Here is a 43,543-nt window from a genome sequence, read left to right as displayed (position 1 = left end):
TTCACTGATTCAAAAGGCGTACAGAGGACTCATGCGCAAGATAAGCCAGAATGCTTAGCTAGAGGGCTAGTTCACCTCTGTCCGCTTTGAATCTATAGAGTATTTTTATCTCTTTTAAACTAAAGGCTAGGTTGGGATGGATCTACTTTATTAGTCGAAATCCGATGAGCAATCACTATACTCATAAGGCAAAGAAAGTTGAACTTTACTAAACTTCCCATCTATTGTAGGAATAGTATTTTGATGCTCAATATTTTTAAATTTTGGATAATTTTTATTTATCATATTAATAAAAGTTTCTAGTTTTTTATTATTACTTATATATAAACTATACTCAAATCTAATTGTATATTTTTTATTGTTTGTCATTAGAAATAAAATCTCTATAAAGCTATTGTAAAAATCTTTTCCTAATGGCCTTTTTCTTATTTCTATTTTTTTTATTTCTGAAATTAAGATATAGCTACACTTATTTCTTTTTTTTAAAACTAATCTATCCTTCATTGCAAATAGCTTACTTCCCATGTAAAAAATAAGCATAGGATTTATAACCGAATAAAATGACAAAAAAACTAAAATTAATAGAGCATCATATTGGAAATACATTTTAGTAAAAACAAAAATTGTCCAAGCTAGAAGTAATGGAACTAAATTGATAAATGAATATAGTTCTACTTCTCTTTTATTTTCAAAGTGATTAAGGCTTATATAATCCATATAGAGTTTAATTTTCAGTTATACAATAACAAGTCCCTTCTTCTACAGTTACTGACCCATGAGGAATTTTCTCTGAAGAGAACCACCTCAACCAAGTATTTTGGTTTGTAATGTTAAAGATATTACCAAGCAAATCTCCAGTGCTATTACCGATAGAGGTAGTGAACCCTGGTAACTTTTCTGATCTGGCCAATTTATACCATGTTGGATATTTATATGATCTTAACCAACCATTATCATAAGTAGGAGTATTTCTGATGTTATATACCTTATTTGACAACCAACTTGTTGCCGGCTGAGCTATTGCATATGATAGTCCACCAGATAATCCAGAGACTGCAGTTTCTAAATAGTTAAATTCATTCTCAGTACCAATGTTTCTTATTGATTGATCGGCAATATTCCCAAGAGCGCTAATACCTCCCGCGCTAGTACCTCCAACAAAAACTCCAGCTGTAGCTGGAATTGCAGCAATTGTTGCCCCTGTAGCAGTACTAACCATAATTCTTCCTACATCTTTCATGTCCCAATTTTTGGGGTTTAAACCTTTATCTTTAGCTACGTTGTATACTCCTACGGCCGCCCCAATCAAACCTCCCGCTACTATGTGCACCCATTCTCCATCACTATCTTTAAAAGCAATTAAATTATTTGCTCCTACTAGATAGGGGCTGTGAAATTGACCTAAAGGATCAATATTCCACCATCTACCAGTTAAGTGGTCGTAAAGTCTAGCTCCATAGTCGTACCAGCTCAAACCGAACTCGTCTTCTATCTCCTTACCATTATAGGTAAACTTATTTTCCTCTGTTCCACTTGCCAGGTAACTCAAGCCAGGGATTCTTAATCCAAATGGATAATAACTATCTCTCTGTAATAAATTGGCACTATTTAGGATATAGGGGTAGAAGGTAGCGCGTACATTTCCTAAATGGTCGGTTAAATTATACTCATACCTAAAATTACCACTCACTTCGCGTATCGTACCCTCACTAAATGAAAAGTAGCTTAAAGCGTCATCTTCATATATAAAACCAGAAGAATACTCCGTATTGACCCCAGTTCCTCCTCCAGTAGGATAAGTAGTTTGAGCAAGCTTAGTTCCCGTCGCGTCGTACAAATAAATAATCTTATTACCGTCCTCAAACTCAATGATCTCAGGCAGGTTCATCAAGTTATAGGTAATAAAATTTATCCCTTTATTGGCATCAGAAACCATATTCCCATTTAGATCATAGATATACTCAGTAGTTACTGAAAGATAATCATCTCGAAATCCTTCAGTGCCAGATATAGCATCATCAATACTTGTAATTCTGTTGCCAATCCCATTGTATGTATAATTCAAGCTATCAATAAAACTACCTTGATTCCTTCTTGACAAGAACTCCAAATTCCCATTCAGATCATACTGATAATTGGTACCATGAGCGTTTGGAGTAAGGGAAGAAAACTCATCCTGACTATCACAATTCTCTACATAATTTGCATTAGAAAGTTGATTAAGCCCATCATAGAAATAATCGAAACAATGCCTGCCCCCACTATCCCGCCATTCCATATTGGTGATGTTTCCACTATATAATCCCGCGTTTGATCCACTTGCAGCGGTGGAATTATAACTTAAACGATAGGCGAATAAATCGTTATTACCGTAGGTAGGATCAACCAGGTTGTCAGGATTATTTATGCTCTTAAGCCATCCCCGTTCATTGTACAAGTAATCCAGGGTTTGAGAATAGGGAACCGTACCCTGTACTTGTGATGGATCATTATGAAGATATTTCTTCCAAATCTGGCCAAGCTCATTATAACTCAGCGCCGTGATTTTTTCTTCCGTACCATTATCAATCTGATGGTACTGCGAAGAAAGTGTACCATTAGTATTATACTCAAAACGCTCTCTAATAGTGATGTTTTCACTTGCAGATTGATGCTTAGCAATTGTTTTTGAGATAAGCCCATCAAAAGTATATAAGATCCAACTCTCATCGGTACCTCCTACATGATTCGTACTCTTTGTATAAATGGAATTTCCGTATTTATCATAGAAGGTTACTCCTTGAAGATATTCCCCATCCATTATTTCTGTTGGTACGGCTATATCTGAACTACCAATATGGACTTTCTGTCCCGGATTCGTGTTGAACCCAGGTAAAAGTCTTATTTGGTAGTTATTATTCGTTGATCCAATGTAGTACACTTCATCAGCAGTGCTTACATCGCTGGAATCGTATTCTCCAAAGTCATTTATATATACCTGACGATCATTTAACACTTTCGTTAGAGTACCCGTTACCATCCCATCCGTTCTGTTGAGATCAACTTCATATTCAGCGAGGTTATTTCCTGAAGGAGGGTCAAAGTCAGCATGCTTCACAAAATTTTCATCCGGAGTGCCATCATAATTAAAGTCGTAGTCATCATACCAGGTAACCGTCCATATCTCAACCCCATTATATCCCTGCGGAAATGCCTGGTCATTGGTATACCCATGCTGCGCACTAAAACTTAGGGCAGATCTGTTTTCCCAATAGTTGGTCTCACTTTCAAGATGATCCTGCATCCCCTGCCGGGTTTGTCTTGAGGTATTCGATTCTCTGTAAAGACCTGTAATAATGGATCTGCCACGGATATCATACTTGATAAAAAACCAGTCATTATTGACACGCATATTACCATCCTGGGTAAGCGCTACTCTTCCCAAATTATCATATATGGTGTACACCCAATCCGATTCGGGAATCTTTTTCTCAATAACCCTGCCATATACATCATATCTAATCTCGGTAAGCCAGTTTTCCCTAATAGAAGTAGGCCCATCTTCTGATAATGTAATTGTACTACTGGCCCTATTTCACTTACTGCATTTGGTGGTATAATAAATCGCAGGTTACTATTCTCATCGTATACATAATAGGTTTTAACCGGATTGGTTTGTCCGGGTCCAAGATATAGAGGTGTTCGCTTGACGATTTCTTACTTGGTCTAGATATGAAATTCTCCAAACGAATATTTTTGTGACTCAATTAAACTAAAATTACTAAGCCTATTATTTTCAATCATTTTTTTGAAAAATTCCGATACAAAGAAAACTCCTTGCCCAATCGAAGTAGTAAAGAAAATATCACTGGATATTTGTTCTTTATGCAAAAAACTCACTCCATTAATCTTATCAATTATACTCCCCCCTTTTTGGCAAAAAGAACACTTGTCTATCTTTGAAAATATGAAACTAGAATAATCAACATAGGCATTTATAATTTTGATCTTTGGGTAGTAATATTTTTCTTTTAAAAGATTCCCCCTATAAAAAATATCCACGCTTCGAAAATTACTTAGCCCAGTCAATCCAGAATTCTCATATAAGTTCAATACTCTCTCGGAGAGTATAAAACCTACATAAGTACCAAATATAAAATCTCCAAGTGCCTTAGATGAGACCCTAATACTCAATGGAGATAACCATTCCAACATACTAATAGGATGTCCACAAACTTTACAGAACTCTGCTTCTCCAGTATTGAAGTCACCATCTTTTTGTTCACCGTAAGCAAATTCGTTGTCAGAAAAAAGCTTATTTGTATTTGCAAAAAAGTACATCTAATTATTTGATTAAATTCACATTAGGTATCCTAGTCCTAAGCCATTGTTGTTGATGTAGATTATGTAAATATTTCAAAAAATCTTGCCTCGAAGCAGATGGATTATTTTGGACCCACTTAACAACTGTTTCATCGTATAATCGATGCCACTTTTGATATCCTTTATGAGCATCCGCATTTAGAGCCTTATATACATAATCATCTCGTTGGAAAACATTTTTTAGTTTTGGATGAGAGTTAAGAGCCCTTAAAATCTTTCTTGATAATAAGTGATGCTCTTGTCCTGTTGCAACTACTTTTCTAAAATTTAATGCATTTAATACTCTTCTTGACCTATTTAACTTATTAATTGAAGAACTTATACCAGCTCCACCTCCTATAAATATCGAAGCTGGATTATCACAAACACATAAAGAAATTGTTTCCATTTCATATTCACTTATTTCGCCAGGCCAATAATCAAGAAAAATTATTGGCTTGGACCATGTATTATACCAAGGAGTACGAGAGTTAAAATCGGCTTGTACATCAGATAAGAAGCGACCAACATAGGAATAACCATCCGGAGTATCACTTTCTGACATTACATTGGCATGCCATTCATATGCTCCTGTTTCAAGATTCCTTACCCAATCTAAAGGTGCAGCTCCATCAGGATCGATAAATCTCATTGGGTTATTAAAAGAATAATTATAAGGACTAAACTCCACATCCAAAGGATCAACCGCCCACCACCTGGCTACAGCAGGATCATAGAATCGCACCCCATAATGGTACCAATCCAATCCAAACTCGTTCTCTAGCTCTTTGCCGTTGTAGGTGAATTTGTTCTCCTCACTTCCGGAGGCTATATAAGAAAGACTTGGCATCTTTAACCCAAATGGATAATAACTATCCTCCTGAAGTACGAGCGGCGTACCGCCATGGTACACCGTAAAGGTTGATCTTACATTCCCTAAATGATCTTTAAGATCATATTCGTACGTGGTATTTCTTACCCTTCCCTCAGAAAAGGTATAGAAACTCAGATCATTATCTTCATAAACAAATCCGCCAGAATAATCCGTAGTAACCCCAATTCCACTTACCGGTTGTGTAACTTTAGTGAGTTTTGTACCAGCAGCATCGTACAAAAAGGATAATTTATTCCCATCGTGAAAGGTAATCTGCTCAGGCAGATTCATATAGTTATACCTGATAGATAATATTCCTTTATTTGCATCAAAGGTCATATTCCCATTTTCATCGTACCAGTATTCATCTGGATTTACATTAACTGTGTTGTTAATAAATCCATTAGAGGGGTTTGTAGCGAGATCATCTATCCTATAAATCTGATTCCCTTTAGTGAAGAGACCTCCATAGAAATAGGACAAATCGTCAATCAACGTTCCACTACTTCTTCTTTTAAGCGTACTGATATTGCCATTTAGGTCGTAAGTATATTCTGTTCCATAACCATTATCAGAACTTGAACTACCTCCAATAAATGAAATATAATCTGCCTTCGTAAGCTGGTTCAAACCATTATAAGTATATGTATACCTTTGTCGATACGTTTGTTGACTATTCCACTCTTGTTCGGATATATCTCCATTGGGGTTGTAAGTGAGTTCATATGCAAATACGTCATCATTTAAATGATATCTGTCATTAACACTTTCCAACCAGCCTCTTTCGTGATAGGTATAATCCAGTGTTTGTACAAAAGAAGAACCATTAAAGTCATCCAGTTCTTTCTTTATTACCTGGCCTAATTCATTATAAGTCAACTTTGAAATCAATCTTCCATTATGATACTCTTCAATTAACCTACCTTGTGTATCATGCACAAAGTTCTGAGAAATATTCACTGTGTCAGTAGAAGAAACATGCTTTGTTCTTGTCTCAGCAACTAACCCGTCAAAAGTATATAAGGTCCAGTTTTCGTCCGTGCCTCCCACATGATTTGTACTCTTAGTGTAGATAGAATTTCCATACTGGTCGTAAAAAGTGACTCCTTCCAACCAGTTTCCCCTATCAAAATCATCAAATACCTCGATTGGAACAACGTCGGGACCTCCAATTACTACCTTTTGTCCGGGGTTTGTTGAGAAACCTGGTTTTAACGTAATGGAATAATTCTCATCTACCCCGATATAATACACTTCATCGTTGGAAAAATTGTGAGCATCATACTCTACAATATTCTCTTCTATAACTTTCCATTGATTTAATACCCGGGTTTTACTTCCAGTAACTAAGCCATCTACCCTGGATAAATCCACTTCATAATCTACTAGATTACTTCCTGTAGGAGGGTCAAAATCTATATGCTTTACAAAACTTTCATCCTGGGTACCATTACTATCAAAATCGTAATCATCGAAATAAGTAATACTCCATAATTGGACTCCTGCTTCAGTTCCCCCTTTGGGGAAGGCTAGGTTATTAGTATATCCATGATTTATATCAGGATCAGTACCATCTCTCCTCTCCCAAAAGGTAGTTTCTGAAAACACCTTTGCTTGCATTTCTTCTCGAGTATCAAGTAATGCATCATTTTCAGTATACACTCCCGTAACAATTGCTCGCCCTCTTATATCATACTTGGTAAAAAACCAGTCACCGTTTAGACGCATATTTCCATCCTGGGTCAAAACAACTCTTCCTAGTTTATCATATACTGTATATACCCAATCCGCTTCTGGGATTTTCTTTTCAACCAACCGACCATATCCATCATAGCGCATTTCTGTTAACCAATTTGAGCGTATCACATTATTCTCGGTCCAATTCAGAGGGAATGTAGGTGTTCCTATTGCTTCGACTCCTTCCGGAGGAATTATAAATCGTAGATTTCCGAAAGTATCGTATACATAGTAGGTTTTAACAGGAGTATTTATATCCTGATATCCTACTTTTAAAATTTCTCTTCCCTGACGGTCAACATACACCTCGGTTTTATTATCCACTTCGTCACTAGTAACAATAACTGTTAATTCATTTGCTGGATAATAGCCTTCGCCAATAAGATCACCAACCATGGTTTCTAATTCATTAGAATCCTTAAGTCCATTATTATTTATATCTGTATCTATTTTCCATTTTATTACAGCATCTGCTATTGTATTCAAGCGACTTTCATTCTCTATAGAATATTGCCCAGGTTGCCAATCAGCTCCAGGAGCCCCTTGCTCTTCAACTGTAAGCAATGGAGATTTTCTATTTACAGTCACCGAGTATGGATGAGTATTTACAGCTACATTAGAGGATGGGTTATTAAAAAAACGTTGCTGAGCCTCAATGGCTGACTCCTTAAATTCAACGGTACCTTCACTAGTTGGATATGCTAAATAGGAAGTGGTCGAGAGTCCTGTTTTATCGTAGGTTATGGGATTTACCATATGATCTCCTGCAGTAGTAGAATGAAGTGTGATAGATTGCCGTACTTTCCCCAATCCATCTGCGTAATTTACCTGATCAACGATGTTTCCAGAAGTCGAGGTTAAAAGGTCAAATGCCGCCTCAGTCTGCGCTGGAACCCTTGCCGTTTTAGTACGAATATAATTCAGATTAAAGACTCCTCCCTCAGGGTTAGATACCGATACTACATCTGATTCCGAAATTAACCCTCCCCCGGTTTCTTCAACAACAATTCTATAATCTCCAGTATTTGACCATGACTCTATTACCCATTGATTACTTGCATTTAGAGACAAAGGAGTAAGACTACCTGAATCCATATCTTCTAAATGAAGAGTATAGCTGGTGAGATTTGTACTAATCTGAACATTTACTTCTGAGCCGGTCACATAATTTCCTGCTACAGGCTGTACTACATTTAAATATGGGGCTTCATTTATCTGGAAGTACGGCGTTTCCGACCAATACGCGTAGTACAATCCACCACTTTGGCTTTGTCCAATACGAATTTTATAGCTTCCAGCCGTTAAAGAGCTAGGCACTGTCCAATCATAAGAACCCGTTTGATGTGGAGAGGTCATATCAATTATGGTAACCCATGAACCGCCCTGTATTTGATATTCTATTCTTATATCTAATACACCTGCATAAATATACCAATCAATGGTACAAACTTGTCCTTGAGTACATACAGTACTAGCATTAGGACTGTTGATTACTTGACCTTGAGCGAAAAGTGAATCTGTATTCACTGATAGCAAAAATAAAAAAACAAAACTAAATGAAGTGACGGTTATTTCTTTGAAAATTTTCATTATAGTTCCCCCACAAAAATAGTTGTTGTTCTCTCTGATGTTGAATTAGTTGTATCAGTAACTTTTAGTCTTACAGTCACACTTCCTATTGGCTCTTCACTTAGTTCAAGTAAACTAGAATTAGCACCACTTATAACATTCCATTCATCATTCGTTTCATCATATCTACTCCACTCATAAGTAATCGCTCCAAGCGTATTTGAAGTAAAAGCCTCAAGTGAAACGTCACATACAACATTAGGAGCAGGCGGATCTGCAAGTTTTGGAACTGGTAATACAATATCATCCGGAGTTTTGCAGTCCATGATGCTAGGTTCATCAAATGTAATATTTATAGGGACCCCGATAGAAACCTCATGAATTAACTTCCTACTAATATCATCTGAGTTTTTTAAAGCTAAACTAACCGTAAAGTTTTGCGCATCATTATAAGTATGGGTAACTGAATTGCTACCTGTACTTTGAGCACCATCACCATCTCCAAAACTCCAGATATATTCTGACAATGAAGCATCTGAATCGTCAATGGTATTTTTAACTGTAAATGTTACCGGACTAGAAACCGTAGGATTATCCGGAGAAACAGCTATGTAAAATTCTCCTGAGTATCCATACTCATTTTTAGACAAGATATTGTTCTCGAAATCTCTTGTAAGTTTTAATCTACCGACATCATCATATTCATAAAAAGTAGTTCTATGATTGGGGCTTGTCATTGTTTTTACTTTCCAGGTAACAGGATCGTAGGAGAAATAGCTTATGGAAGCATACTCAGGAATAATAGTAATATCATCTATATACCCATTTCCGTTTACATTAATTGCCCCCCCGGGATTAAGACTTTCCTTGATTAACCTCCATCGAGCTGGACTTTCGGCGGGTATGGTCTTGCCATTAATTGTTGTAACAGCGGTGGTATACAACCAAAGATAAGCTTTATAATTACCACCAAATGAAGGAGTTGGTGGAGCTTGGGCTATATTAAGACTTCCATTAAAGAATTTAGCTGATTCGCCAGTCCTACCAGCAGAGTTACTCTCGTCTTCAAAATCTAAATAAATAACCTCAGAAAACTTGGCGTTTGTTGCTACGGCTTTTACAAGACTATTATTACCATCATCGTATATAACCGAGTTGAAAGTTCCGTCTTTATTAGAAGACTCTATTACATTGCCAAAGTTATCATACTGATTAATATTGGATGTCATCTCCCAGGGTTTAGAAGAAGTAGCAAAGACGTAATCAGATTGGCTATATCCAAGATCCGTAGCAGGAAAAGGGAGATAAGCAAACCCAGTAACATATTGATAGCTGTCATTCTTTCTCCAGACATTCTCATCACCCCATTGAGACCAGGTATTTACAGAACTTGCAATAACATCTTCATTTGGAAAAGGATATTGCTTCAATATCTCAACATCATTTATATCAGCAATAGAATAACTAAGTGATGCTTCATCTGTTCTGAACGTTTTGCTTTCAAAACTTTGAGAAAGCATATTCTCGGTTTTCATCCCCGAATACTTCCACCAAGCCGGAGTAGTTTGATCTATTAGAAGCTCTCCCGCTTCCTCACTTTGAGTTACATTTACTAATGCCTGACCCGTATGTTTATCAAATCCTATAATTCTGGTCTTTTTAACCAGTTTATTTGACTCTACTATGTCAGTATCGTTTTCATATTCAAATTCTTCCACTGTTTGAGCGAATTCGAATACATTGTAATTGATTCTCTCTATTCTTGTTGTTTCCCAGTTACCATTCGTAGTCTCGTGATATGAAATATATTTTTGCTGTGTACTTCCGAGAGGCTTACTCAAATCGTTATCTGCCACAAAATTCTCGCCTAGTACATTTGCTGACTCTGTTAGCTTGTCACTAAATTGATAGTGATATTCTGTTCTGCCTATAGGTCTAAAAATGGCATCCGAAGGAGCATCATTTATCTGTTCATAGAATGTAGTTGCCTTAGGCTTTCCATAGATACCAGAATAGTCTTTTATAGACAATATTCTATCATCTGAATCAAACTCATTGGTTATTTCAACAGTGTACTGATGATCTTTTGCAGTATAGAATTCAAATTCGGTATAACCATTAATGGGATTGTCAAATTCATCCACATTCATTACTACTACATTTGAATAAAGCACACCTGGGGAAGGTCTACCATAGGAGTACTCTCCATTCATATGGTATGAATCATACTTTTTATCGAAAGCCGTTCCAGTTGATACAATTCCGTAGTTTAATGAAGTAGCTGAAATATCAGTTTCAAATAACCCGTGTTTTTGATGTAATGCAGTTCTAGGTAGAGATGCTATAACCCCACTTGAAATATTTCCATTTTTATATAAATAAAGAGTTTTTTGGAAGTTAGTACCATCTTTTGAAGTAATAGATTTGACACGACTTCCTCCCCCATATACCTGATTTTTAAGGATACCCAACTTATAAGTATATATCTGATCATACTTATCAAAAGCTGTCCCATCTCCATTTGTATAGCTATCCTCTTTTACGTAGGTAGAAATATCTTTATCAAATTCATAGCTTGGAAGGGCAGGGATGATATCTATATAGGTAAAAACATCATCTATAATTCCCTGACTTATAATAGTATTATTACTTGGATCCCCAACTTCACTATAAACTGTTACCCTCTTTTCAATAAGTATCAGCTTATCACCCAACTCCATATTCAATAATGGAGAACTAGGAGTGCTAATAAAAAGGAAATTCCCTGATGCATCGGCTTTGTTAAGGTCAACTAATTCGGATGCACTTACTTCTTGCTCATTATTCAGATAGAAATAGTCATCGCTTTCATATTCGATCCCTATATTGGCTCCATTTGGGGTAGTTATACTAGTAAGACTCCACGCTGCTGATTTATCAGCTCTGTTTTTATTTTGTGGTGTTTCCCTTATATAATTCGCTCTGTCTTGAGGAGTAAGAGTATTGTCATAATCTGGATCTCTGTAAACTCCCCATCTATCTATGTCTTCAATATGATAACCCGGATTCATCCCTGAAAAAGGAGCATCATTATTTGCATATTGAAATCTATATGGAGGAAAAGCCAATGTGCTATTTCTTCCTTTAAAATATATCGCTTTAAGGGTTAGACTACCTTCATCTGCTCCGTCACTTACATTTGCAGTAGAACCATTGGTATTAGGTCTGAGAGAATAATCATATTCAAATGAAATAGATTGAATTACTTCGTTTGATATTTTTTCTTTTAATGAAATTGAGGAAAGGCTTTTTTGATAATTCTTCTGGGCATTCATGATTTGATCCATTTCCAGGTAAGCAATAGAAAAAACACAAAGTACTTGAGGAGGATTTGAATTTGGTACTGATAGACATGAATAAGAAGTTGTCAAACCAGTACCACCATCTATTTCAGTAACATCTTTAGCTGGATCATAATCAACTATCCCTGTGTTATAAGAAATTGTGGTTTCGTTTGTAGGATTATCGTAATCCGGTTCACAAACCTGGCCAGCACTACAACCAACTGCATATCTGCGGACAGTTACAAACGGATCTCCAGGATTCAAATAATCTTCAACCCATGAAAAATCGCCTCTAAAATCATACACCCCTGCTTCACTACCAATTACACCTTGAGGATAATTCACAAAATTAAGGCTTTGAGTTGGCGACGTTTTCTTTTTCTGTGCAGGTGTAAAGGATGCTATATGGGTCTTTGTCTCAACAGATGACAGATACTTAACATCTCTTATACCAGCACTAAAAGTCTTGGCAGATGGATCTTCTGTAGGAGCAGTGCCTTGAAAGGGAGCGCGCCAAACTTCTGCATTGTCATCCTGGGTATAATTAAACTTAACCCAATACCCCCAATCCTCAGGGCCGTAACCAGATGGTGGTCGATCTACATAGTCACTCCCTTCTACTGATGTCAATAACCAGGAAGTACCGAAAGTTGAATTAAGTGAATTCGTGTTCTTTAAGATACTTCCATCATCATTGACTTCTACCTCAGAATACTGGAAGTAGTTATTTATACTTTCTTCATATACATAAGTACTACCATCACTTTTTATTACCGAAAAACCTTCTAATCTACCACTAGATGACTCTTCCGAAATAATGATACTAGACTGAACTCTTTCGTTATCAAAAGAATTTAAATTTTCTCCCCAGCTTGCATCTGCACTTTTATTTATAAAATTAAAGCCTTGATCATTCAAAAACCTATATCCTACCTGATCAACTCCGTTAAAATCGTATGGAATTGAATTAATCGTTTTAGAAAAATGAAGTTCACCTTTTTTCTCTCTTTCATCATGATCTTCCATGATAAAGGCACGATGGTCAAAAGATTGAAACATCCCCGAGAAGCCTTGAGAAGCTACACTAAATACATCGTTTGCTGGAAAAAGATATTTACCTGAGGCAATTCTTTCATTCTTTTGCCCCTCAGTTTTATTTAAAAACCCATAACTAGGTTCTACATCTAATTCATCCAGATACCACTCCCATTCTGAGTATCCTAAATTTAGCGTAAACCCATAGGGTGTTGGGATGGGGAGAAAAAAACTAAATGAGTTATATGTTCCACCTCCTGCAGTGGTAGAAGTAGAAAAACCACTTCCTGCAATCCCAAAATTAGCGCCTTTCTGATTTGAGTTAAGAGACATTCCAATACTTCCTGCCTGGAGTGAAAGGTTAACATTATCTCCATTTGAACTTATTCTTGGAGAAAAAGGCAGGTTATTAGCACTAAAACTTGCACCTTCTGTGCCAATAGAAATTCTAGATTTTCCAGCAACACTTGCATACCCATTGAGACTAAACTTTTCTTTTTGGTGATAACCAAATTCGACTCCTAATCCAGTTTCAGATCCAGGCCCACCTGATTTTATTCCCAAACTTACCGTTCCTCCAAAACCTCTATGAGTATCATACTCCATGTTCAATCCATAACTTCCGAAACCAGCTCCTATTGAAACTCCCCAACCGCTTCTTTTGTCAGATTTATAGGTAGTTTTAACTATATCCCCATCATAGTCATCCGGGTATCCACTAATAGTTCTGTTAATTGCTCCTGGATTTAAGGTCCATCCCAGTCCCACCCAGGTTGCAGGTTGGTTGGGGCCAATACCGGAGTGGTAACTAAGCACAATTGGGTAGCCACCCTCTGGTCCCGGGACTTCCATGAGCGGTATGGTATACACAAAATCCCCAGTAGCCAGGTTTACCACATCGGTTACATCCACTGGCTCAAACTGCATGGCTTCGGGTTGTACCGGTCCTTGTGCCCAGGTATTGCTAGTTCCTATGAATAGAGTTACTGCACATAGCAGCATTGTGATCTTGACTGAGTTCTTCATGATGGTGTGTATGGTTGGTATTGGATGCTTGGTTCTCATTCTCATGATTGACTAAGAGTTGTTGTGTTCCAGACTTTGATTGGTATAAATAATGGTTGGAAAAGGCATAGAGAATTTCGCCTGTACTTTTCCGGTTCCTAACCCAAATTCGTTGATTTCCAGGAGCAGATAATCCTGCTTCATAAGTTGCTCCCCATTCCATTCTTTTGGGAAGGTGAGTAAAAAGGTTCGTGAAGGGGATGTTCCATAATTTCGATCCATTCGGTAATCGACCACAGGTATTTCGGTGCCATCTGGCAATTGGAGGTTAATCTCGTCCTTGATGCCAAAAAGCAGTTTTTGGAGCCACTGGCTATAACTGTTAAAACCCTGCCCCATTTTGGCGTAGATTAAGTCGGTATCATCATTGGGAGTAATAGTCAGTTTAAACTGGTGCACCGACTCATACCCTTTTCGGTATTGCTCCAGGTAACCCAGCTGCCGGCTGATAGCTTCTTCATTGGCCTCTCGCTCTTTCAATTCTTCCAGGTATTCATACTCCCGGAGTAGTAGGAATTCGGACGGTAAATAATCGATCTGGAAGGTAAAATCACCCTGGCTTACCTGTTTACTGAGCTCAGGGGGAGGATTGGAAACAAGCTGCTGTAGCTCCTCCAGGCTATCTACTTCATAGTTTTTGCATTGTACAAGTAGTAAAGCAAAAGCAACGAGAGCGAAAGGAAGATATGTGAGCTTACGTTTACTCATCTCCTTCCAGGTAGTTGATAAAGTCCCAGGTAGCATTTACCGTTTCCGCTCCATAGAGGATATTTCCTCCCTGTACCGTACCAAAAACCAAGGAGTAGCCATATTCTTTGGCAAAAGCTTCTACCCGGTTGTTGATGGTGGCATATACCGGATCCATAAGTTCGGCTTCCAGTTCGGCAGCTCGCTGGTTCACGGCCTGACTATATCGCCCTAGTTCCTGTTGCTTTTGCTGCATGGTTTGAAGATGGGTATCTCGTTGGGATTGGCTCCATCCTTCTGCCTGTTCCACCAGCTCTGTGTTTAATGCTTCCAGTTCATTATTTAGGGTGGTTACATTGGCTTGCCACTCTTCAATTCTGGTATTGAGTTCTTCCCTGGCTTCCTTTGATTCGGAGTACTCCGCCAATAGCACATTACTTTCAACAAAAGCAATTTGCTTGGGGGTGATGAACTGGTATACACTTAATCCCAGCGCGATTAATGCTATAACAAGCACCCCATATAAAAGTGAGCTATTCGTACTGGATGGATTACTATTCGACATAAGGTATAGTTATTGGTGATGGATTCTATGTTTTACTCTTCATTGCCTTGTTCCAGGCGTTCTATTCTTTTGATGAGCTCGTTAATTGTTACTTGTAGATGGTTATTTATTGCTTCCTGCTCTGCTAATTTCCGGATCAACTTTTCCTCCGTCTTTTGTCCTTTGTCGATCGCCTTTTCCTGAACAATGAGATGGAGCGTCATTTCCTCAATTTTCTTGAGTAGAAGCTGCTGCATTTCTCCCAGGAGTTGGCCTTCTTCTTCTACTTCTTCGGCTGAAGGTATTTCCGGTAAATGGCCCTTGGCTTTGATGTAGGCTTCAATTTCTGCCAGTGTGCTGAGTTCGTAATCGGCATGGAATACATAATCAGGCCAGCCGGTTGCTTCTACAATTACTTCTTTAGAGCGTATAGAACCGTTTACTTCGAGTTTGTTGCCTGGGGTAGTTGTACCTATTCCAATATCCCCAGCAGATGTAACTCTCATCGCTTCAGTAACATTTTCCCCTGTAGTTGAACTTGCATCTCCGCCCACGCTTAAAGCAAATCCTCCATTGCTCAATGTTCCTAACCGTAAGGAGCCCGAGTTATCGGTTAGAGCAATTTGTGTTCCGCTATCTGTGCTTTCAAAGGCAGAAACAACATCCGTAGTTGAGCCATTAACATGTAATAATCTCGATGGATTTGTTGTTCCAATCCCAACTTCCCCACCCGTAAAATAGGAATCACTAGTGGAATGTAATCTTACTTTTACTTCGTCATCGGCGTTGTAAATATCCATTCGATTCCCAGCCCCTCCATTTGACCCTAAATAAAACTGTGTTTCTTCGCCTGAAGAACTATTCCTTTTGAAATAATAATGAGCTCCCCATCGATTTTGCTTAAAAGTGGTGGTTCCAGATCCGCCATCAACATAGTTAATCATAAAACCAGAGGTATTGGAAGTACTGAATTTGCCTACCCCGAAGCTTCCATCCACTTGCAAATCAGAGTATGGGTTAGTAATACCAATTCCAACTTTTCCAGTAGACTGTTCAACATATAGTTGTCCAGAATTCACATTGAAATTACTATTCGAAATTAGAATATCATCTATAATTGCTCCTCCTTCTATTCTGAATCTTTCCGAAGAAGCTCCTGTGTTTGTTCGCGTATAGAACGCGTGGTTATAGTTTCCTCCGTTTGCAATTGTGTAATAGGTATAGTCTGTAGTTTTTCCATAAATACTTCCACTAAGTTCTATACTTCCATCTATATCTAGTTCTCTCATAGGATTCGTTAGACCGATCCCAACATTCCCACTTTCATTGATAATCATTCTATTGTTAGAACCGGTACGAAACAGAAAACCATTGGTAGCACCTGAATTGGTATAGGAAACATCAAACACATATCCATTGAGTAAGTCTCCATCGCCTGTTCTTTGAGGAAGAATTTGGAGTGTTCGATTACTGGGATAGGAGTTCATCAAAATCTGTCCGACCGTATTTCCAGTACCGGGAGTCGAAAAGGTGCTGTCGCTTGAAATTAGTAGTGAGTTACTTTGTGCATAACCCAACCCCGTACTAATAATTAGAATCAAAAAAGTAGCTATAAAGGTTTTCATGATGGTCTCTAGTTTTGAGTTTCTAGTTGTTCTAGCCTTAAAGTGATTTCTTTAATGAGCTCTTGTTGCTTGTTCAATAGCTCTTGTTGAGTACTTATCACCTTCTCCTGATTAATTGTGTATAGTGTCAACTCTTCAATTTTTTTGAGCAGGAGTTGCTGCATTTCTCCCAGGTGTTGTCCTTCTTCTTCTACTTGTTTGGCAGAGGGTACTTCCGGTAAATGGCCCTTGGCTTTGATGTAGGCTTCAATTTCTGCCAGTGTGCTGAGTTCGTAATCGGCATGGAATACATAATCAGGCCAGCCGGTTGCTTCTACAATTACTTCTCTTGCTCCAATCGAACCTTCTACTGCCAGCTTGTGCGAACCCATTGTTAAAGTACCTATACCCACTCCTACATTGGTTCCTGGCATTAGAGTAATCTTTCCATCATCATGTGCAGAAGCATCAAGCTTTAATTGTTGGGTAGCATCACTAGTACTGATATCAAAGGTTCTCCTTAGGTCATCATAATTGGAATGCATGGTACCATAGAACCTCTCATTATTGTCGTATCCATAGATTCTTAATTGCCTTCTTGTTCCATTGGCCGCTACTTCGCTTCCTATGTACACATCTCCTCCATCCACATCGAGTTTAGAAGCAGGAGTTGTAGTACCTATACCTATATTACCAGTACTCTTATCAATTCTCATTCTTTCCGTATCACCCGTTTGAAAGATTATATGCCTCCTATTGGAATCATTTTCACCGGAACTAAATACCATATCGTCAAATCGCGATTTAAATGTCCATGTTCCAAAAACCGAACCTCCCACACTATATATCCTGTTATTGCCACCGCTAGCGCTCAAAAACTGAATTTCATTCGTTCCTAAATCTATATTTCCGCTAAAAGTGGCCTGACCCGTCTCGGAAATTCTAAATATCTCTCCACTAGCTCCTACCCCTCCGGCGTATAATCTCCACTCATCTGAATCAAATCTGAGTGTACTTAGTGCGGTTGTACCAAGTTCAAGTTGTTGACCAATATCGCTCGCCTGGTTCAGGTTACCTAATAACCCTGTAGACCTAATTGTACCTGACACATAAAATGTACCATTGGTGCTGGCGGTTCCAATGCTAACACTTCCAGCATTATAATAGATATTGCTTCCTGAAGTAGTCCATTGCGCATTAACAGATGTAGTTATTCCTAAGAGGGCTATAATTATCCCAAAGATTACTCGCTTCATCTCATTTCTCCTTTTCTAATTTTTCTATTCTTTCTAGTAATTCTTTAATGAGCTCGTCTTGAGTGTAGTTATTCCGAGGAGGGCTATAATTAACCCGTAAAAAGATCGTTTCATATCCTTTGATTTTTTTGATTGCTAAATAACCTATAGAAGAGTATTTCTTAACCGAACAGACGTTTAGTATCAGATGCCCTTTTCTTAACCACGGTTTTCCAGACTACACAATATCCGCTAAAACTTGAAGGCTACTCTTTCTTCTTGATTTTTTGTTCTGCCAAAAGACTAACCATTTTGAATCAAACTCCCAAGTCGGTAACAATAATTTATTCTCATGTCGATTTTCCCGGTTCTCAGTATTGAAAAACCAAATTTTGATTCTCAAATTTGAAACGGCGGATCAAAAGTAGCTCATAAAGTTTTTCATTCTTGCGCGTAAGCCAGGGCTAAAGAACCGTTTCTTTATATACTTCTGATACTGTTGTTATTCCCTCCAAGATGAGTCTAGTTCCTGTCTCCCTTAAGCTTATCATTCCCTCTTTTTTTGCCTGCTCTTTTATGTCCATGGCACTGCTATTTGAATTGATAACCTGAGATAGCGCATCTGAAATTGGAAGAATCTCAATAAGTGCAATTCTTCCTTTATACCCTGTCTGATTGCACTTTTCACAGCCTTTGCCTTGATAGTAAGTTTGATCCTTAGTTGGAAGTCTCAGCTCTTTAAGTTTACTTACTTCTGGTTCATATTCTGATTTACAATCTTCACATATTCGACGAACTAATCGTTGGGCAAGTACTTGTTTAACTGACGAAGTAACCAAAAAAGGTTCAATCCCCATATCTGTCAAGCGGGTGATGGCCGAGGCTGCATCATTTGTATGTAATGTGGAAAATACCAGGTGGCCAGTCAATGCTGCCCGAATGGCTATCTCTGCAGTTTCTTTATCCCGTATCTCTCCTACCATTACAATGTTTGGATCTTGCCTCAGGATGGATCTTAGTACATGTGCGAAAGTAAGACCAATCTCTTCGTGAACCTGTGTTTGGTTAATTCCTTCCAGGTTGTATTCAATGGGGTCTTCAATAGTAGTGATGTTTACTTCCTGAGTATTCAGTTCATTAAGAGCAGCATAAAGCGACGTGGTTTTACCACTTCCGGTAGGTCCGGTTACCAAAATCATCCCATATGGGTTATGAATCCCTTCTCTGAATGTTGTTAACAAATCCCCTTCGAATCCAAGCTTTGTCAATTCAAGCTGCAAGTGGCTTTTATCCAGGATACGGAGTACCACCTTTTCTCCGAATTGTGTAGGTAATGTCGATACCCTTAAATCTATATCATTCCCGGAACCCGATCGTACTTTAATCCGTCCGTCTTGCGGTCTTCTCTTTTCAGCTATATCCAGGTGAGCCATTATTTTAACCCTCGAAACCAGGGCGTCTTTTTGACTGATCGACAATTCGGCCACTTTTTGGAGTACTCCATCAAGTCTGTAACGCAGTCGATAGCTTTTCTCAAAGGGCTCAATATGAATGTCACTAACTCCATAATCGATGGCCTTTTGAATGATGACATCCACCTGTTTTATAACTGAACCGGATAATGCGATTTCCATAGTTGTGAAGGTTCTCCTGAATTAAAAATAAGAGCATTTGAGATACTCTAAATTAAAACAAGAAGCAATACGTGAATAGTGAGATTACCTGGATTTAAATTGCTTCCTTTACCACTGATTAATCGCATATATTAGCGATAAATGTTAAATAGTAGTTAAAAAGTGCGATTTATGAAGAGTTATAGAGCTGAAGAAGAACTCATCTTCGACAAAAATTCTTCCCATTCTATCCATTCGTTTTGGATAAAGAAGTCTCGCTTTCCTTCATTTTGGCATTTCCATCCTGAAATTGAACTTACCTTCATCAAACAGGGCTCGGGCATCAGAGTAGTAGGTGATTCAATCCAATCCTTCGAGAAAAATGACCTCGTTTTATTAGGAAGTAACCTGCCCCATAACTGGATAAGTTTTGATGAAAGCATCACTTCTGAAGCGTTTGTACTCCAATTTTCTTCCAGAATTTTTGAATCGTTTTCTGAATTCGATGAACTAAATCAGTTCTTAGAAGCTGCAAAAAAGGGGTATTTCTTTCCAACACCCGGGAAATTGATCCTGGACAAAATAGATGAGTTTACCACTCTTCCTGACCCTCTTAAATTTTCTGCAACCATTGAGATTTTATTCGAACTAGTTAAAAATCATCATAAAACTACGCTAGCTTCTCAAGACTATGTAATTCCAGCTTCCTATAATAAATCGCAGAAGCGTTATGAAATAGTCACTGATTATGTGCTCAATAACATTAGCGGGAGAATATCTCTACAAGAAATTTCTGGTATCGCCAATATGAATAAAGAGGCCTTTAGCAGATGGTTTAAACAAATAAATGGACATTCATTTACTACTTATCTAAATAAAACCAGAATTGAAATATCCTGTCATTTACTGTTGAACACCAGTGAAAGTGTAAATGATATTTGCTACAAAGTTGGGTTTGAAAGTCAAAGCCAGTTTCATCGTTGCTTCAGTTCTTTTAAAAACACTTCCCCCCTTCAGTTTCGAAAGTTGAGAAGCAAGAACTTAACAAAGCTTATTCATTCGCCACATAAAGAGTAATGCCATTCAATTCTTCCGTAATCTCTATCTGACATGATAGTCGGCTGTATTCGGTTACATTATCCTCAAATTCAAGCATATCTGATTCTGGCATACTTGATCCTCCAACTTTATTAAAATCTTCTGGCCGAACATGGACGTGGCAATTAGCACAAGAACACACTCCGCCACAATTACCTTCAATACCAGGCACATTGTTAAACGTAGCCAGTTCCATAATGCTTCCGGAATCATCTTCTAGTATAATTCTTTCGTTGGATTTGGTAATAAATGTAATCTTGGCCATGGTCTTATTAATTGATGTTGAAGGATACACGAAGTGACTCGAACCCAGTCTTTCTCTTTAATGATCCAATTTCCTCGAAATTCTCTTCGAAGGTGTGAATCGAAATTGAGGCGACTCGCTCGCTTAGCAGTTTTATAGTTTGTCGAAGGATCTGTCGGGCATGAGTAGCGCCAAGACAATTATGTATACCGAATCCAAAAGCGACATGAGGATTTACTTTTCGATCTAATTCTATTTGATCAGGGTTTTCAAATACGGCTTCATCGCGATTTGCTGAGGCCCAATTCAATCCTATTTTTGCATCTTCTTTAATAGCATGACTACAGATTTCCGTATCCGATGAACTGACACGCCCTAAATGGGTAAGAGGGGAAAAATACCTTAACAATTCTTCAACAGCTTTGTTAATGGAGTCCGGGTATTCCTTAAGCCATTTCAATCGATCCGGATGCTCTGCAAAATACGCGATGGAATTTGTTAGCGCATTAATTACGGTATCTCTGCCACCAGCAAAGGTTAAATTGATGATCCCATGTATTTCTTCAGTAGTAAGCGTTCGATTATTCACCTTTGATTCAAGCAATATTGAATACAGATCATCGCCAGGATTTTGAGTGGCTTCTTCTATTTTGTTTAGGATATAGCTATCCAGCGTACTTGCCTTGCTTTGATCCAACTCATTGCCTTCTGCTCTAAACACATGAGTACCCCAGCTTATCCACGTTTCGGATTCATCCATTGAGGTATTTAGAAGTAATGCCAGTGCTCGCGATTGCAGCTTTAAAGAAAAATCATGAACTACTTCTACATTTTTTTCTTCTATTACTTCATCCAAAAGACCATTTATGATCTTGTTCAACTTTTCCTGGTAATCATTATTAAGAGGTCTTTTAAACCAGGTATCCAATAAATCACGAAAAGCCGAATGCTGTGGAGGGTCTGTTTCTACCGGAATTTGGCGAATGGATCTAATTTCCTCTTCTGAGGGAATAACTATTCGACCAGGTTTGGCTTTCCCCGATTTAAATGACTCCCATTGATGAGCACATTTTCTGACGTCCTTTAACCGCAAGACCAGGTTAACTTCTTCCCCATGATCTTCGGTTTTAAGGATGCCTTCTTCCTGTCTGATTTTTTTAAATGGATCTGAAAACTCGCTGATTCCCATGGCTATCAATTAATTCTTAGACGAATCTATTGAGTATGATCGAAAATTGATTTGCATATCAAAGCCAATTTATTGCACATATTAGCATTGCTAATCTATAAACCATTAAAAAGATGTTACAGCTACTGACACCATTTTTCATTGGTACAATTTTGTAGCATTTTGCTCCCCCAATAATTTCTAAGCTAACTACTCTAATACAATGTCTTTAAAAAGATACCTAATCCTTGCGGTTATAGTATTGATGGCCGTTGATACTGCTACCGCTCAAAGATCCAGAAATTCGGACGATAATTCGTCTGCTATTGCGAAGCAAAGCTACAATGCATTTGCATTTCGAAATATAGGACCAGCATTTACCTCTGGAAGAATTGCTGACATAGCCATCCACCCAGATAACCGACATGTTTGGTATGTCGCTGTAGGTTCTGGTGGTGTTTGGAAAACTGAAAACTCAGGAACTACCTGGACCCCTCTTTTTGATAAACAATCTGTGTATTCCATTGGTTGTATAACCATCGACCCTAATAATCCTCACCGAATTTGGGTAGGTACCGGGGAAAATGTTGGAGGCCGGCATGTGGCTTTTGGCGATGGAGTGTACTTAAGTGAAGACGGAGGTGCTTCATGGAAAAATATGGGACTACCCGAATCAGAGCATATTGGGAAAATTATCGTTCACCCCTCAAACTCTGATATTGTAATGGTAGCCGCACAAGGCCCACTTTGGAATAAAGGTGGTGAGCGTGGATTCTACCTCACAGAAGATGGTGGTAAAACGTGGACCAAAACCCTTGGCGATGATGAATGGGTTGGAGTTACAGACATCGTAGTTGACCCTCGGGATCCTAATGTTGTATATGCAGCTACCTGGCAACGACACAGAACCGTTGCTGCTCTTGTTGATGGAGGACCAGGATCGGGAATCCATAAATCAACCGATGGTGGTAAAACATGGACGGAGCTAAAAAGAGGATTACCAGGAGGTATTAAAGGAAAGATCGGCTTAGCCATCAGCCCGCAAAATCCTGATTATGTATATGCTGCTATTGAATTGATAAGGCGTGAAGGAGGAGTGTACACAAGCACCGATCAGGGAGCTTCATGGAAAAAAATGTCAGACGCTGTAGCGGGTGCAACTGGACCCCATTATTACCAGGAGCTTTATGCTTCACCTCATGATTTTGGAACTATTTACCTGGTGGATGTGCGTATGCAGGTTTCCTATGATCATGGAAAGACATTCAGCCGATTAAATACCAGTGCTACGCATTCTGATTCCCATTCTTTGAATTTCTTACCTGACGAACCGGATTATCTGCTTTTGGGAACCGATGGTGGCATTTATGAAACGGTAGATAACACCGAATCCTGGAGATTCATCAAAAACCTGCCTATTACTCAGTACTATAAACTAGCAGTTGATGACGCAGAACCTTTTTATAATATATATGGAGGTACCCAGGATAACGGATCTCATGGAGGTCCATCCCGAACCAGCGATGCAGGTGGAATTCGCAATGCTCACTGGTCTCGTGTATTAGGTGGTGACGGGCATCAATCTGCGGTTGAACCGGGCAATCCGGACATAGGATATGCAGAATCTCAGCAAGGGTACTTAAATCGCTTAGATCGTATCACAGGTGAATCAGTGTTCATTCAGCCACAGCCTGGTGTTGGCGAAGGAGAAGAACGATTCAATTGGGATGCCCCTATCCTCCCTTCTCAGCATGTACCAAGTACCATTTATTTTGCCTCGCACCGTGTCTGGAAATCCACCAATCGTGGCGATAGCTGGGAAGCAATTTCAGGTGATTTAACCAAAGACAAAGACCGGATTACCGAACCTATTATGGGACGTACTCAGAGCTGGGATCATGCCTGGGATTTGTACGCAATGTCTGAGTTCTCGACTATTACATCATTAGGTGAATCACCCATTAATGCAGATGTACTGTATGCAGGTACCGACGATGGACTCCTTCAATCTACCACAGATGGCGGAGCAACCTGGACAGCTACAGAAGTGGGAAGCATCAGAGGGGTGCCTGAAAATGCCTTTGTGAATGATGTCCGTGCTGATCTTTTCGATGAAGCTACAGTTTATGCTGCCCTAGACAATCATAAAGAAGGCGATTTCAAACCCTATCTGGTTAAAAGTACCGATTATGGCAGATCCTGGACTTCCATAGCTGGTAATCTTCCTGAAGTTGGAATGGTATGGAGAATTGTTCAGGATCATGTGAATAAAGACCTGTTCTTCTTAGCCCATGAATTTGGAGTTTATTTCACCATTGATGGCGGGAACGAGTGGATTAAAATGAAGGGAGGAATACCTACTATTTCTTTCCGTGATATCACTATCCAGCGCCGGGAAAATGATGTGGTTGGAGCTACTTTTGGAAGAGGATTCTATATACTCGATGACTATTCTCCATTAAGAAGTTTAACTCCTGAGTTATTGGATCAGGAAGCTCATCTATTTGAGCCTAGAGATGGAGAATGGTATGTCCAGACAAATGTATCCCGGTATATGGGTGATGATTACTACTCCGCTCCTAATCCGCGGTTCGGTGTTAACTTCACTTACTACCTGAAGGAAGGCTTAACTACGTTAAAAGCTGAACGTCAGAAAATGGAAAAAGAGCTGGGTGATGCTGATATACCATTTCCAGGCTGGGAATCCTTGGAGGCTGAAATGCGCGAAAAATCTCCAGCTATTCATCTGGAAATCTATAACTCCGATGGCGAGCTGGTTCAACGAGTGCTAGCGAGAACCTCAAAAGGATTCCATCGCATAAACTGGAATTTGCGTACTGCCTCGCAAGGGTTAATTAACCCGGAACAAACAAGAGGTGGTGGATTTGGAATTATGGCTAGACCTGGTACCTATTCAGCTCAACTCGTAAAAATTGTAGATGGAGTTTCGACTAATATTGGAGGAATGGTTGAGTTCGATGTTGTTCTGCTTCGAGAAGGTGCTCTTCCTAGAAAATCTGATTCAGAAGTACTCGCATTCCGGGATGAATTGCAGGAATTTTCAAATCATGTGCAGATGCTTAACAATGAGATGGATGAAGCGGAAGAACTACTTACCGCCATGCAGCTTTCACTTAGCCGTTCTGCAACTCCGGATGCTGAGCTAATGAAAGATTTACATGATGCTGAAATGGCACTTAAGGCACTGGATACCAAAATGAATGGAAACCTGCCTCAAAGAGAATTAAGAGACGTGATGCCAAAAACGGTAATGAATCGAATCTCCGTTGCTTTTGGTGGGCTTAGAGGAACTTACGGCCCAACAGCCATGCAAAAAGATATGCTTCGCGTAGGCAAAGAGGAATTCAAAGTAATTCACGATGAATTCCACCCATTAATGCATGAAGTAATACCCGCATTGGCTGAACGACTAAAATCAAATGGTGCTCCACCTGTTTTAGGATTGGATCACGATTAAGAGTCCATCAACAAGAAATAAAAAAAGCCTTCCATGATGAGATGGAAGGCTTTTTTTTTGCTCCCCGGGTTTCCAACTATCACTTAATCGATATAAGATTATCGCATAAATGATCAACATTATGTTGTCCATTCAGATGTTTAGCCAATAGGCACAAAATCTGAATCAGCAATATCTTTTTGGCTTTTCCCTTCCACAAAATTTACAAGCGTAGATTTCCACATTCCAATTCGCCTGTTAAAACAATCTTCGGTATACCAGGCTCTTCTAGGAGTTAGAACGGTATTGGATAAGTCCTTAAAAACACCCGTTTGGAGTAGATCTAAGCCCGCAGCGGCAATATCTCCCCGGCTAAGGGCCTGTTTTACAGCATCGATATCCATCACCTCATCAGGGGAGACATTGATCAATACAGCAGTTTTTTTCATCCTGGCCAATGTTTCTTCTCTAATTATTTCATGAGATTCATGATTTAAAGGAAGGGATAAAAACACTATATCTGAAGATGATAAAAGATCATACAGTTCTACTTGTTGGGCGATATTAGATGACTTAGGAGACCGGTTATAGTACTGAAGCTTCATTCCAAAGCCACTTAACAATCGAGCAATGGTTGAGCCAATATTTCCAAAACCGATGATGCCTGCTGTTTTTCCATATAGTTCTATGCCTCTGTACTCAAAACAGTTGTTGTTCCCTTGTTGCTTCACTTCATTATCTACCTTTGGGATATGACGTATAGTAGCCATCATTAAGGCTACCGCATGCTCTGCCACTGAAGTTCCGGTATAGTTTTCAGTATTAAAGACTTTAATTCCTTTTTTTTTACAATATCCTGAATCAATAAAATGAGTAGAAATAGTAGTGGTGATGATTGCTTCAAGACCGGGCATTTGTTCCAGGATGTGCCCCTTCAAATCCATGTAAGTAGTTATAATAACCTGTGTATCCTTGTTTCTTTGAACAGCCTCTTCCAAAGAAAATCTTTCAGGAGGATCTTGTTCCCATGAAATATCCACAAGGTGAGCTATATCTGCTAATGCAGCTTCAGGAAGAGCTTCACGATCATTTAAGACCAAACACTTTTTTTTCATCTGTCTTCTTTCTTTTGTATCTCCGGATCAAATTTGATTGAAAGTGTAATTTTCAATTTCTGTTAATACTTCATCTAAGTTCGAATAGGGTTTACTTGGAATATAGCTCACATATTCGTGGCATTTTTTCCCAAACTTCTCCATAAGAGGTTTCACCCACGAAGGAGCCATGTTTTTTAATCCCGTTAAATAGTACATATAACTCCACTCCGCGAAGAAGTTAATAGAAAGAAAATGCTGAAGATCTTGAATTGGTTTGTGATTGTATTTTTTAGATCGATTATAGGGCTGAATCAAAGTTAGCGCATGTGCCAAGTCAAGATTCCCCAAACCTATACCAAAGCCATTCAATGTTCCATCAATAATATGGCACCCACTTTCCAGTGCTACCTGAGAATTGATAGCGGCAAATCCAAGATTGTTATGCGCATGAAAGCCCAACAGCCCTTCCCAATATTCCTTTGCTATCTCTGTCATTAACATTACTTCATTGGGACTGCAAGCCCCTCGAGAATCAGCCAGGTAAAATATATCAGCAACATCTTCCTTAGCGATTGTGGTGACCACTTCTTCTACTTGTTCTTTGGTCAAAGTGGAAAGATTTACGAGATTAATGCTTGTTCGTACATTGTACTTTTTTGCCAAACTCGCAACCCAAAGTGCCTGGGACAATCCATCGTAGGTTGTTGGTATTCTTAACAAGTCTAGATAATCCTTTCTTTCTTTAATTAATGCTTCCTGGTTGGTTTGCTGATGTATCATGCTCACTATAGCACAATTTCTATTTCCTATAGCTGTCTTAATTTGGTCGAGAAAATGAGTATCGCAATAGGTTACGGTGGGCGAATCTTTGCCTGGGTCACTAATGTACCCTACTTCTATGGCGTCTACTCCCGCTTGTATTACCCCTTTCACTAAACCAAATACCTCTTCAGAAGAAAATTTCCACTGATTTAAATGTCCACCATCTCTCAACGTTGCATCTAAAACGAAGAATGAAGAAGATGTTTGTTCTTTTGTAAAGTCAAATACATCAGCCATAAACTAGGATGTCAGAATTCTGTGAGAGGTTTAAGCTGTCGGATTTAGTTTTTTTAATGACAAATCAACACGTTGGTCATAAAAAGATGACCGAGCTGAATTAATAGCTTTCCAATAGCGGTAAAGTTCTATTTCAAATTCTATTGCCTTTTGAGTAGTGAGGTAAGTATCCTGAACTTTTTGCAGATCAAAAACCAAGTGAATTGTATTAAAAAAATCAGCTTTTAAATCATCTTTAATCAAACCACAGCTTATAGGATTCACAAAACCACCAACCGATACTTTTTTCCCTTTGCTGTGAACAGCTTTAATAAAGTCATGCGTTATTTTGTGTACTTCCGGTACATCTATAGTGTTAAAGCCTAAGGATTGGGACAGGTCTAAACGGCCTATAACGACAAAATCGATCTCGTTGAAATAGGCATTATTTAAAATACGATTTAACTGTTCGTGGGCTTGCTTGGTTTCAAGGTTTATACCAAGCTGAAGTGCCTGATCATGACCGTATTCTTGCTGTGCTGTTGTGACGAACTTTTTAAGTGCATATTCCGACTCAATTAATGGACCTAAAATAACCTTGATCCCCAACGCTTTCATGTGCCGCAAATCGGTTCGAGCTTCTTGTCCGGCTATTTTAACCATGGTTGGGAAACACTCTCGGGAAAGCTCGTGCAACTGACCTATTTCCTGATATTCCATACTTTCCCATTCGGTTCCACATTTCAAATAAACCAGCCCATGATTAGTAAAAAAATCATGTAAGCAATTTTTAAAGTCAAAATTAGTATGCATTTCAGGGTTAATGCTTATTCTTTTAAATTTGTACTAATTTATAAGCTAATTAGCTTTTTTTAGCTTTTATAGAGACATACTAACATAAAAAATCAGCTTAAGGAACCGAAATTTTAACATCTTCAAAATACTAACATTAGAATGTTGCTTATGAAAGCCAACTTTAGGTTAGTTGCAAAAAAAGAGTAATCTTGTTTTTTGAAAAAAACAAACTATGAGCATAGAGGCATTACGAGTATTTTTAGTGGAGGGAGCAGGCTTAAGCTTGTTTTTTGTTGGCTTTAAAATTCTTTCGGAAAATTTAAAACGTCTTACAGCAAGGGGATTACACAAATTACTTGATCCGATTACCAATAACGAAATAAGTAGTTCTATCAGCGGTGTTTTCGCCGGACTTTTTATGGCCAGTGCCGGTAGCGTGTTATTTATAATAGCCGGATTTGTTCAAGGTCAGTTTTTACGTGTCAAAAATTCATACTCAATCATTATTTGGTCAAACCTGGGAGGCGCTTTAGTCATAAGCCTTAGCGTTCTTCCTATTGATCTTCTCGTGTTCTCTATGCTTTTTTTAACCGGTATGCTTTGGGCATTTGAGTTCCCTAAAAAGTTTGTCAATGCTTTAGGTGCTGCATTTGGTTTAGCACTTCTTCTGTTTGGCTTATATGAAATTGGTACCGTAACTGTTTTTCTCAAAGATTTGGAATGGGTTAATAAGACGCTTGCCTTTAGTCTAAGCTATATACTTGTTGGTATTCCTATCGGTTTTTTTCTGTGTTTTATTATGCAATCCATCACGGCAGTATTGCTTATAGCACTAACCCTTGCCGCAAATGGTGTTTTGAGCTTCCCTCAGATAATGACAATTTTTTTGGGAGCACAATTCGGGCTGGCATTAAGTTGTTATTTACCGGCGATAGGTTTTAAGGGAGGTGCCAAACAAACCGTTATGATTTTTGTTTCATATCAGGTTATTGGAGCAACATTGGCAATGTTTATTTATTTGCTGGACCACTTCAGCGGACTTCATCTTATCGAACAGAGTACTGCTCGAATTTTTAGTTCATTATCTCATCAACTTTTATTCATAGCCATTGCCTATCATCTTATTTTTTGTATTGCCTTTTCATTTGTCAAACCTTACATGATTAGGTGGGTAGAAAAGCGGTATTCGCTCACCGACATTGAGGTGCAGGGCTCACCAAAATACCTTACCGAAATCGGATCAATGGGTCTAGATACCATCTTACTCTCCGTAAGAAAAGAGCAGAATAGAATTGTGTCCTGGCTGCCTGATTATTTCTATTTCAGGGAAAAAAAACATGAACTATTCGATAAAGAAAGTTTAGACAACCGCCATCTCTCTTTCAAAAATATCTCTGAAAGAATTGTAATTACCTTGAAAGATGGTTTATCCTCAAATATTGATAACGCCCTTTTCGAGCTTTTGCTAAATATTCAAAGGCGTCACTACCTCATATCTAATCTGGAACAGAGTACTTACGAGTTGATTACCGAATATTCCACTTTAAAGAACTCTAAAGAAATTGAACTTACTGAAGATATTATGCAAGCTATTCAAACCCATTTGCTTACATATACCAGTTATTTAGAAAAACATGAGCTGACGGATCTGGAAAGTCTTTCTTTGATTAATGATAATCATGACCAGATAATGCAATCTATTCGTTCCCGGTACATATTAGTGAGTAAGGAAGGTTCTAAAACATTGCTTAACCTTATCGATACATTTGAAAAGTTAGCCCGGTTATTAAATAACTTAGTTCTGCTGGAAGAAAAGCTCCAAATAGCCAAAAAGGTTTGACTGCTTTTTAATTATTCAGGCCTTCAAAACTTGAAAAACGAAGAAAAGCATTTTGTCGTTTTCATACCCTTCACGATTTGGTAACCATTCCTCAGGTTTGCTTACAAATTCCCTCTTCAAACATTTCTTGTCAGTAAGCATCTGCAATATCTGCTCATATTCCCGTTCCTTACATAAGTCTTCTTTTTGGCTAAATACGATATATCCGCCATGCTTTGTTAGTCTGATAAATTCAGCCAGAAGACTTTCAATATCAGGTATGAGTGACAAGACTCCTATGCAGATTATCCCATTAAAACTATTTTCATCAAACCGAAAAGGGGTTTTTCGCATGTCTTGCAAATACAGTGCTTTGTATGATTGATGCTTTTTACTCTCCTCAAGCATTTCCGGAGAGGCATCAATACCTGTAATATTGGTAAAGCCTTTATTGGAAAGTGCCATTCCCACCAAACCTGTTCCACAACCTGCATCCAAAATGTCTTCGTTTTCATTTAAGTATTGATTGAGTAATTCTGCACCTTTCTGAAAAGCTCGATATCCCCATTCTTCTACTTTTTGATTATAAACGGAGGCAAAATCCTGATAGCGTTTGGGGATATCCAGATCATCCAGTTCATCTTTTCCGATACCTAGCTGAATACTTTTGTCTTTCATACTTCACTTTGGTTTTTGTATTTGTTTGCACTTTTAACTTAGTGCGTTAGATTGATTCCCCTGCTTAATTACATCATTAAATACTGTTTCAGCTTTTCAATAGCTGGCTTGCCGGCCTGCTATTCTGCCAAAAACTACACAATCAGTTAGCGCGCATCCACCCAACCGAGACTTTCCATGAATACCTGAAGTGACTTCTCCAGCTGCATAAAGTCCCGGGATTATTTCCCCCTTGTCAGACAATACTTGTGCTTTCTTGTTGATGACCAATCCACCGGGAGTATAATGCACTTTGGGAAAAATACAAGTAGTTATAAAAGGTGGTTTAATCGCTTTGAGGTCTTGTGATAATACTTTTCCATAATCTGCATCTTTACCAGTAGCGAGCATTTCATTATAATGGCTCAAGGTATTTTGTAAGGCCTTCTGTGGTATTTCATATCTGCTTACTAGTTTTTCCAACGTATTGAACTTTTGTATTAACCTGACATCGAGTTGCCTTATTTTTCGCATTAGTTCATCGCTAGCATGCTCTAAAATATTTTGTGAACTAATAGAAATTACGGGCTTTCCTATTTTTAAAATAGCAGATGTTAGTTCCTCCCTCAATACAGTTTCGTTCACGAACCGCTTACCTGTATCAGCATTTATCAAAACACCTCTGTGCAATGCCAAAAAGCTCACAAAACTTGAGATTATATTATCTTCCTTATAATCTAGTGTATTGTTTGAAGTACTTGGCAAAAAACAATAGGTATCCATATCCCTGGTACTTGCTCCGATGGCTACAGCCATATCAATTCCTTCTTTGGCTGTATTGGGTAAACAGCTTGTCTGTAATAGAACATTCTTTTTTCCAACTTTTAACCTTGCGTCACTTGAAAAACCGCCACTAGCTAAAATTATGGCCTTTTGAGCATAAAGAGCACATTCCTTCCCAGTCCATTCTACAGCAACACCACTTACCTTACCATCATCTGAAAGTAGAATTTGGGAGGCCTTGCATCCAGTAAAGATCTCTACGCCCAATTGCTTGGCTCTTTTTAAAGCAGGATTAATCAAATCTGCTCCTGAAGCTGATTTGGGTGTATGAATCCGCGCAATAGTGTGTCCCTCCACTTTTTCTAACTGCTCTATAAATTCAACTCCAACCTCTGTTTTTAACCACTGAAGAGCTTCTTTTGAACCTTTGGCCAATTGCTCAACCAACGTCTTGTCATTTATTTTGCCAGCATTTAGTATATCATTAGTAAACTGATTAGAACTATCGCTAATGTTTTGTTTTTTTTGCTGGAAAGAACCAGCAATAGCCAAAGAACCACCACTGATTTTAGAGTTTCCACCCACGGTATCACGCTTTTCTACTATCACAACGGAGCGGCCATTTTTTGCCACCTCAATGGCAGCAGATAACCCTGCAAGTCCACTTCCAATAATGATAATATCCCAAGCTCTATTTGTCATAAACCACTTTTAATCAAGAGAAGTTACGTCTTAAAATTAGCTCCTATTTTTAGAAATAAAGAGAACAAAAAAGAAAACATCCAATCGCTACATCATAGATAATCTTCAATAAAAATTTCTCCCCGGATTAAACACTCGATTATTTTTCTGCTTTTCCAACTCTTGACCTTCCGCTCAGCTGCTAACTCTTCTTGTTTAGTATGAAAGGTAGTTCGAATACCAATTTCCATGGCCGGTACTTTTGAGTATATCCTTACACGTCGGAATTGTGGTATTTCAGCCTTCGTTGAGGATCGTCTGAAACGTCTGTATAGTAAGTTTCTTTAACCTCAGATTTTAGTATGTAGAGATAATAGTTCATAAAAAAAGGGTTAAACATGTAATGTCTAACCCTTTTAATTTCGCTCCCCGGGTTGGATTCGAACCAACGACCGATCGGTTAACAGCCGATTGCTCTGCCACTGAGCTACCGAGGAAGATAATTTGTGGCTTTTCAATAAATATCGTTGGCGAACCAACGTCCCGACATCCGTCGGGATAACTGCCTCATCGCTCGCTTGCCACTGAGCTACCGAGGAATGACAGCTTCCCCGTTTTTGGAGAGCGACAAATATACAGAGAATGTCAATCTACAATCAACCTTAAATCGTACAAAAAACTCATATTTTTTTTAATTCTCATTAGGGGTATTAGCTATATGACGTGTATTTGTTCTGTAACGCGTTAATGAAACTAACTTTTTATGATAAGAAAAAGCTTGTGGGGATTAGCTATATGCTGGATATGTTTTAACAGCTTATATGCACAAACTAATATCTCGGGTCGAATTTTGGATAGTGAAACGGACGAACCACTTTCCTTTGCCAATGTTTTTATTGTAGAAACATCAAGAGGGAGTAATTCCAACGTCGAAGGTTTTTTTACCCTGTTAGATATCCAGGAGGAGGAATACACCCTAAGAATAAGCTATATCGGATATCAGACCCTATTCATCTCTTCTGATTCTATAAATACGAGCTCCGATTTAGTCATTAGGTTAAGCAGAATAAATTCCGAGTTAGAAGACGTCGTTGTCACAGCTGAGTCATATAGCTTTATCCAATCATCCGATGAAATTAGTAAAGTGACCATGTCCCCAGAGCAGATGTCACTGCTTCCGAGTATCGGAGAGACAGATATTTTTCGATCCCTTCAATTACTACCCGGGGTCAGCGGTACCAATGAAAATTCCTCAGGCCTTTATATCCGAGGGGGAACTCCTGATCAAAACCTGGTATTACTGGATGGAATGACCGTGTACAAGGTGGACCATTTCTTTGGTTTTTTTAGTGCATTCAATGCCAATGCTATTAAGGATGTACAAATATATAAAGGCACCTTTCCGGCTAAATATGGTGGACGTACTTCCAGTGTAGTTGATTTAACAGGTAAATCAGGAAGTACAACCAATATAAAAGGCGGGTTGAATCTTAACCTGATGAATACAGGAGCCTATCTGGAACTCCCCATTTTTAAATCCCTGAATGTGATGGGTTCCTTTCGCAGATCGTACAGCGATATCTTGCAAAGCGGGCTTTTTAACAGCATTTCTGATAACCTGATTGGTGAAAGTGATATTCCGAATCCAAATCCTGACTTCAATGTGAACGAGGTAGAGCCAGAGTTCTATTTCTATGATGTCAACCTTAGGTTAACGTATCGACCGGGATCTAAAGATGCGATCATAGCCAGTTTTTACAGGGGAAATGATTTTCTGGATGAATCTAGAATTTCAACCTTTGCTTTTAGCCCAAACCAGAATGCCGAGGTTCAGGGAGAGCAACTTCTTACATCTGATGTATCTGAAAATACGGATTGGGGGAATATCGCTGGTTCGCTTACATGGACACGTCAATGGGGACCAAGATTATTCAGCAACATCAGTGTTGCTGGATCTGAGTACTTCAGTGATTATTTCAATAATATCTATCTTACCAATACTATTCCTGAATCGGATACCACGCTTTTCAGCTTTTCCAGCTCCAACTTTGAAGATAATAATGTGAGAGATTTTACTTCCCGAATGGACTGGGAATGGAAATTGAACCAATACCATGAAGTGGGGTTTGGGGTGCAGGCCACTAATTCTAAAGTGGATTATTTAAATGCAAGAAACGACACACTGACCCTCGTTGAACGAAACCAGGAAGCCTGGCTTGGAGCCGTTTATTTGATGGACGAGTGGAAACCTACTCAAGCGTTTACATTTAGCCCTGGCTTACGGCTCACTTATTATGAAAATAGTGATCGACTATTACTCTCTCCAAGGGCTTCTGCTTCCTATGAGTTAACCAGTTTTCTGACTTTTAAATTAGCTTATGGAAGGCATTACCAATTTGTAAATCGCATTATCAATGAAGATATAACCCAGGGCTCACGGGATTTTTGGTTACTCACAGACAACGAACTGATTGACACTGGTTTGTCTGATAATTTTGTTGGTGGCGTGGTTTTAGAAAATGGTCAATGGCTCTTCAACGTCGAAACCTATTACAAGATATTTCAAAATCTTTCTGAGTTTTCTCTTCGTTTCAGGCAGGATAGGGATGTGAATACAGATGAGCTCTTTTTTAAAGGAGATGGCGAGGCCAGTGGAATAGAGTTTTTGCTGCAACGTAAAACAGGTTCTCTAACCGGGTGGGTTTCTTATACCTTAAGTAGTATAGCCAATGAATTTGATGTATTTAATGATGGAGAACCCTTCCCTGCTCTTCATGATCAACGGCATGAAATCAAACTTGTTCAAAGCTATGCCTTTGGGAACTGGAATTTATCTGGCACCTTTATTTATGGTTCAGGTAAACCCTATACAGAGCCGGAAGGAGAATATTCCATTGAATTACTGGATGGAAGAGAGTTGAATTATGTCGGAGTTGGAGAGAAAAATGGCTCAAGGCTACCGGCCTATCACCGTTTAGACCTCGCTCTTAACTATCAACTTAGGGTAAGGAAAGTAGAAACTACCTTTACCCTCTCTTTGTTCAATCTTTACAATCGGGAAAATATCTGGTATTACGAATATGATTTTAGCCAGGAGCCCTTTCAAACTACTGAGGTTACTTATCTTGGTTTAACCCCTAACCTTTCTTTAAAAGTGGATTTCTAATGGGACAGAAGAAACTTATATATCTCGGTTTAGCATTTGCATTCACAGTAAGCTCCTGCCACATAGCAAGTCAGCCTGATACTTCTAATTATGTAGTTGAAGCTTTTATCTATGAAGGAATTCCTGTCAATGATATCACCGTTAAAACCATTAGCTCATTTTCGGATAGCGACAATGCCAATGTTCCGATAAGTGACGCAACAGTAGTTTTGACTCGAAATCAGGATCAAGAATACTCTCTGGTTTTTAATGAGACAACTGGTAAATACGAAAACCCTAATCCAGGAAGTATCGATATAGTCAGAGGAGATCGTTTTGACTTAATGGTTACTGTTGGCGACCGTACTTCTTCGGGCACTACCTATGTTCCAGAACCTACTACTAATCTCAGAGCAGAATCCGATACACTACTTATTCCTAATATTAGTATTGGACCTGATTTTCAAGAACGTTTTACCATTGCGCTACAAAACTCTAACCTTTTGGTTGAATGGGATCCTGAAAGTGACTTTCACTATCTGGTTATTGAAAGCCGTACCGATACACTTAATCCAATCTTCCCCGAAGAATTTCCGGAGCAATTAGTGAATACATTAGGTCAATTCCGATTCATTGGAGAACCTTCTACCGACCCTTCCTTTGAAATAGTTGGGTTTAGCCTCGCCACTTATGGCTTACATATAATAAAAGTCTACCGTGTTAACGAAGAGTATGTAGATCTCTTTGAAGCAGAAACACAAGATTCCAGGGATTTGAATGAACCTCCCTCGAATATTAAAAATGCACTAGGGGTTTTTACAGCGTTTGCAGGAGATAGCGTATTCTTTGATGTTGTACTTGACAACCCAGAATAGTTAATAATGCACCTTTTTTAAGGTCAACCCATTTGCCGGAGCAGTTTGAGTAGCTATCTCATAGCTCGGGTCGGATAGCGCAGCTTCAAATTCTGTAAGACTGAGTTTTCCTTCTCCAATTTTTATCATTGTACCAACTAATCGGCGAACCATATTTCGTAGAAATCGATTAGCTCGTATTCTGTAAATCAGCAGACCTTTTGTTTCTTCAAATTCAGAATCAAGCACTGTACAAAGAGTGGTATAATTATCTTCATTGAATTTTGAAAATGGAGCAAAATCATGTTCTCCTTTTATCAAAGTAGCAGCTTGATGCATCAAATTGGAATCATACTCCCTTGGTAGAAGTACGCTTCTGGTTCTATTCAAAGGAGAATATGTACTAATCAACTGATATTCATATTCTCTAAACGTTGCATCGAAACGAGCGTGAAAAGCGGGAGTCACTTCTTCAATCGAATGAATAAATACTTCTTCACTTACTATTCGATTTGCACTAAAGATCAATTTATCCGGATCGGTTCCTTCAGGAAGATCAATGTGAGCAATCTGACCTAAAGCGTGAACACCTGCATCTGTTCTTCCCTGCCCTATAAGATCAATCGGTTGCTGTACTACTTTTGAAAAAGCTTCTTCTAATTCTCCTTCAACTGTTCGGGCTTCGGGCTGCACCTGCCATCCTGAGAAGTTAGTTCCATCGTATTCGATCGTAAGTTTATACCGAGGCATGCTCTTCTAAAAGTTGAAGCGCAGATTCGCTGTTACCCCTGGCTGGCCGAATTCATTGAGATAAGAAAAGCTTGCTTCAGGAGCGTTATCCCAAACTCTGCGGGCATGATTATAGGCGCTCAATGCACTTATTAACCGATTGGCTACCATGAGCGCTGCAATAGTAGGTAGTTGGCTATTCGTTCTATCTACTCTCTCCCTCATATCCTGGAATTGAAATCGTTGAGCATCTTCTCCCCAATTCCATCTATTCTCGGCAATGTCAGGCAACAGATCATCCCAGTTTCTTGAGCGAAGCTGAAAATCATTATACTCACCTAGGTTATCGAAAGTCGCAACTGCTAGTTGGAATTCACGGTTTCGATTAGAAATATCTGCGTTAGCTTTGCTCAATGCATACACATCCAGTTCCCTTTCTAACTGATTTCCACGAATCGTTAATCCTGCATAGGAGAGAATCATCGCTACATCGGCAGCAAGGTGATATTGCCCCCTGGTCCAGTTGGATTTATCCACATAATGATGTCCCCATCCCGGTACCACTAAAGAGCGAAGAAATGCTGTTCTTGGAGATGGGAGTTCGGAGTTAGGATTTAGGTCCTGAGCTGAAACAAATAGTGGAACAAGCATGAACCCAATGAGCACAAAGCAATTCAAAATTTTGAATTTTGAATTTTGAATTGCTTCACGCTTCATACTTCTAATGTTCTTCATTCGCTTATTCTTCGCTTTTCTTGCGTTCCCTTCCCCAATGTCTGAAAATAGAAACGGTAAATCCAGCCATAAGCAGGAACGTACCAGTCCACACAACTGATATAAATGGTTTTTTCTCCGCTACAATCAAAACCCAGTCTTCTTGATATTCTTCATCGAGACCTGTAATGGAAAGCTCAATAGAATTGCTTTCCGGTTTAACGCTGGTGAATTGAAAAACAAGATCGTGAGTGCTAAGATTAACCGGAGGTGAGAGTACAAAAGTTTGCCCTTCTTCTTCAAATAAAGCAAATAATGGCTCAATAAGATAGGTTTGACCACTGGCAAAATGGAATACTTCTACTTGTGCACGAACTCCTATACTTGTATTGGTAGGAAGGTTAACTGAATCAGCTTGAATGAAATCATTAAACGTAAACCTGAATCCACCCACTTCTTTTATTGATCCTCGTTCAAACTCTATAGTTTGAGCTTGTAGCTGATCTTCCGTTTCATCTGAAGCTGGTTGGAGGAGCTCCTGTTGCCGTTCAATCTGTTTATTTCTTTGATCAACAAACGCACTTCCTGCTACATATAAATAAATATCGCTCAATAAGCCTGTTCGTACATCAGGATCTACCGACCAACTTACATTGCCCGGAGTAGATGTTGCGAGCATCGGGTATACCTCGGGATATAAATAAAATGGACGCCCACCATCTACCTCTTGAAAACGAATGCGATAGGTTTGCTGGCCTGGTCTGTTTTGATTACTCAAGTCATAGCCTTCGTATGTAACAATGTATTGGTCATTTATGACCTTTGGCTCATCAAGGTTCAGCTCCAACATTTCAATTGTCTGGGAAATAGTAAAACCCTGCGGATCTTGTACTTCTCCTCTTTTTACTGCAGCATTATAGTCCTCAGTATTTTGATCAAGAAGAGGACGGTTATAAGCGGTTGAAGCCAAAATCCCGATAAGAAGAACTCCAAAACCTACATGCGTGAGAGAACCACCAATAAGTTTTGTGTTTTGAATTGCGAGTCTGCCAACTACCCATGAATTCCCAACTATTGCAAAGAACCCCGCAAACAAGTAAAGCATGTAGTAAGCATTCCGAACACCTCCAATAATAATGGAAGCAAGAGTAAGCAAGGAGGTAATCAGCAATGGATAAATAAGCGCCGTTGCTAATGTTTCCGCATCATATTTTTTCCAGAAGAGGTATTGACCAAGTACCGTTAGAATTGCCATAATAATAGCAATGGGCATACTCCAGTCATTATAGAAACTGATTTCAGGAGGAGTTGGATTATCATTAAATAATAATCCAATGATCGGTGAACTTGTACCTAAGATAATGACCAGCCCCAGTACGAATAACATCACTGCTCCGGTGAATGTCATAAACTCCCGGCTCAGGATCTTTGATTCTTTATCCGGGGAAGGAAGCTCCTTATATCTCCAGAAAAACATTCCAAGTCCAACTCCTGTTACTACCAACATGAATATCAAAAGCTGATTATAAAGTCCAAGATCAACAAAACTATGAACGGAAGAGTCGGAAAGGATTCCCGAACGGGTTAGGAAGGTTTCATATACAATCGCTACATAAGCCAGGATTGCAAAGATCAGCGAAGACTTTTGAGCAACAGAGCTTTTCCGCTGAATAATCATCGTATGAATTCCAGCCGTACCAATCAGCCAGGGTACTAAAGAAGCATTTTCAACAGGATCCCACGCCCAAAATCCACCAAAAGAAAGGGTTACATAAGCCCAATATCCACCAAGAAAAATCGCTGTTAATAAGGAAAGATTCGCACCAAGTGTCCACGGAAGTGCCGGACCGACCCACTCATTATACTTTCTCTTCCACAAGGCTGCCATAGCAAAACAATATGGAATGGTCATCATTGCAAAGCCCACAAAAAGTAACGGTGGATGAATCATCATCCATGGACTTTTTAATAGGTCGTTTAATCCTGTTCCATCAACAGGTATAAAATCAGGGTTAGCCTGGATAAACGGAGCATTGGGCATTTCCTCCGCTATAGTACGAAACGGAGATGCTCCTAAGGTCATATCCCCAAATCTCCAGCCCAGGATCATAGAAATAAGAAAAAGCTGAGTAAGCCCAAGGAAAAACAAAACAGGTGCTTTATATGGAGCCCTGGTCCATCTCATAAGCCCTAAGCCAATAAGCCAAGAAAAGAAGATCCAAAGCATAAAACTGCCTTCCTGGCCTCCATAAAAGGCAGACCACAAATATTTCGGAGCTAAATCAAGACTAGTGTAATTGAAGACATAGTAGTACTGAAACTGGTGCTTGAAGATCAACCAAACCAACATTGCAGAGGCAACGATCATAAAGAAGCCTTTAAGACCGAATAACCAGTTACCGATTCTCAGTTTCTTTTCGTCCTCATTTTTTGCAGCCAGGTAATAGTAAATGAGGGAAATTAAACAGAACAGGAAAGAAAAAGTGATCGTTAGCTTTCCTAATATTCCGAAGACAGGTCCTACTTCTGCCATGCGTTAACTCTCAGAAGCTTTCACGTAATCAGATGGATCGGCACTATTATATTTCGAAGGGCACTTCATCAACATTTCATTGGCGTAGAATACATCATTCCTCATCTCACCAATTACAACTAAGCGATCTGCTTCTTCAAAATTATTAGGCTTTGGACGTGGGTAAATCACCTTCTTTACGTTACCAGATTCATCCTTCATATAGAATGTAAACTGGAGAGTCTCTTTTGAGAACCCGTATTCTTTTGAAGAATCCCATGTTCCGGGAACATGAGCTGAGCTCATTTCGGTAGCCGTTTCAAAATCTGTGTATGTACTGATGCTTTCACCAAGATTGAACATTAATAGAGAGGTGAAGGCCACTATGGCGATTATTCCTAGAACTACTTTAGGTTTCATTCTTTTTCTGATGGGTTAATCTTTTTTTCTAAAGATGATACTTTGGAATCAACACGAAACATGAAGAATAGCAGAACTGCCCAAATAATGAGAGTGACACCAAGTACAACAAAAATTAAATCGTTTGAGTACATAAAGCTTATGAATGCGTTTGTTTGCTCCATTTCTGCTCCGCTCCACTTTGGAGCATAGGCCTGGGTTAGGGTATCAACGACGGCAACTGAATCTTCTTGCATCGAATTCCTTTAGCGGTTCAAATTTATGAATTTTCTATTCTTGTTTGAAGAGATTTATATCTATGCGTAATGTCATAAATCCAGAAAGCCACACCAATAAAACCGATCATTGCCGGATATAAAATGTACCGTATTTCAGGGGCGGTAATTTCGCTAAATGCCGGATTCCCATCGGCTCCGGGATGCAGGCTTGTCAACTGCCTAGGTACTACATACAATAGGAATGGCACCGTGGTTACTGCAAAGATATTATAAACTGCCGAAATCTTGGCTCGTTTCTCTTCATCATCGAATGCTGATCTGAGCACGAAATAGGCTACATAAATCATCATTGAGAGCGCAGCGAGATTCATTTTTGGTTCAGCAAACGTCCACCAGGTTCCCCAAGTAAATCGTGCCCAGAGAGAACCTGTCAGCAAACCACACAACCCAAATATCATTCCGACTCTCGCAGCTGATTCTGCTTTTATATCAAAAACTGGATTTGGAGCACTAAGTTGACGTATGCTATACACAAAACTGACTGTAAACATAGAGAACATCGCCATCCACATAGGTACATGGAAAAAGATATTTCTAGCTGTTTGTTCAAGAATGGGTATTTGAGGGATTTGGATGAGTATTCCTCCTGTTACTACAAGTGTCATCCAAAGCGCTACGGCGTATTTCCAGGCTTTCAATCAAGTATCTTTTAATTCGGGCCAAAGATAATGAAAACCCAAAATAAAGTCCCCGAAAAGAGTGTAAATAAGCCTTAATTCATCCCTCCTGTTTCAAATTCTTACAAATAGTGTGAACACGATTTAGTATCGTCTAAGGCTAACTACACATCAAAAAGCTACTATGAAAATACTCGCATTAACGGTACGGGGTATCTTTGCCCTCTCTCTTATTATTTTATTCTCAACTAGCAGTTCCGCACAAAAAGCCAATTTTGAACAAGCGGAGCGCTTTACTTCCCAAAAAGTTGGGAAATTAATTGGCTCGACTAGTGTATTTCCAAGGTGGATTGAAGACACCAACCAGTTTTGGTATGAATACGAAACCAATGAAGGAACAAACTGGTATTTTGTAGATCCTGAGCGGGCGTCTCAACGACTACTATTCGATCAAGATGAACTAGCGATGCAATTGGCAGAAGCATTTAATCGTCCTTTCAATGCTAAGGATCTTGATTTAAGAGGTTTTGATTATGATGATAACCGAAACAGATTCACCTTTCATGTAGATAGTATTGAATTCATCTACAACCTGAATGGAAATCAGCTGGTAAAAGGTGACTCTCTTGAAAAAGACCCTGATGACAACTGGGCAACCTACTCTCCAGACAGCACCTGGATGGCCTATGCTAAAAACCACAACCTTTTTGTGAAGAAAAAAGGAGATCCGGATTCTCTGGAAATCCAGCTTACTACCGATGGTGAGCGTTGGTACAGCTACCAGGCAAATGATGGTGATACTACTTCGAATAAAAAGCTACGCTCTAGGGCTAACTGGTTTGAGGATTCAAAGAAATTTTATGTTCGCCGGCAGGATAAAAGAAAAGTAGATGAGCTATGGGTAATCAATTCACTTGCTAAGCGACCAAGACTTGAGACCTACAAGTATCCGATGCCAGGTGAGGAAGACTTATATGTAGATGAAGTATTTGTATTTGATCCGGAGGCCCAGACTTCAGTCCGTTTAGATACTGATAAATGGGAAGATCAAGCGTTAGGTGGAGCATACTTTAATGATGGCGGTTTTTATGAAACTTATCGCTCAGATTATCTCTACTTCATTCGACGCGACCGTACCTGGAGCAAGATTGATGTGCTTAAGGCAAATACAACTACAGGAGAAGTTGAAGTTCTTTTCCATGAAGAAAGTAAGCCTTACTTCAATACTCGTTTCGCTCAATTAGCCATCCTCAATTTCGGGGAAGAATTTATTTGGTGGAGTGAGCGTACTGGATGGGGACAATTGTACAGATATGATAGCGAAGGAAACCTTAAGAATCGCGTTACTACTGGTGCTTATGTGGTAGGTGATATTCAGAGAATTGACACTACGGCTCAGACTATATACTTCACTGCTTATGGCAAAGAGGAAGGCAAGCATCCTTATTATCAGCACCTATACTCTGTTCGATTCGATGGTTCTCGAATGAATCATCTTACTCCAGAAGATGCAAATCATAGCGTTATAGCTTCTAATGAAGGCAACTTCTTTGTAGACCGTTATTCTAGAATTGATCACCCCACTACAAACGTAGTTCGAAACGCAGCTGGCGAGGTGATTATTAACCTTCAGCAGGTTGACGTTTCACCGTTAGAAGAGTTAGGGTGGAAAGCGCCGGAAAACTTCATGGTAAAAGCTGCTGATGGCCATACCGATATTTACGGGGTAATGTGGAAGCCATTCGATTTCGATTCAACCAAGCAGTACCCAATTATTTCTTATGTATATCCTGGCCCTCAGGTAGAACCC

Annotated in this window: 29 protein-coding genes, 1 tRNA gene and 1 pseudogene (1 of these 31 cut by a window edge); 6 read left to right on the top strand and 25 right to left on the bottom strand. The window is 39.0% G+C overall.

The genetic code is table 11. The annotated features are described in order from the left end of the window. Nucleotides 1–150: 150 nt before the first annotated feature. From ED557_14600 to ED557_14555, 10 genes are all read right to left on the bottom strand, one after another. Entirely contained in the window at nt 151–717 is a 567-nt protein-coding gene (locus ED557_14600) for a hypothetical protein (GenBank protein ID RNC79744.1), read from the bottom strand. A gap of 7 nt (nt 718–724) precedes the next feature. After that, on the bottom strand, nt 725–3,445 hold the full coding sequence (locus ED557_14595) for a hypothetical protein (GenBank protein ID RNC79743.1): 2,721 nt from the start codon (nt 3,443–3,445) through the stop codon (nt 725–727). 260 nt (nt 3,446–3,705) lie between these two features. After that, on the bottom strand, nt 3,706–4,320 hold the full coding sequence (locus ED557_14590) for a hypothetical protein (GenBank protein ID RNC79742.1): 615 nt from the start codon (nt 4,318–4,320) through the stop codon (nt 3,706–3,708). Nucleotides 4,321–4,324: 4 nt separating this feature from the next. Then, nucleotides 4,325–8,542, bottom strand: a complete 4,218-nt coding sequence (locus ED557_14585; protein ID RNC79741.1) for a hypothetical protein — start codon at nt 8,540–8,542, stop codon at nt 4,325–4,327. After that, nucleotides 8,542–13,950, bottom strand: coding sequence for a PKD domain-containing protein (locus tag ED557_14580; protein ID RNC79740.1), 5,409 nt, complete (start codon nt 13,948–13,950; stop codon nt 8,542–8,544). Before ED557_14580 ends, ED557_14585 begins: the two co-directional genes overlap by 1 nt. Before the next feature lie 6 nt (nt 13,951–13,956). Next, on the bottom strand, nt 13,957–14,652 hold the full coding sequence (locus ED557_14575; GenBank protein ID RNC79739.1) for a hypothetical protein: 696 nt from the start codon (nt 14,650–14,652) through the stop codon (nt 13,957–13,959). After that, nucleotides 14,645–15,196 carry an OmpH family outer membrane protein gene (locus tag ED557_14570; GenBank protein ID RNC79738.1) on the bottom strand — a complete coding sequence of 184 codons (552 nt, stop codon included), beginning with the start codon at nt 15,194–15,196 and terminating at the stop codon, nt 14,645–14,647. Before ED557_14570 ends, ED557_14575 begins: the two co-directional genes overlap by 8 nt. Nucleotides 15,197–15,228: 32 nt before the next feature. Beyond that, entirely contained in the window at nt 15,229–16,800 is a 1,572-nt protein-coding gene (locus tag ED557_14565) for a hypothetical protein (GenBank protein RNC79737.1), read from the bottom strand. A gap of 8 nt (nt 16,801–16,808) precedes the next feature. Continuing rightward, entirely contained in the window at nt 16,809–18,035 is a 1,227-nt protein-coding gene (locus ED557_14560; protein ID RNC79736.1) for a hypothetical protein, read from the bottom strand. Between the two features lie 443 nt (nt 18,036–18,478). Continuing rightward, nucleotides 18,479–19,648 (bottom strand): type II/IV secretion system protein, encoded by a 1,170-nt coding sequence (locus tag ED557_14555; protein ID RNC79735.1) that lies wholly within the window; start codon nt 19,646–19,648, stop codon nt 18,479–18,481. 171 nt (nt 19,649–19,819) lie between these two features. Here ED557_14555 and ED557_14550 point away from each other — a divergent pair, with 171 nt between their 5' ends. Next, nucleotides 19,820–20,704, top strand: coding sequence for a helix-turn-helix domain-containing protein (locus ED557_14550; GenBank protein ID RNC79734.1), 885 nt, complete (start codon nt 19,820–19,822; stop codon nt 20,702–20,704). Here the strand turns inward: ED557_14550 and ED557_14545 are convergent. Both ED557_14545 and ED557_14540 read right to left on the bottom strand, forming a co-directional pair. Next, nucleotides 20,679–20,990 carry a 2Fe-2S ferredoxin gene (locus ED557_14545; protein ID RNC79733.1) on the bottom strand — a complete coding sequence of 104 codons (312 nt, stop codon included), beginning with the start codon at nt 20,988–20,990 and terminating at the stop codon, nt 20,679–20,681. The genes ED557_14550 and ED557_14545 overlap by 26 nt on opposite strands. Before the next feature lie 7 nt (nt 20,991–20,997). Further along, nucleotides 20,998–22,158, bottom strand: a complete 1,161-nt coding sequence (locus tag ED557_14540; GenBank protein ID RNC79732.1) for a cytochrome P450 — start codon at nt 22,156–22,158, stop codon at nt 20,998–21,000. 202 nt (nt 22,159–22,360) lie between these two features. Here ED557_14540 and ED557_14535 point away from each other — a divergent pair, with 202 nt between their 5' ends. Next, the gene (locus tag ED557_14535; GenBank protein ID RNC79731.1) at nt 22,361–25,615 is read left to right on the top strand and encodes a glycosyl hydrolase; all 3,255 of its coding nucleotides are present in this window, start codon (nt 22,361–22,363) and stop codon (nt 25,613–25,615) included. Between the two features lie 140 nt (nt 25,616–25,755). Here ED557_14535 and ED557_14530 read toward each other — a convergent pair whose 3' ends face one another. Genes ED557_14530 through ED557_14520 form a run of 3 tightly spaced genes read right to left on the bottom strand, consistent with a single transcriptional unit; the run spans nt 25,756 to nt 28,542 of the window. After that, nucleotides 25,756–26,709 (bottom strand): hydroxyacid dehydrogenase, encoded by a 954-nt coding sequence (locus ED557_14530; protein ID RNC79730.1) that lies wholly within the window; start codon nt 26,707–26,709, stop codon nt 25,756–25,758. A gap of 27 nt (nt 26,710–26,736) precedes the next feature. Continuing rightward, nucleotides 26,737–27,750: a hypothetical protein gene (locus ED557_14525; GenBank protein RNC79729.1), complete on the bottom strand. Its 1,014-nt coding sequence runs from the start codon at nt 27,748–27,750 to the stop codon at nt 26,737–26,739. 30 nt (nt 27,751–27,780) lie between these two features. Next, nucleotides 27,781–28,542: a hypothetical protein gene (locus tag ED557_14520; GenBank protein RNC79728.1), complete on the bottom strand. Its 762-nt coding sequence runs from the start codon at nt 28,540–28,542 to the stop codon at nt 27,781–27,783. Between the two features lie 214 nt (nt 28,543–28,756). Between ED557_14520 and ED557_14515 the strand changes: the two genes are divergently transcribed. Next, on the top strand, nt 28,757–30,364 hold the full coding sequence (locus ED557_14515) for a hypothetical protein (protein RNC79727.1): 1,608 nt from the start codon (nt 28,757–28,759) through the stop codon (nt 30,362–30,364). Between the two features lie 15 nt (nt 30,365–30,379). Here the strand turns inward: ED557_14515 and ED557_14510 are convergent, their stop codons facing one another. The 4 genes and pseudogenes from ED557_14510 to ED557_14495 all read right to left on the bottom strand — a co-directional run bounded on the left by ED557_14510 (nt 30,380) and on the right by ED557_14495 (nt 32,961). Further along, a complete protein-coding gene (locus ED557_14510) occupies nt 30,380–31,021 on the bottom strand; it encodes a class I SAM-dependent methyltransferase (protein RNC79726.1) in 642 nt (213 codons plus the stop codon). Nucleotides 31,022–31,117: 96 nt separating this feature from the next. Continuing rightward, nucleotides 31,118–32,485 carry a flavocytochrome c gene (locus ED557_14505; protein ID RNC79725.1) on the bottom strand — a complete coding sequence of 456 codons (1,368 nt, stop codon included), beginning with the start codon at nt 32,483–32,485 and terminating at the stop codon, nt 31,118–31,120. Between the two features lie 92 nt (nt 32,486–32,577). Beyond that, nucleotides 32,578–32,846, bottom strand: a pseudogene (locus ED557_14500) (GIY-YIG nuclease family protein). Between the two features lie 40 nt (nt 32,847–32,886). Continuing rightward, nucleotides 32,887–32,961: transfer RNA gene (locus ED557_14495), tRNA-Asn, on the bottom strand. A gap of 266 nt (nt 32,962–33,227) precedes the next feature. Here ED557_14495 and ED557_14490 point away from each other — a divergent pair. Next, a complete protein-coding gene (locus ED557_14490) occupies nt 33,228–35,630 on the top strand; it encodes a TonB-dependent receptor (protein RNC79724.1) in 2,403 nt (800 codons plus the stop codon). Beyond that, nucleotides 35,630–36,484, top strand: coding sequence for a DUF4249 family protein (locus tag ED557_14485; GenBank protein ID RNC79723.1), 855 nt, complete (start codon nt 35,630–35,632; stop codon nt 36,482–36,484). Before ED557_14490 ends, ED557_14485 begins: the two co-directional genes overlap by 1 nt. On the opposite strand, the gene truA is transcribed toward ED557_14485, so the two are convergent. From truA to ED557_14455, 6 genes are read right to left on the bottom strand one after another with little or no spacing between them, the layout of a single operon-like run. Beyond that, nucleotides 36,485–37,213, bottom strand: coding sequence for a tRNA pseudouridine(38-40) synthase TruA (truA, locus tag ED557_14480; protein RNC79722.1), 729 nt, complete (start codon nt 37,211–37,213; stop codon nt 36,485–36,487). Between the two features lie 6 nt (nt 37,214–37,219). After that, complete coding sequence (locus ED557_14475) at nt 37,220–37,909, bottom strand: hypothetical protein (GenBank protein RNC79721.1); 690 nt, start codon at nt 37,907–37,909, stop codon at nt 37,220–37,222. 22 nt (nt 37,910–37,931) lie between these two features. Then, nucleotides 37,932–40,439 carry a hypothetical protein gene (locus ED557_14470; GenBank protein RNC79720.1) on the bottom strand — a complete coding sequence of 836 codons (2,508 nt, stop codon included), beginning with the start codon at nt 40,437–40,439 and terminating at the stop codon, nt 37,932–37,934. Nucleotides 40,440–40,442: 3 nt separating this feature from the next. Next, nucleotides 40,443–40,838, bottom strand: coding sequence for a cytochrome c maturation protein CcmE (locus ED557_14465; protein RNC79719.1), 396 nt, complete (start codon nt 40,836–40,838; stop codon nt 40,443–40,445). Next, nucleotides 40,835–41,074 carry a hypothetical protein gene (locus ED557_14460; GenBank protein ID RNC79718.1) on the bottom strand — a complete coding sequence of 80 codons (240 nt, stop codon included), beginning with the start codon at nt 41,072–41,074 and terminating at the stop codon, nt 40,835–40,837. Before ED557_14460 ends, ED557_14465 begins: the two co-directional genes overlap by 4 nt. Nucleotides 41,075–41,097: 23 nt before the next feature. Beyond that, entirely contained in the window at nt 41,098–41,721 is a 624-nt protein-coding gene (locus ED557_14455; GenBank protein RNC79755.1) for an ABC transporter permease, read from the bottom strand. A 196-nt stretch (nt 41,722–41,917) separates the two neighbouring features. Between ED557_14455 and ED557_14450 the strand changes: the two genes are divergently transcribed. Beyond that, nucleotides 41,918–43,543, top strand: partial view of a S9 family peptidase gene (locus ED557_14450; GenBank protein ID RNC79717.1) — the 5' portion only. 735 nt of this gene lie beyond the right edge of the window; only the first 1,626 of its 2,361 coding nucleotides appear in the window; its start codon is at nt 41,918–41,920; its stop codon lies beyond the right edge, outside the window.

This window comes from Balneola sp., from assembly GCA_003712055.1.
Taxonomy (GTDB): domain Bacteria; phylum Bacteroidota; class Rhodothermia; order Balneolales; family Balneolaceae; genus RHLJ01.
This window is presented reverse-complemented; position numbering and strand designations above follow the sequence as displayed.

What these genes read in the sequence shown, in the direction of transcription:
- ED557_14600 (RNC79744.1), bottom strand. Translation starts at nt 717, where the DNA reads ATGGATTATATAAGCCTTAATCACTTTGAAAATAAAAGAGAAGTAGAA.
- ED557_14590 (RNC79742.1), bottom strand. Translation starts at nt 4,320, where the DNA reads ATGTACTTTTTTGCAAATACAAATAAGCTTTTTTCTGACAACGAATTT.
- ED557_14585 (RNC79741.1), bottom strand. Translation starts at nt 8,542, where the DNA reads ATGAAAATTTTCAAAGAAATAACCGTCACTTCATTTAGTTTTGTTTTT.
- ED557_14580 (RNC79740.1), bottom strand. Translation starts at nt 13,950, where the DNA reads ATGAGAATGAGAACCAAGCATCCAATACCAACCATACACACCATCATG.
- ED557_14575 (RNC79739.1), bottom strand. Translation starts at nt 14,652, where the DNA reads ATGAGTAAACGTAAGCTCACATATCTTCCTTTCGCTCTCGTTGCTTTT.
- ED557_14570 (RNC79738.1), bottom strand. Translation starts at nt 15,196, where the DNA reads ATGTCGAATAGTAATCCATCCAGTACGAATAGCTCACTTTTATATGGG.
- ED557_14565 (RNC79737.1), bottom strand. Translation starts at nt 16,800, where the DNA reads ATGAAAACCTTTATAGCTACTTTTTTGATTCTAATTATTAGTACGGGG.
- ED557_14560 (RNC79736.1), bottom strand. Translation starts at nt 18,035, where the DNA reads ATGAAGCGAGTAATCTTTGGGATAATTATAGCCCTCTTAGGAATAACT.
- ED557_14555 (RNC79735.1), bottom strand. Translation starts at nt 19,648, where the DNA reads ATGGAAATCGCATTATCCGGTTCAGTTATAAAACAGGTGGATGTCATC.
- ED557_14550 (RNC79734.1), top strand. Translation starts at nt 19,820, where the DNA reads ATGAAGAGTTATAGAGCTGAAGAAGAACTCATCTTCGACAAAAATTCT.
- ED557_14545 (RNC79733.1), bottom strand. Translation starts at nt 20,990, where the DNA reads ATGGCCAAGATTACATTTATTACCAAATCCAACGAAAGAATTATACTA.
- ED557_14540 (RNC79732.1), bottom strand. Translation starts at nt 22,158, where the DNA reads ATGGGAATCAGCGAGTTTTCAGATCCATTTAAAAAAATCAGACAGGAA.
- ED557_14535 (RNC79731.1), top strand. Translation starts at nt 22,361, where the DNA reads ATGTCTTTAAAAAGATACCTAATCCTTGCGGTTATAGTATTGATGGCC.
- ED557_14530 (RNC79730.1), bottom strand. Translation starts at nt 26,709, where the DNA reads ATGAAAAAAAAGTGTTTGGTCTTAAATGATCGTGAAGCTCTTCCTGAA.
- ED557_14525 (RNC79729.1), bottom strand. Translation starts at nt 27,750, where the DNA reads ATGGCTGATGTATTTGACTTTACAAAAGAACAAACATCTTCTTCATTC.
- ED557_14520 (RNC79728.1), bottom strand. Translation starts at nt 28,542, where the DNA reads ATGCATACTAATTTTGACTTTAAAAATTGCTTACATGATTTTTTTACT.
- ED557_14515 (RNC79727.1), top strand. Translation starts at nt 28,757, where the DNA reads ATGAGCATAGAGGCATTACGAGTATTTTTAGTGGAGGGAGCAGGCTTA.
- ED557_14510 (RNC79726.1), bottom strand. Translation starts at nt 31,021, where the DNA reads ATGAAAGACAAAAGTATTCAGCTAGGTATCGGAAAAGATGAACTGGAT.
- ED557_14505 (RNC79725.1), bottom strand. Translation starts at nt 32,485, where the DNA reads ATGACAAATAGAGCTTGGGATATTATCATTATTGGAAGTGGACTTGCA.
- ED557_14490 (RNC79724.1), top strand. Translation starts at nt 33,228, where the DNA reads ATGATAAGAAAAAGCTTGTGGGGATTAGCTATATGCTGGATATGTTTT.
- ED557_14485 (RNC79723.1), top strand. Translation starts at nt 35,630, where the DNA reads ATGGGACAGAAGAAACTTATATATCTCGGTTTAGCATTTGCATTCACA.
- truA (RNC79722.1), bottom strand. Translation starts at nt 37,213, where the DNA reads ATGCCTCGGTATAAACTTACGATCGAATACGATGGAACTAACTTCTCA.
- ED557_14475 (RNC79721.1), bottom strand. Translation starts at nt 37,909, where the DNA reads ATGAAGCGTGAAGCAATTCAAAATTCAAAATTCAAAATTTTGAATTGC.
- ED557_14470 (RNC79720.1), bottom strand. Translation starts at nt 40,439, where the DNA reads ATGGCAGAAGTAGGACCTGTCTTCGGAATATTAGGAAAGCTAACGATC.
- ED557_14465 (RNC79719.1), bottom strand. Translation starts at nt 40,838, where the DNA reads ATGAAACCTAAAGTAGTTCTAGGAATAATCGCCATAGTGGCCTTCACC.
- ED557_14460 (RNC79718.1), bottom strand. Translation starts at nt 41,074, where the DNA reads ATGCAAGAAGATTCAGTTGCCGTCGTTGATACCCTAACCCAGGCCTAT.
- ED557_14455 (RNC79755.1), bottom strand. Translation starts at nt 41,721, where the DNA reads ATGACACTTGTAGTAACAGGAGGAATACTCATCCAAATCCCTCAAATA.